Source organism: Nostoc sp. (assembly GCF_036917275.1).
Classification (GTDB): Bacteria; Cyanobacteriota; Cyanobacteriia; order Cyanobacteriales; family Nostocaceae; genus Nostoc.
In genome coordinates, this window is record NZ_JBALDF010000038.1 from 1 (window position 1) to 57,671 (window position 57,671).

The 57,671-nt window shown below is 41.6% G+C and carries 40 protein-coding genes and 2 pseudogenes (1 of these 42 running past the window's edge); 24 read left to right on the forward strand and 18 right to left on the reverse strand.

Annotated features, from left to right (window positions below; translation table 11 throughout):
- From V7K35_RS29715 to trpD (V7K35_RS14770), 5 genes and pseudogenes are all read left to right on the forward strand, one after another.
- Window positions 1-299 (forward strand): annotated as a pseudogene (locus V7K35_RS29715) (hypothetical protein); the annotation flags it as partial.
- Window positions 300-347: 48 nt separating this feature from the next.
- Complete coding sequence (trpA, locus tag V7K35_RS14755; protein ID WP_334794227.1) at window positions 348-1,181, forward strand: tryptophan synthase subunit alpha; 834 nt, start codon at window positions 348-350, stop codon at window positions 1,179-1,181.
- A gap of 402 nt (window positions 1,182-1,583) precedes the next feature.
- Window positions 1,584-2,837, forward strand: coding sequence for a tyrosinase family protein (locus V7K35_RS14760; protein ID WP_335080037.1), 1,254 nt, complete (start codon window positions 1,584-1,586; stop codon window positions 2,835-2,837).
- 175 nt (window positions 2,838-3,012) lie between these two features.
- Window positions 3,013-4,254, forward strand: coding sequence for a tryptophan synthase subunit beta (trpB, locus tag V7K35_RS14765; protein ID WP_335080038.1), 1,242 nt, complete (start codon window positions 3,013-3,015; stop codon window positions 4,252-4,254).
- A gap of 178 nt (window positions 4,255-4,432) precedes the next feature.
- The gene (gene trpD, locus V7K35_RS14770; protein ID WP_335080071.1) at window positions 4,433-5,596 is read left to right on the forward strand and encodes an anthranilate phosphoribosyltransferase; all 1,164 of its coding nucleotides are present in this window, start codon (window positions 4,433-4,435) and stop codon (window positions 5,594-5,596) included.
- 62 nt (window positions 5,597-5,658) lie between these two features.
- On the opposite strand, the gene V7K35_RS14775 is transcribed toward trpD (V7K35_RS14770), so the two are convergent.
- On the reverse strand, window positions 5,659-5,886 hold the full coding sequence (locus V7K35_RS14775) for a hypothetical protein (protein WP_335080039.1): 228 nt from the start codon (window positions 5,884-5,886) through the stop codon (window positions 5,659-5,661).
- 58 nt (window positions 5,887-5,944) lie between these two features.
- Here V7K35_RS14775 and aroF point away from each other — a divergent pair, with 58 nt between their 5' ends.
- From aroF to V7K35_RS14790, 3 genes are all read left to right on the forward strand, one after another.
- On the forward strand, window positions 5,945-7,045 hold the full coding sequence (aroF, locus tag V7K35_RS14780; protein ID WP_335080040.1) for a 3-deoxy-7-phosphoheptulonate synthase: 1,101 nt from the start codon (window positions 5,945-5,947) through the stop codon (window positions 7,043-7,045).
- An 895-nt stretch (window positions 7,046-7,940) separates the two neighbouring features.
- Entirely contained in the window at window positions 7,941-8,684 is a 744-nt protein-coding gene (locus V7K35_RS14785; RefSeq protein WP_335080041.1) for a hypothetical protein, read from the forward strand.
- Between the two features lie 229 nt (window positions 8,685-8,913).
- Window positions 8,914-10,278 carry a hypothetical protein gene (locus tag V7K35_RS14790; protein ID WP_335080042.1) on the forward strand — a complete coding sequence of 455 codons (1,365 nt, stop codon included), beginning with the start codon at window positions 8,914-8,916 and terminating at the stop codon, window positions 10,276-10,278.
- Window positions 10,279-10,499: 221 nt separating this feature from the next.
- Here V7K35_RS14790 and cbiE read toward each other — a convergent pair whose 3' ends face one another.
- From cbiE to V7K35_RS14820, 6 genes are all read right to left on the reverse strand, one after another.
- Window positions 10,500-11,705 (reverse strand): precorrin-6y C5,15-methyltransferase (decarboxylating) subunit CbiE, encoded by a 1,206-nt coding sequence (gene cbiE, locus V7K35_RS14795; protein ID WP_335080043.1) that lies wholly within the window; start codon window positions 11,703-11,705, stop codon window positions 10,500-10,502.
- Window positions 11,706-11,718: 13 nt separating this feature from the next.
- On the reverse strand, window positions 11,719-12,498 hold the full coding sequence (locus tag V7K35_RS14800) for a class I SAM-dependent methyltransferase (RefSeq protein ID WP_335080044.1): 780 nt from the start codon (window positions 12,496-12,498) through the stop codon (window positions 11,719-11,721).
- A gap of 275 nt (window positions 12,499-12,773) precedes the next feature.
- Window positions 12,774-13,982, reverse strand: coding sequence for a 4-hydroxy-3-methylbut-2-enyl diphosphate reductase (locus V7K35_RS14805; protein WP_335080045.1), 1,209 nt, complete (start codon window positions 13,980-13,982; stop codon window positions 12,774-12,776).
- Between the two features lie 119 nt (window positions 13,983-14,101).
- Window positions 14,102-14,935, reverse strand: coding sequence for an SGNH/GDSL hydrolase family protein (locus V7K35_RS14810; RefSeq protein ID WP_335080046.1), 834 nt, complete (start codon window positions 14,933-14,935; stop codon window positions 14,102-14,104).
- 164 nt (window positions 14,936-15,099) lie between these two features.
- Window positions 15,100-16,515, reverse strand: a complete 1,416-nt coding sequence (locus V7K35_RS14815; RefSeq protein WP_442939729.1) for an ammonium transporter — start codon at window positions 16,513-16,515, stop codon at window positions 15,100-15,102.
- A gap of 370 nt (window positions 16,516-16,885) precedes the next feature.
- A complete protein-coding gene (locus tag V7K35_RS14820) occupies window positions 16,886-17,209 on the reverse strand; it encodes a YnfA family protein (RefSeq protein WP_335080048.1) in 324 nt (107 codons plus the stop codon).
- 373 nt (window positions 17,210-17,582) lie between these two features.
- Here V7K35_RS14820 and V7K35_RS14825 point away from each other — a divergent pair, with 373 nt between their 5' ends.
- The 4 genes from V7K35_RS14825 to V7K35_RS14840 all read left to right on the forward strand — a co-directional run bounded on the left by V7K35_RS14825 (window position 17,583) and on the right by V7K35_RS14840 (window position 25,063).
- Window positions 17,583-22,211, forward strand: a complete 4,629-nt coding sequence (locus tag V7K35_RS14825) for a GAF domain-containing protein (RefSeq protein WP_335080049.1) — start codon at window positions 17,583-17,585, stop codon at window positions 22,209-22,211.
- A gap of 225 nt (window positions 22,212-22,436) precedes the next feature.
- Complete coding sequence (locus V7K35_RS14830) at window positions 22,437-22,862, forward strand: DUF4363 domain-containing protein (protein WP_334795643.1); 426 nt, start codon at window positions 22,437-22,439, stop codon at window positions 22,860-22,862.
- Between the two features lie 440 nt (window positions 22,863-23,302).
- On the forward strand, window positions 23,303-23,584 hold the full coding sequence (locus V7K35_RS14835) for a peptidase (protein WP_273763151.1): 282 nt from the start codon (window positions 23,303-23,305) through the stop codon (window positions 23,582-23,584).
- 480 nt (window positions 23,585-24,064) lie between these two features.
- On the forward strand, window positions 24,065-25,063 hold the full coding sequence (locus tag V7K35_RS14840; protein WP_335080050.1) for an RNA polymerase sigma factor, RpoD/SigA family: 999 nt from the start codon (window positions 24,065-24,067) through the stop codon (window positions 25,061-25,063).
- A 221-nt stretch (window positions 25,064-25,284) separates the two neighbouring features.
- Here V7K35_RS14840 and V7K35_RS14845 read toward each other — a convergent pair.
- Window positions 25,285-25,707: pseudogene (locus tag V7K35_RS14845) on the reverse strand (hypothetical protein); the annotation flags it as partial.
- Window positions 25,708-25,845: 138 nt separating this feature from the next.
- On the opposite strand from V7K35_RS14845, the gene V7K35_RS14850 reads away from it, so the two are divergent.
- Window positions 25,846-26,952 (forward strand): acyltransferase, encoded by a 1,107-nt coding sequence (locus V7K35_RS14850; protein WP_335080051.1) that lies wholly within the window; start codon window positions 25,846-25,848, stop codon window positions 26,950-26,952.
- A gap of 640 nt (window positions 26,953-27,592) precedes the next feature.
- Here V7K35_RS14850 and V7K35_RS14855 read toward each other — a convergent pair.
- The 3 genes from V7K35_RS14855 to V7K35_RS14865 all read right to left on the reverse strand — a co-directional run bounded on the left by V7K35_RS14855 (window position 27,593) and on the right by V7K35_RS14865 (window position 33,490).
- Window positions 27,593-29,089 carry an aldehyde dehydrogenase family protein gene (locus V7K35_RS14855; protein WP_335080052.1) on the reverse strand — a complete coding sequence of 499 codons (1,497 nt, stop codon included), beginning with the start codon at window positions 29,087-29,089 and terminating at the stop codon, window positions 27,593-27,595.
- Window positions 29,090-29,202: 113 nt separating this feature from the next.
- On the reverse strand, window positions 29,203-29,925 hold the full coding sequence (locus V7K35_RS14860) for a cyclase family protein (RefSeq protein WP_335080053.1): 723 nt from the start codon (window positions 29,923-29,925) through the stop codon (window positions 29,203-29,205).
- Window positions 29,926-30,205: 280 nt separating this feature from the next.
- Window positions 30,206-33,490 (reverse strand): PAS domain S-box protein, encoded by a 3,285-nt coding sequence (locus tag V7K35_RS14865; protein ID WP_335080072.1) that lies wholly within the window; start codon window positions 33,488-33,490, stop codon window positions 30,206-30,208.
- 1,275 nt (window positions 33,491-34,765) lie between these two features.
- On the opposite strand from V7K35_RS14865, the gene V7K35_RS14870 reads away from it, so the two are divergent.
- The 3 genes from V7K35_RS14870 (at window position 34,766) to V7K35_RS14880 (ending at window position 41,797) form a co-directional block, all read left to right on the forward strand.
- Window positions 34,766-37,318, forward strand: coding sequence for a proteasome protein (locus V7K35_RS14870; protein WP_335080054.1), 2,553 nt, complete (start codon window positions 34,766-34,768; stop codon window positions 37,316-37,318).
- Window positions 37,319-37,463: 145 nt separating this feature from the next.
- Window positions 37,464-40,439: a molecular chaperone gene (locus V7K35_RS14875; RefSeq protein WP_335080055.1), complete on the forward strand. Its 2,976-nt coding sequence runs from the start codon at window positions 37,464-37,466 to the stop codon at window positions 40,437-40,439.
- Between the two features lie 290 nt (window positions 40,440-40,729).
- Window positions 40,730-41,797 carry a hypothetical protein gene (locus V7K35_RS14880; RefSeq protein ID WP_335080056.1) on the forward strand — a complete coding sequence of 356 codons (1,068 nt, stop codon included), beginning with the start codon at window positions 40,730-40,732 and terminating at the stop codon, window positions 41,795-41,797.
- 86 nt (window positions 41,798-41,883) lie between these two features.
- Here V7K35_RS14880 and V7K35_RS14885 read toward each other — a convergent pair whose 3' ends face one another.
- Window positions 41,884-42,063 (reverse strand): high light inducible protein, encoded by a 180-nt coding sequence (locus tag V7K35_RS14885; RefSeq protein WP_335080057.1) that lies wholly within the window; start codon window positions 42,061-42,063, stop codon window positions 41,884-41,886.
- A gap of 239 nt (window positions 42,064-42,302) precedes the next feature.
- On the opposite strand from V7K35_RS14885, the gene V7K35_RS14890 reads away from it, so the two are divergent.
- The 3 genes from V7K35_RS14890 (at window position 42,303) to trpD (V7K35_RS14900) (ending at window position 45,989) form a co-directional block, all read left to right on the forward strand.
- A complete protein-coding gene (locus V7K35_RS14890; protein WP_335080058.1) occupies window positions 42,303-43,448 on the forward strand; it encodes a hypothetical protein in 1,146 nt (381 codons plus the stop codon).
- A gap of 479 nt (window positions 43,449-43,927) precedes the next feature.
- Window positions 43,928-44,815, forward strand: a complete 888-nt coding sequence (locus tag V7K35_RS14895) for a DNA adenine methylase (RefSeq protein ID WP_335080059.1) — start codon at window positions 43,928-43,930, stop codon at window positions 44,813-44,815.
- 82 nt (window positions 44,816-44,897) lie between these two features.
- Entirely contained in the window at window positions 44,898-45,989 is a 1,092-nt protein-coding gene (trpD, locus tag V7K35_RS14900) for an anthranilate phosphoribosyltransferase (protein ID WP_335080073.1), read from the forward strand.
- On the opposite strand, the gene V7K35_RS14905 is transcribed toward trpD (V7K35_RS14900), so the two are convergent.
- Window positions 45,919-46,965: a retropepsin-like aspartic protease family protein gene (locus V7K35_RS14905; protein WP_335080060.1), complete on the reverse strand. Its 1,047-nt coding sequence runs from the start codon at window positions 46,963-46,965 to the stop codon at window positions 45,919-45,921. The genes trpD (V7K35_RS14900) and V7K35_RS14905 overlap by 71 nt on opposite strands.
- Before the next feature lie 274 nt (window positions 46,966-47,239).
- Here V7K35_RS14905 and carA point away from each other — a divergent pair, with 274 nt between their 5' ends.
- The 5 genes from carA to V7K35_RS14930 all read left to right on the forward strand — a co-directional run bounded on the left by carA (window position 47,240) and on the right by V7K35_RS14930 (window position 51,825).
- Window positions 47,240-48,406, forward strand: coding sequence for a glutamine-hydrolyzing carbamoyl-phosphate synthase small subunit (gene carA / locus V7K35_RS14910; protein ID WP_335080061.1), 1,167 nt, complete (start codon window positions 47,240-47,242; stop codon window positions 48,404-48,406).
- Between the two features lie 152 nt (window positions 48,407-48,558).
- The gene (locus V7K35_RS14915) at window positions 48,559-48,930 is read left to right on the forward strand and encodes an STAS domain-containing protein (RefSeq protein WP_273769590.1); all 372 of its coding nucleotides are present in this window, start codon (window positions 48,559-48,561) and stop codon (window positions 48,928-48,930) included.
- A 751-nt stretch (window positions 48,931-49,681) separates the two neighbouring features.
- Entirely contained in the window at window positions 49,682-50,158 is a 477-nt protein-coding gene (locus V7K35_RS14920) for a Mini-ribonuclease 3 (RefSeq protein ID WP_334795659.1), read from the forward strand.
- A gap of 92 nt (window positions 50,159-50,250) precedes the next feature.
- Complete coding sequence (gene rlmB, locus V7K35_RS14925) at window positions 50,251-51,429, forward strand: 23S rRNA (guanosine(2251)-2'-O)-methyltransferase RlmB (RefSeq protein ID WP_335080062.1); 1,179 nt, start codon at window positions 50,251-50,253, stop codon at window positions 51,427-51,429.
- Window positions 51,430-51,516: 87 nt separating this feature from the next.
- Complete coding sequence (locus V7K35_RS14930; RefSeq protein ID WP_334795661.1) at window positions 51,517-51,825, forward strand: DUF1816 domain-containing protein; 309 nt, start codon at window positions 51,517-51,519, stop codon at window positions 51,823-51,825.
- A gap of 137 nt (window positions 51,826-51,962) precedes the next feature.
- Here V7K35_RS14930 and V7K35_RS14935 read toward each other — a convergent pair whose 3' ends face one another.
- The 5 genes from V7K35_RS14935 to V7K35_RS14955 form a co-directional block, all read right to left on the reverse strand.
- Entirely contained in the window at window positions 51,963-52,820 is an 858-nt protein-coding gene (locus tag V7K35_RS14935; protein WP_335080063.1) for an alpha/beta fold hydrolase, read from the reverse strand.
- Window positions 52,817-53,041 carry a hypothetical protein gene (locus V7K35_RS14940; protein ID WP_335080064.1) on the reverse strand — a complete coding sequence of 75 codons (225 nt, stop codon included), beginning with the start codon at window positions 53,039-53,041 and terminating at the stop codon, window positions 52,817-52,819. Before V7K35_RS14940 ends, V7K35_RS14935 begins: the two co-directional genes overlap by 4 nt.
- Before the next feature lie 586 nt (window positions 53,042-53,627).
- Window positions 53,628-54,506 carry a tRNA pseudouridine(55) synthase TruB gene (gene truB / locus V7K35_RS14945; protein WP_335080065.1) on the reverse strand — a complete coding sequence of 293 codons (879 nt, stop codon included), beginning with the start codon at window positions 54,504-54,506 and terminating at the stop codon, window positions 53,628-53,630.
- A gap of 142 nt (window positions 54,507-54,648) precedes the next feature.
- Window positions 54,649-56,364 (reverse strand): alpha/beta hydrolase, encoded by a 1,716-nt coding sequence (locus tag V7K35_RS14950; protein WP_335080066.1) that lies wholly within the window; start codon window positions 56,362-56,364, stop codon window positions 54,649-54,651.
- A gap of 430 nt (window positions 56,365-56,794) precedes the next feature.
- On the reverse strand, window positions 56,795-57,671 hold the 3' portion of the coding sequence (locus V7K35_RS14955; protein WP_335080067.1) for a DMT family transporter. The gene runs 47 nt beyond the window's last position; 877 of the gene's 924 nt are visible here — the last part of the coding sequence; its start codon lies off the right edge, out of view; the stop codon is at window positions 56,795-56,797.

Genomic DNA, 57,671 nt, shown 5'->3' on the forward strand with positions numbered 1-57,671 from the left:
AAAGACTCGTTGACGGAGCTAAAAGACTCGTTGACGGAGCTAAAAGACTCGTTGACGGAGCTAAAAGACTCGTTGACGGAGCTAAAAGACTCGTTGACGGAGCTAAAAGACTCGTTAACGGAGCTAAAAGACTCATTAACGGAGCTAAAAGACTCGTTAACGGAGCTAAAAGACTCGTTGACGGAGCTAAAAGACTCATTCACGGAGTTAAAAGACTCATTCACGGAGTTAAAAGACTCATTAACGAGGTTCAAAGACTCGACGACAAAAAATGTAGAGTGAACATCGCTAATTGCTAAATGTTGATTCTTGCACAACTATTAATTAATCATTAACCATTTTTTAGAATGACTTCTATCTCTGATTCCTTTCAAACTTTACGCGATCGCCAACAGTGTGCTTTAATCCCCTTTATCACAGCAGGCGATCCTAACTTAGAAACCACTGCCGAAGCTTTACGCATCTTAGATCGCAATGGTGCTGACTTCATCGAGTTGGGTATTCCCTACTCCGATCCTCTAGCAGATGGGCCTGTAATTCAAGCAGCAGCAACCCGCGCTTTGCAAAGAGGCACGAAATTAGAGCAAGTGCTAGAGATGTTACACATGGTGATTCCTAGCCTAAAAGCACCGATAATTCTATTTACTTATTACAATCCCATTTTGTACCGGGGTATTAAGTCGTTTTTGGCGCAAATTGCTACTGCTGGGGTGCAAGGATTGGTAGTACCAGACTTACCCCTAGAAGAAGCAGAAGAATTAATCCAGACTGCTGCATCTTTCGGAATTGAGGTAATTTTACTCGTAGCTCCTACCAGTTCTAGAGATAGAATTGAAGCGATCGCTCGTCAATCTCACGGTTTTATCTACTTGGTAAGCGTTACAGGTGTTACAGGTGTCCGCGCTCAAATCCAAGACCGTGTAAAGTATTTAATTAGAGATTTGCAAAGCATTACCGATAAACCCATTGGCGTTGGTTTTGGCATTTCAGGGCCAGAACAAGCGCATCAAGTAAAGGAATGGGGAGCAGACGCAGTGATTGTTGGTAGTGCCTTCGTCAAACAATTAGCTGAAGGTAGCCCAACTGAAGGATTGCAAGCAGTAGAAAAGCTTTGTCAAGAACTTAAAACAGCCATTACAGAAAGTCAGCGCCAAAGTCCATCTCTTCAAGAGGTGGGATAAATTCACCCGCACACCAAGAAAGTGGGGAATTATAGCGGTTTGCAGTTGAGTCCAATATAGACCTAACCCCCAACCCCAACCCTACAAGGGTTGGGGAGTAAGATTCAAAGCCTCTCTCATCTTAGGAGCTACGACGGTGTACACAAGTCGAATTACCCCCCTCAATCCCCCCTTTACAAGGGAGGAAGCCGGAAATCAAGTTCCCTCCCCTTTATAAGCGGAGGGTTAGGGTGGGGTAAAACCTTGGGTTTTTCAGCTATTTCAGACTTGTGTGTACACCGTAGCCTCTTAGGAGAGAGGAATGGAAGTGAGGTCAAAACTGTACTGCACCAAAATGAGAAGCGCTATACAATTATTTCTCTTTCTGCCCCCCTGCCCCCGCCCCCTGCTTCCATTAAAATAATGAAACTCCTGCTAAAATCCGTCAAAATATTAATTTATAGCCTACTTCTAGTTAGCGCCTGTGCTATTACAGTCTTTGCCCACGATCGCACTGATCACAGACAATACGAATATCATTGGCATTACAATTTTCCAGAAAAACAGACTCACCTCGCTGTAAGAAAGAACGTAACTGACCTGACATCAGCAGAGAAAACAGCTTTCGTTAAAGCTATCAAAACCTTAAAAACGATAATTCCCGCAGGTAGCAAGCTCAGTATTTACGACCAATTCGTTGCCATACATTTAGGGGCAACACGCTTGATTCATAACCATAAAGGACATTCCGATGGTTCCGTTCACGAACTTGCTCATGAAAATGCCGCGTTTTTCCCTTGGCATCGAGAATATATTCGCAGATTTGAACAAGCTTTGCAAGCAGTAGACCCAACTGTTAGCCTGCCATACTGGGATTGGACTGACGCCAAAGCACTTGATGTAATTTTTAACGATGACTTTCTTGGTTCTAACGGTCAAGGAGTAACCATCAAAATTCCAAATCAGGGGAACTTTACAGGCGGCCTAGTGCCTGGGGCTTTTGCTGCTGCAAATGGCTGGGTTATGAATCCAGCATTAAACATTAACCCAGATACCGGAACATCTTTAGGTACATCACTTGTCCGGTTTCTCCGACTGCCTCCTGCCAGTGATTACCCTTTGCCCAAAAAAGATATTGAGCGTGTCCTTGCTCTTAATGATTATTCTCTATTTCGCCCTGCTTTGGAAGGATTTATCTCTATAGATGAGCAAGGTAAAGTCACGCCAGGAGGATTCATCCACAACTACATTCATGGCTTAGTCGGTGGGTTACAAATAAACGCGACTACGACACCCATAACGTTTAAGAGTCTGGGTACGATGAGCAATATACCAAGTTCGCCCTATGACCCAGTGTTTTGGTTGCATCATGCCAACGCAGACCGCCTCTGGGCTGAATGGCAAGACAACGGTCATAAAGGCAGCGATTTTTATCCTCCCGATGGTCATAGTCAGCCTTATGGACACAATCCTAAAGACCTAATGTGGCCTTGGGACGGCGGTATGTCTAACCCGAAAGCTACGGCGTTAGGAGATTTACTATCGCTATTACCAAATTTTGACTCTGACGATTTGGTGCGCCCTATAGACGTTTTGAATCACAGGGAACTAGGCTATATCTACCAAACCTCTGAAAAGAAAACGCGAAAAGAATCTTATCTCTGGGATAAGTTCTAAAAAGTTAGAACCAGACGCTTGGAACCCCTCTCCAAACCTCTCCCCCGCAGGGAGAGAGGCTTTGATTCTTACTCCCCTTCCCTTGAAGGGAAGGGATTGGAGGTTAGGTTTGAGAGAAAGTTACACACGGCGTAACGAGAATAAAAAACACTTGAACACGAAAGGATTTTGAACTATGGTAAGCATACAAGATATCAAAGCTGCGATTTCATCTACGACCGTGCAACCTGACCTTTTAGGCAGGTTTGGAAAATTCGGCGGTAAATACGTCCCCGAAACCTTAATGCCTGCATTAAGTGAGTTAGAAACCGCGTTTCATCAATATCGCAATGAGCCAAGTTTCCAAGCGGAACTGCAAGACTTACTCCGCGATTATGTTGGACGACCCACCCCATTATATTTTGCTGAACGCCTGACAACAAACTACGCTAGACCAGATGGCACGGGAGCGCAAATCTATTTAAAGCGTGAAGATTTAAATCATACAGGCGCTCACAAAATCAATAATGCTTTGGCTCAAGTGTTACTCGCTAAACGCATGAGCAAGAAGCGGATTATCGCAGAGACAGGTGCAGGTCAACATGGAGTTGCGACTGCAACTGTATGTGCGCGGTTTGGTTTGAAATGTGTAATTTACATGGGCGTCCAAGATATGGAACGCCAAGCCCTCAACGTCTTTCGGATGAAGTTGATGGGAGCAGAAGTACGTCCAGTAGAGGCAGGTACGGGAACTCTCAAGGATGCAACTTCTGAAGCAATCCGTGATTGGGTGACGAATGTGGAAACAACCCATTACATCCTGGGTTCTGTTGCAGGGCCCCATCCCTACCCGCTGATCGTGCGTGATTTCCATGCTGTAATTGGTGTAGAAACTCGCGCTCAGTCACAGGAGAAATGGGGAGGATTACCAGATATTCTACTGGCTTGCGTGGGTGGAGGTTCTAATGCGATCGGCTTATTCAAAGAGTTTGTGCATGAACCTTCAGTTCGCCTAATTGGAGTAGAGGCGGCGGGTGAAGGTGTAGATACAGAAAAACACGCTGCTACCTTGACAAAAGGAAAAATAGGTGTGTTGCACGGTGCAATGAGCTATTTACTGCAAGATGATGATGGTCAAGTTATCGAAGCCCATTCAATTAGCGCCGGATTAGACTATCCCGGTGTTGGCCCTGAGCATAGTTATTTAAAGGATCTTGGTCGCGCCGAATATTACAGCGTAACTGATAAGCAAGCCTTAGAAGCATTTCAAAGACTTTCGCAACTAGAAGGGATTATTCCAGCCTTAGAAACTGCTCATGCGATCGCTTATCTAGAAACCCTTTGTCCTCAGTTAGAAGGCAGTCCCCGCATCGTCATCAATTGTTCTGGTAGAGGTGACAAGGATGTGCAAACCGTCGCAAAAATCCTTAATCACTAATAGTCTGTCTTTTATAGGACTTACGCAAAAATTGCCAAAAAGCTTAATTTATCGAACCGCCAAGACGCCAAGAGCGCCGAGAATTCGTAGAGTGTGCGTAAGTCCTATTTTACTAATGCCCAATGCCCAATACCCAATACCTAATGCCCAATACCCAATGCCCATGCCCATTACGAATATGATGGCTGTAATTCCAACTCCACCCGATAACATTTTCATCCTTCCTGAGTTCTACAACTGGCCAGCTTTATTGCAACAGTTGCTAAATCGGCAATCGTTGACGGTTTCCCAAGCTGCGGATCTGATGCAAGGTTGGCTGATAAATGCCATTCCTCATGTATTATCAGGAGCGATTTTAGCCGCAATTCAAGCCAAAGGCGTATCTGCCGAAGAATTAGTAGGCATGGCTAGCGTCTTACAATCCCAAAGGATAGGGACTAGGGACTGGGGATTAGGGACTGGGCAAGAGTTTTCCCAGTCCCCAACACCTAGTACCCAATCCCCAGTACCCAGTACCCAATTCCCAACTCCCCTAATAGACACCTGTGGAACTGGTGGAGATGGAGCTTCAACCTTTAATATCTCCACTGCTGTGGCCTTTGTTGCCGCAGCCGCAGGGGTAAAAGTTGCCAAACATGGCAATCGTTCGGCATCTAGCAAAACTGGTTCTGCTGATGTGTTGGAAGCTTTGGGTATAAATCTCAACGCCACTCCTGAAAAAGTGCAAGCCGCAGTGGGCGAAATCGGAATCACCTTTTTATTTGCTCCAGGCTGGCATCCTGCACTCAAGGCGATCGCTACTTTGCGAAAAACTTTGAAAGTGCGGACTGTTTTTAACTTGCTCGGCCCGCTAGTAAATCCCATGCGACCGACAGGGCAAATTATTGGTGTCAACGACCCGCTTTTACTAGAGGAGATTGTTCAAGCTTTATCCCAATTGGGATGTCAGCAAGCGATCGCACTCCACGGGCGGGAACGTTTAGATGAAGCTGGTTTGGCAGATGTGACTGACTTAGCTGTACTCCAAGATAAAAAAGTGCGTTGTCTAACGCTCAATCCTCAAGAACTTGGTTTGAGTTTTGCACCAACTGCGGCTTTGCACGGTGGAGATGTCCCAGAAAATGCCGAAATATTGAAGGCAGTTCTCCAAGGGAAAGGCACTCAAGCACAGCAAGATGTAGTCGCTTTAAATACAGCCCTAGCGCTCCAAGTTGGTCAGCCGATTGATGGGGAAACGGATGTTTTAGCAGGTTGTGTTAAAGGTATTGTCCTTGCCAAGAAAATTCTGCAAAGCGGTGCGGCTTGGACAAAACTAGAACAACTTGCGGAATTTTTGCGCTAGACGAACTTTTCTTCTTTTCTTATAAGGAGCTACGGTGTACACGCAAGTTTTCTAAAGCTGCCTTACACCTTGACCTGCAATGCCAATGCGTCGACTCGCAATGCCAATGCATCGACTCGCAATGCCAATGCATCGACTCGCAATGCCAATGCATCGACTCGCAATGCCAATGCGTCGACTCGCAATGCCAATGCGTCGACTCGCAATGCCAATGCATTGACTCGCAATGCCAATGCATCGACTCGCAATGTTAATGCATCGACTCGCAATGCCAATGCATCGACTCGCAATGTTAATGCATCGATTTGTAAAGATTAGCCCATCCAAAATATATACAAGGAAAAACAGATGATTATCATACTTAAGACTGGTACACCTCTTGAAGAAATTACTCGCATCAGTCAAGAACTAAGTGAAACTTGGAAAGTGACAGTAGAAAAAAGTGTTGGCACGCATAAAATTGTCTTGGGGCTAATTGGTGATACCACTAGCATCGATAAATTACAGGTTCAAGAGTTCAGCCCTTGGATTGAGCAAGTAGTACGGGTACAACAACCTTTCAAGCGGGTAAGTCGAGAATTCCGAGATGGACAAGCCAGCGAGGTCGTTGTACCTACACCTAACGGTGATGTCTATTTCGGCGAACACCATCCGATTGTAGTGGTAGCCGGGCCTTGTTCTGTTGAGAATGAAGCGATGATTGTCGAAACGGCAAAGCGGGTGAAAGCAGCAGGAGCACAGTTTCTCCGTGGTGGAGCCTACAAACCCCGTACTTCACCTTATGCCTTTCAAGGTTATGGTGAAAGCGCTTTAGATTTATTAGCAGCAGCGCGGGAAGCTACCGGTTTGGGTATTGTCACAGAACTGATGGATGCTGCCGATTTATCAGCAGTAGCGAGAACAGCTGACATCATCCAAATCGGAGCTAGGAATATGCACAACTTTTCGTTGCTGAAAAAGGTAGGCGCTCAAGATAAACCAGTGCTGCTGAAGCGCGGGATGTCTGCCACAATTGACGAGTGGCTGATGGCGGCAGAATATATTTTGGCATCAGGAAATCCAAATGTAATTCTTTGTGAGCGGGGAATCAGAACTTTTGATGGCAAATATGCCCGTAATACTTTAGATTTATCCGTGCTTCCGGTGTTGCGATCGCTTACCCATTTACCGATTATGATTGATCCCAGTCATGGTACAGGTAGGTCTGAATATGTTCCATCTATGGCAATGGCTGCGATCGCAGCTGGTACAGATGCCTTGATGATTGAAGTTCACCCCAATCCAGCGAAGGCTTTATCTGATGGGCCTCAATCTCTCACCCCTGATAAATTTGACCGCTTAGTTCAAGAAATGTCAATTCTGGGCAAAGTAGTCGATCGCTGGTCTACACCTGCATTTGCTAACATTGGCGAAAACCAGATTCTCCTCACACCAGAACTCTCAAAGTAAATAAAGCGTAATCTTAACCGATTTTTTGCAAACGGCTAAAGCTGATCAACAGATTCTTTTATTTAAAAAATCCGTTGATCAGTTTTTCTTAAACTACCCCACCCTGCTGACACTGAGGGCGGGGTTTTCACCTGGATTTCTCAGTTGTGAGAAATCCGGGCTAGAAGGGTAGTAATTGCAGCATCTGTAACGAATTTTTTTACTTAGTGGAACTTATACAAAAAACACAAAAAAAATAGTCTCAAATCTATATACAGATTAACTTTGACCGAAAACGACTCATGATACAAGCCCCTAAATTTATTTATGGGTATCTTGCTACGCGCAGCGTCTCGTTAGAGAAGCGACGTGACATCGTTTTGCTTCGTTTGTTGATATATTTGCGTTTTGGCCATTTTTGGGTATTTTGTGTATTTGCCTACCCTGTATGAGTTTGAGGCTTATTTTTTCCTCCAAAATGTTTAAGTCCGGTAAGATGATTTTGGGTTAAATAATCTGAATTCTCATAACTTTTCAAACATCCTCTAAAGATTTGACAAATTTATCAAAAAATTATTCATTGCAATATGATATTTAATCAAAATACAATCTTATTACAAAGTTTACTAGTCAAATATTCTATCTTGTCCTTTAAATATATTTAATATTTTGATGTATTTATCAAAATATTTTTCATTGTAATTAGAAGTTAAATTACATATATTCTAAATGTAAGTAGCATTGGATAAAAATTGATTATCTCCACTTTAGAGGATAATAAAATAAACCAAGAGCTACTAACTAGTTTTGCTAATAGAAATACAACATAGAATTCACTTTCAAGATTTAATCTTGTCCATTTTATGTTGCTATGCTAGCAAGATTTTTATTCTAAGAATTAGGAGGATTAGTCCTGATGGCAGATTTGAATAATAGTGGTACTGGGAACTCTTCTACTAGCGTAGACAAGTTGAGAGATTCACCGTTCGGTCGCTTGAGTGAAGTTCTGGGTGATAAAGACCTCTCCCAGATATTCAGTGGTGCTGGTAAAGGAGAAGGTAGCGGTAGTTCACCATTTGGTGGTGGTGGTGGTAGTGGTGGTAGTGGTAGTAAGCCTGATTTAGCCTATGGTGGTAATCCTTTCGCTGGTGACAACTTTTGGAACATCTTTGCAGGTGGTAAAAATCCATCCGCAATCGGTAAAAATCCATCCGTAGGCGGTGTTAACCAGGGTAGTACCACTGACCCTTTGACTGGTGTTGGCAGCAAGGCTAGTACTATTAGCACAACTGAAACACCGGACGGATTCGGTTTGAGGGGTACTATTGATAACCTAGTTAACTCAAAGCTTAAAGAGACACAGGGTGGTAGCGTCATCCCATCATTTGGTGGTGGCGGTGCTGGTGGTGGCATTCCATCATTTGGTGGTGGCGGTGCTGGTGGCGGCATTCCATCATTTGGTGGTGGCGGTGCTGGTGGCGGCATTCCATCATTTGGTAGTGGCGGTGCTGGTGGCGGCATCCCATCATTTGGTGGTGGCGGTGCTGGTGACGGCATCCCATCATTTGGTGGTGGCGGTGCTGGTGGCGGCATCCCATCATTTGGTGGTGGCGGTGCTGGTGGCGGCATCCCATCATTTGGTGGTGGCGGCACTCATTAGAATTTTTGGAACAATGATGAGTTCTTCAGTACATACTATGCAACTTGACTATGTTATGCACTGAAACTCTTTATTAGTAAGGACTTTAGGTAAGATTTTCTGTCAGGTTGACAGTGAAGATGATTAAAGCCTTTATTTAGAGAAATTTTGGTTGAGCAAATTCATACTTGACATAACATGTACTGAAGACCCTAAAATTTTTTAAATAAAAATAGGAGAATTAGTACGAATGGAAGCGTCTGCTGTCAATTCCATTAATGGTAAGGTTAATACCTTTAGTGCCCCTGGCGATCGCAACCTGTATAACAGTAGTTCCTTTGCTACCAATAGCAGTTTGTATACTGAAGGCAGTTTATTGACGGGTGGTAGCAACCCCTTTACTGGTAACAGTGCCATTCCAGGTGGCGGTAGCAACCCCTTTGCTGGTAACAGTACCATTCCAGGTGGCGGTAGCAACCCCTTTGCTGGGGATGCTGGCAGCAAGCTTCAGCAATTAATCTTTGATCGCTTGAAGTTAATTCTGGGTAAAAATTTTTTCCAGGACACTAATAACACATTAGCAAATGGAAGTAACCCATTTCTAAACGGTGGCAATACCACTGCAATTGGCGGTATCAACCCCTTTGCTGGCAACAGTAGCCCTATAGCAGGTGCTGGAAGTTTGCTTCAACAATCGCCTTTCGATCCGTTGAGAGAAGTCCTTGGTAATAATATACCCTTTAGTAACAGTGGCAATACGTTTAATACTGGTAGTAGTAACCCTATTACTAATTCTGGTAGCCCACCCTTTAATAAGGACAACGCACCCGTTGGTAAAAGCAATAGGAACTTTGGTAGTAAGAACGCAACCATTGGTAATTTTAACTCGGACTATGGGAGTAACAGTGCAACCATTGGGAATGGTAACTGGAACTTTAATAATGACAACGCAACTATCGGTAATGGTAACTGGCTATTTGCAAAGGGTAACACAACTCTTGGTAACGGTAACTGGTATTGGGATAACGGAAATAATAATGCAACATTAGGTAATGGTAATTGGCACTTTGGGAGTAACAACACAGCCATTGGAAATGGTAATTGGGACTTCGGTAGTAACAACACAATTATTGGTAATGGTAACTGGGTTTTTACGAGTGGAAATGAAATCATTGGTAATGGCAAATGGTTAGCGGATGGTGATAACACAGCCATTGGAAACATCAATAACCCCAGCCCCAGTAGTTTAGAGTTATTTCCACAAGGAATCAAAACTGGTGCTAACAATCTGATTGACTCTCTTATAGGTAAGATAGGTCAAAATTTTCTTGGATTAACAGGAGATTTTGATGTATCAAGTAGCCAGACGTTTAATCGGCTCATGTCTTCTAGAAGTGTTGGTATTAATGACACTAATATATCTAAAGATATTGAGCAACTTTTGGCATTACTCAGCCCAATTCAAGGGGATGTAATTGATTATCAGTCTCTGCAAAATCTTCAGTCTGTCCCAGAACCTACTTCTTCAGTGTCGCTGATAATAATGGGACTTGTGTGTTTGCTGTTGTCAGTGTTCAAAAAACAACAAAACTCAGTAAACCAAAAAGTTTTATGAGTGTCAAAAAAAAGTAATTTATGATCAAGTTTTGGAAGAGTATAAAAAAGTTTATCACTTTTAATAATTAATTTATTAAGACTTAGGTTACTGGTACAATGTAATCACATTCACATAGTACTTATATACTATGTGACAGTTTTGTATGGTAGCAGTATTCTGGCTTGAGGTCGCATGGCTTGCGGGACATCAATAACACCTCATATTAGATACAAATCTTGTTATTTTACAACCATCCATTGCGTCACAGGCGCCATTGCTCGCCATCCCAAAAATTTACCAATAGGTTCAGCGCGTTGAATCGCAATACGAGTTAAATCGCCACCGACTCGTTCATGCCATTGAAATAAAGTTTGCTCACCTTCTACCGTCACAACATTTGCCACCAAACGTCCACCCGATCGCAGTGCTTCCCAACAAACATCAAAAAGTCCCGTTGTCACTCCACCACCAATAAAAATCGCATCTGGTGCAGGTAAGTCTTTCAGGGCATGGGGCGCTTTACCTTCAATGATTTGCAAATTTGGAGTACCGAGAGTCGCCGCATTATCAGCAATATATAGTAGTCTAGACGAGTTTTGTTCGATCGCGATCGCCCGACACCGAGCATGGCTTCGCATCCATTCGATAGAAATTGAGCCGCAACCCGCGCCCACATCCCACAACAATTCTCCCGGTGTGGGTGCCAAAGCTGCTAAGGTGATTGCCCTAACTTCACGCTTCGTTAACTGTCCATCGTGGTGGTAGGCGTTATCTGGTAATCCTGGTAATCTTGGTAATGGCACAACCCCAGCATCAGCAATACAATAAACTGCGATCGCATTTAATGCAGCAACTTCAGTTTCATTCCAAGATGCAGCCGTACCTTCCACAATTCTTTCATGAATGCCACCCATGCGCTCCAATACGGTGATTTTGCTGCCACAATAGCCGCGATTTGTCAAAATTTCGGCAACAATGGCGGGTGTGTCCTTCCCTTCACTCAAAATCAAGAGCCTAGCTCCCGGATAGATGTAAGACTGGAGTAGGGAGGATGGACGACTATTCAAACTTAAGGTTTCTACCTCAGTCAAAGACCATCCAACCCTGGCACAGACGAGGTTGAAGGCTGAAGGTGCGGGAATAATCGTCATTTCTGAAATGGGAATTCGCCGCATTAAGGTAACACCAATGCCGTAACACATCGGATCGCCGCTTGCGAGTACGCAAATTGATTCACCCCGACGCTGGATAATTTCCTCAACTGAGGCGCTAATAGGGGATGTCCAGACTAGTTTCTCACGTTGATCATCTGTAGGGAGCATTGCCAAATGGCGATCGCCTCCCACAATTACTTTAGCTTGAGTGATTAAGGTAAGAGCGATCGCGCTTAACCCCTGTAATCCATCTTCTCCAATACCGACGATAGAAAGCCATTTCTGTGTCATGCTAATTCATGATTCATACTTTCTCGGCGATTACAAACAAGTAATCTCCTTGATTGTTTTCATATTTATTGACAATCTCTGTGATGCGTCCTGTGTTAATATCTGCTGCTAGCCTTTCACACCCTGCTGCGATTTCATCCGCAGAAGCTAGCAAAGCAAAGGTAGAAATTCCAGAACGCACATTCTCGTCTAAATATATTTCTGGACGATGTTTTCCACTATATAAAAATAGGTCTTCTAAGCTTTCCGAAATAGAATAAGATTTGATATCTATTGAGTTAAAACCTGCCTTATTGAGAGCAGATTTTACCTTTTCTAAACTTGGCATCTGTTCAACAGATTTATATATAGCCTCTGGAAAATATTCGACTAACCAATATTTATTCATTTGCTCAGGTGTGGCAGTAAATAATACAAAACAACCACTACTCAAGACACGGTAAATTTCCCGAAAAGCAGGAGTTAATCCAGCAAAATGATGTATTGCCAATGTGCATAACACACCAGAGAAAGTCTCATCAGCATAAGGTAACGCCTGAGATTCTGCAACTTGCCAAGCTACAGCATTACTCTTATTCGTAGCAGTATCAATCATCTGTTTTGACTGGTCTACTCCATACCAAACACCACCATGTTTTGCCAAAGCTAGTGTGTAATTTCCAGTGCCACACGCCACATCTAGATATGAGTAATCTGATTTTAGCTGAAGATGAATAGCTAATTGGGCAGAAATTTCAGGGTCAGCGCGACGAGTCAAATCATAGCCTTTACCAATTTGCTCATAAATAGCCATTTATTGAATTTCTCACAACTTTTTAAATATAGTGAACAGTAAACAGTTAGGACTTACGCAAAAATTGCCAACTTCGCTTAATTTATCGAACCGCCAAGACGAGGCAGTGCGTTGGGCGGCTCTGCCGACTTGAAGCAACTGCCGTGCCAAGAGCGCCGAGAATTCGTAGAGTGTGCGTAAGTCCTAACAGTTATCAATAACAAACGTTCACTAGTTACTGATAACTGTTATTAATGTAGTGTTTCGCCAAGAGATAAATTAATAACTGATCATTGTTAAACTAGTATTGCTGTTGCTTTCACAGTAAAAATTTTTTTAATCACATCTTCTACCACCTTATCTGGCGTAGAAGCACCAGAAGTAATTCCCACGACAATTTCTCCATCTGGTAACCAGTTTTCTGTAGTTATTAACTGCCCATTTAATTGCCGATGTTCTATCGAATCCTCTGATTTAATCCGTTCAACAGTATCAATATGATAGGAAGGAATTCCCCGCTCAAAAGCAATTTGTTGTAATTGAGTAGTATTCGATGAATTAAACCCGCCAATTACTACCATCAAATCTAAATTATGTTCTACTAGCTCTAACATTGCATCTTGCCGTTCTTGGGTGGCGTCACAGATAGTGTTGAAGCTTTGGAAATGCTGATTTAACCCAGTGGGGCCATACTTTTGCAACATAGTCCGCTCAAAAAGTTTGCCAATTTGCTCAGTTTCGCCTTTAAGCATCGTAGTTTGATTAGCAATGCCAACTCTTTCTAAATCCTGATCGGGATCAAATCCTGCTGAACAAGCTTTAGCAAATTTTGTCAGAAATTCTTCACGGTTTCCACCATTGCTAATATAGTCAGCAACATATTCTGCTTCTGGCAAATTTAACACTATTAAATACTTGCCAGCAAAGGAACTAGTAGCGACTGTTTCTTCATGCTTATATTTACCATGAATAATGGAAGTATAATCAACTCTTTTGTGTTTTTCTACAGTATTCCAAACTTTAGATACCCAAGGACAAGTTGTATCAACAATTTTGCAGCCTTTATCGTGAAGTATCTGCATTTCTTGAACGCTAGCCCCAAAAGCAGGTAATATGACTACATCACCAGTGCCAACAACAGAAAAGTCTTTATTCTTTCCTTCAATAGGGATGAATTCTACCTCCATCTCCTGCATCCGCTGATTTACAGAAGGATTGTGGATAATCTCGTTAGTAATCCAAATGTGTTCTGTGGGGAAGTGCTGACGGGTTTCGTAGGCCATGGCCACAGCTCGTTCTACACCCCAGCAAAAGCCAAAGGCTTGTGCTAGTCGAATCGTCACATCACCTCGTTGCAGGGTGTAATTGCGATCGCGAATTTCTTGAATCAAGTTACTCTGATACTCAGATTGCAACTGGGTGGCAACTTCTGCTTTATGACCAAAGCCCTTGCGATTGTAATTCTCTGAATGTTGCAGGCTGCGCTTAAAAGCTTTTGTATCCATTTGATTTGTCTACTTAAACCACTATTTTTTATTTTCTCGCGCCAAGAGGCGATTTATACACAGTTGTCTTCAAAGATATTACTTCTTTTTGTGCTTTACCCTTTTTCCCTTGAAGGAGGTTAACGCTGGGGTTTTAATTCGATTTCGCTATAAATCTGCAATGCAGAACGCCAAACTATATAGCCTTCAGGGCTTAAATGTAAGCCATCACTAGTAAATTCGCGGCGGAGATTACCTTGCTTGTTGGTAAACAGGGGATATAAATCGAGATATTTGACACCTTTTTTGGTAGAAATACTTTGCAGTTGTTGGTTCAACTGGCGAATGCGACTATTGGCAATAGTCTGGAGTTTCTCTCGTCCTTTCCAGGTTGCTTCCTTTGCCCCGTGTGGCAAAATCGATTGGACAATAATTTGGGCTGTGGGATGCGCCTTTCGTAGGTAATTGATAATTTGCCGCTGATTATCTAAAATTACCCCGTCGCTCATCCCCCCAATTAGGTCATTAATGCCAATCATCACAAAAATTAACTCTGGCTGGGTGCGGTCAAATATCTTCAATCTTTTCAAAAGTCCATTGCTGGTTTCGCCAGAAATTCCTTGATTGAGCCAATTTTTACCTTCGGGTAATAACTCTGGGGGAAACCACAGACTCAAAGAATCTCCCGCCAATATGCTTAAATGCGGAGTCCGTTGGTCAGCAGCTACCTTGGCTTCTTGCTCAAGGATGTTTACCCACTCCTGGTAAGTGAGTTGGTGACGGCGACCTAAATCAGGTGTAACAACTTGGGGTGAGTTGTTCAGGTTGATTGGCTCTGGGGATGTTGTTACCCCAAAGAAAGCGGTCAATTTCTGCTGTTGCCAAATTAGCAGAATGACCGCCAACATGAGGATGCCGTTGGTTAACAGCGAGAAAAATGCCCAGATCGGAAAGGTTTTTGCTGAAGTAGACACGACTAGCGAAATTTACCAATTATTAGAATCAAATTTTAACGCTAGCGATCGCAAATTACACAATCTTACAGCTGGGGACTGGGGAAGCAAACAGAAAGTTCTTCCTTCCAAACTCTTAACTCAGCATCGGCTAAACCATAGCTATCCGCTAACAGCACTCTTTACTAAATGGGGCGATCGCCAAACTCGGAGTTGTAACCTTCTTCACCGTGTTCGTTAATATCCAAACCTTGCAATTCAGCTTCCTCCTTGACTCGCAGCCCGACTGTAGCATCAATAACCTTGAGAATAATCCACGTACCAACACCTGCGATCACGTAGGCAACGGCAATTGCTACTAGTTCAACTCCCAATTCACCAAAATTACCCCGCAGCACTCCGTCTTTACCTCCTCCATTGACTTGAGTCGTGGCAAAGATGGCTGTTAAAATCGCCCCCACTGTACCACCAACCCCATGCACAGGATAGGTATCTAAAGCATCGTCAATTTCTAGCTTGTGCTTGAAACTCACAGCATAGAAGCAAACAAAGGCGGTGACAAAACCAACTAAAATCGCTGATAACGGTGTCACAAATCCGGCGGCGGGAGTGATGCCCACTAAACCAGCAACGGCTCCTGTAGCCGCTCCCACGGCAGTCGGTTTCCCCCGTAAAACTGCTTCCAAAATTAGCCACATTAAAGCCGCCGCCGCCGCCGCTGTATTGGTGGCAACAAAGGCTGTTGTTGCTAAATTTGTGACTACATTACCAGAAGTTCCACTAGCAGCAGATAAGGCACTTCCAGCATTGAAACCGAACCAGCCAAACCACAACAAGGCAGCACCCAGCAAAATGAAAGGAACATTGTGTGGAGGGCTAAGACGATCAGGATGGGTTTTCCGAGGCCCAAGGACGATCGCTGCTACTAGAGCAGAAACGCCAGAACTGATATGAACTACTGTACCGCCTGCAAAGTCGAGGGCACCTAATCCACCATACAAACCCAAGAATCCACCTTTCGCCCATACCATGTGGGCGAGGGGAGCGTAAACAAAGGTTGACCACAGCAGCACAAACAGCGAATAGGCGCGGAAACTCATCCGCTCAACGATCGCCCCAGAAATTAAGGCTGGGGTGATAATGGCAAACATCGCTTGATAAATCATGAACGCCTGGTGGGGAATCGTTCCGGCGTAGGAGACAACATCAGCATATTTGGAGTCTGCTGCTTTGAGCGCATCTTCGTATGGCAGATGCGGCAAGTAGCCTTGAATCTCTAAACCGACACCATTCAACCCCAACCATTGCAATCCACCGATGAACGGTAGACCTGGCGCGAAGGCAAGACTATAGCCCCACAAAATCCAGGTAACTCCCACGATCGCCATCAACACAAAGCTCATCATCAATGTGTTTAGGATATTGCGTGATCGCACAAATCCTCCATAGAAAAACGCTAATCCTGGTGTCATTAGCAGCACGAGTGCTGCTGAAATCAGCATAAATGCCGTATCTCCAGTATCAGCAGTAGGCGGCGCAGCAGCTGGTGTTTGGGCAAAAGCATTGCCCATCAGCGGTACTCCCAAAATCAGTAGGGTCATAGCCCCAATCATTACAACTTTCTTCAACACTTGTTTTTCTTCCTAAGCACCAATTATTTGTATACTTCACTACATTTGATTACTTTTAGTTAGACATTTTTGTCTTGAAAGATACTTAACCTTAATTTTCTGCAAATGTTAACAAAAATATAATTCTGATTGTAGTTGCCAAGATTTAAATAAAAGTATACACATGCAATAATTGCATCTTTTTTGTTTTTGAAGAATAACATTTTATTCAACCGCTACAAAATTCCAAATTTTTAGTTACCTACTGTTACAAACCAATATCCTTCTGAGAATTGATAATTATTGTAAATTATCAGAGAATTTGCCCAAATATCAGCCCTAAAAGGACTGAGAGTGTCAATTAAGTTCTAGGTGCAAACATGATAATTAAAACACCCGCTAAAGCGAAAATTGCTCCTATTAGGTCGTAGCGGTCTGGAGTTACCCCGTCTACCTTCCAACCCCAAAGCATTGCCATTGCGATAAACACGCCACCATAAGCCGCATACACTCTGCCAAAATTTGTCGATTGGAGAGTTGCAATAACCCCATAGAAAGCTAAAGCAATTCCACCCAATATGCCCCACCAGAACGGCTTACCTTCACGCAACCACAACCAGACTAGGTAGCCACCCCCGATTTCAAATAAACCAGCCCACAAAAAATACAGCAAGGACTTAATCATTTAACTGATTTTTTAATCAGGTCGAACTCAGTGAAATTACCCTAACGCTTTTAACTAAACTATTGTCATTAATTGAAGTAAGTTTGTTAACTGGGCATTGGGGAGCAAGTGCGTTGCGGAGGTTCCCGACGCTCAATGACTCGCTAATGCTGCGCTATCCGTTGTACTCCTAGGGGGATCTTGCTAGCAAGAGCGTCTCCGACCGGAGAAGCAACTGGCGTCATTGGGCACTTGCAGTGAGCGGCGTCTAAAGCCTGCGGCATAGCTACGCCCTAAGCGCCAGCCTCTCCAAGAGTTGTATTGGGCATTGGTTTCCCTGCCCCCTGCCCCTCTGCTTCTTCCCCAGTCCCCAGAATGTAGATAAGGCTCAAGGATGAAAGCACCATTACCTGATAACGAAGTACAGAGAATCGAGACGCTTTTGCAGTATAAAATCTTCGATACGCCATCTGAAGGCGTTTTTGAAGATGTTACCCGTTTAGCCTCGTATATTTGTCAGACTCCTATTGCTTTAATTAGCTTAATTGATACAGATCGTCAGTGGTTCAAGTCAAAAGTCGGAATGGAAGCCCAAGAAATACATCGAGATTTGGCATTCTGTGCCCATGCTATTCTACAGCCTGATGTTTTGATTGTGCCTGATGCAACAAATGACGAACGGTTCGCCGCCAACCCACTGGTCACTTCTGACCCAAATATTCGGTTTTATGCTGGTGTCCCTCTGATTAATTCTGAGGGATATGCACTAGGAACACTTTGCGTGATTGACTACGTACCACGAGAACTTACTCCAGATCAGATAGAGGCATTACGAACCTTAGGTCGTCAAGTCATTAAGCAACTAGAATTGCGCCGAAATTTAGCAAGTTTGGTACTTGTGACCAACAAAGGCAAACAGACGCAGAGGGTACGCAAGCAATTTTTCAAAAGGATTGTGGCAGGTTTCAGTTTGGCGTCGGCAATTTTAGTTTTGATTGGTGTGGTTTCCGATCAAAATACCAAATTATATACTAATAATGGCAGTATAGGAAAAAATACTTCTAAAAAAATTAACAGTCTAGAAGAACTACTGTCCCAGATCAAGGATGTGGAGACTGGGCAAAATGGTTATATCCTCACTGGAAAACAAATTTATCTCAAACCTTATCAAACAGCACTTGCTAACGTCGATCAAGAAATTGCCAAACTGAAGATAACAACAGATCAACCGAACCAACGACAGCAGATCACAACGGTTGAATCTCTAATAACGGCTAAAACTCAACTCAAACAGACTATCGACTTGCGTCAGAACAAGGGATTAGAGGCGGCATTGCAAGTAGTAGTGAGAAATAATCAACAAAATCTCATGGATGATAGCCGCAAGGTGAGCAATGAGATGGAAACCGAGGAAGGGGGACGACTCCAACACACGAGTCGCAACACAATTCTGACATTTGCGATCGCTATCTGCGTAAGTTTTATCGTTCTGGCTATAGTCTACTACTTCATCTATCGTCAGGTGATTGAGCGCCAAAGGAAAGAAGAAACCTTAAATCAAGAACGCAACTTTATCTCAGCAGTCCTTAATACAGTTGGCGCTTTAGTAATAGTTTTTGATTCTCAAGGGAAAATCGTTCGCTTGAATCAAGCTTGTGAGCAAACAACAGGTTACTCCTTCGATGAGGTGAGGGGTAGGTATTTCTGGAGCTTGTTCCTAATTCCTGAAGAGGTGGAGTCAGTCAAAGCAGTTTTTGAGCAATTGCTAGCAGGTGGAGGCTTCCTAGAGTACGAAAACTATTGGCTAATGAAGGATGGCAGTCGGCGACTGATTTCCTGGTCGAATACCTTCTTAAAAGACTATAAAGGATCAGTGGAACACATTGTTAGCACTGGCATTGACATCACTGATCGCAAACGATCTGAACAGCATCTAACTGCACAATATGCTGCAACCCGCGTTTTAGCGGAGTCCGCCACGACGAGCGAAGCTACTCACCAAATACTGCAAGGGATCTGCGAGAGTTTGGGATGGGATTTGGGTGAAATTTGGATGGTAGATCAGCAAGCAAATGTGCTGCGTTTTCTCGATATGTGGCATAAAGCATCCCTTGAGGTGCAAGAGTTTGAAGCACTGAATCGCCAAACCACGTTTCCACCGGGAATTGGACTACCTGGTCGGGTTTGGGCTAGTTCTGAACCTGTTTGGATCGCTGATGTTGTTAAAGAACTCAGTTTCTCCCGCTTCAAAATTAACGCTCAAGTAGAATTACAAGCAGCTTTTGGTTTTCCAATTCGCAGCGGTCACAAAATCCTTGGTGTCATTACCTGCTTCAACCGTGAAATCCAGCCACCTGACCAAGATTTAGCAAAAACGATGAATTCGATTGGCGAACAAGTGGGGCAGTTTATTCAGCGTAAACAGGCTGAAGAAGAAGTACAACGCCAAAACTTGCGATCGCAACTATTTACCGAAATCACCCTTAAAATTCGCCAGTCTTTACAAATCGAAGAAATTCTCCAAATCACTGTCGAGGAGGTGCAAAAGATTCTCCAGACTGACCGAGTTTTGATCTATCAGCTTTTGCCAGATGAATCTGCACCCACCGTTATTGAAGCAGTAGTTTCTGGCTTACCAGCAATCAAAGAGCAAAGCATTACTCCTCCCTACTTCCAAGCGGAATATTTACAACAATACTATCTACAGCAGTACCGTCAAGGACACGTTTTAGGGCTGGCTAATTTGGATCTGCTGAAAGTCGAACAAAGCCATCTGGAATTAATGCAACAGTTTGGGGTCAAAGTCAATTTTGTTGTGCCCATTCTTGTCAAAGAAGAACTTCGCGGTTTGCTCATAGTTCATCAGTGTGATGATTCCCGCCACTGGTCTAACTTTGAAACTGATCTTTTGCGGCAAATAGCCGACCAAGTAGGTATTGCCTTAGCCCAAGCCCAACTATTAGCAGCAGAAACTCGTCAGCGACAAGAACTTGAAATTGCCCGTCGCCAAGCCGAATTAGCTTCTCAGACTAAAAGTGCCTTTTTGGCAAATATAAGTCATGAAATTCGGACTCCGATGAATGCTGTATTGGGAATGACGGGTTTAATGTTAGATACTCCCTTAGATGCAGAACAGCGAGATTTTATTGAAACAATTCGGAGTAGTGGAGGCGCCCTTTTAAGTTTAATCAACGAGATTTTGGATCTTTCCAAACTTGAAGCTGGAGAGATGGCTCTTGAAACTTTAGATTTTGACCTATCCGCTTGTGTGGAAGAAGTAGTGGAATTATTGGCTCCCTCAGCTCATAACAAGGGATTAGAAATTGCCGCCATGATTGAGCACAACGTCCCCAGCCACTTCAAAGGAGATAGTGGTAGGCTGCGGCAAATTCTCATGAACTTAATCAGCAACGCAATCAAGTTCACTAGCGCTGGCGAAGTATTAGTGCAAGCCGAATTGCGTTCGCTTTCCTCCACTACAGCCACCATCCATTTTGCCATCACAGATACAGGTCTTGGCATTAGTGCTGAAGACCAACGCAAACTCTTTACGCCATTCACCCAAGTGGATGCTTCTACGACTCGCAAGTATGGTGGTACCGGTTTGGGATTAGCCATCTGTAAACAACTGGTGACCTTGATGGGAGGAGTGATTGGGGTAGAAAGTCAGATGGAAAAAGGATCTAAGTTTTGGTTTGAGGTGCTTTTTACAAAGCTTGCCCTGCCTGTTTTGCCAAAATCCGAACGCGGACTTTTACACAATCGCCGCTTGTTGGTGGTGGATAACAACGCTACTAATTACAAAATTATCTACCATCAAGCTACTTATTGGGGAATGCAGGTAGATCAAGCTGACAGTATTGCTGCGGGACTCAAAGTTATTCAGAAAGCTTGTGAGCAAGGAAAACCCTATGATGTCGCCTTGGTTGATATGCGAATACCCCAAACAAATGGCATGACTTTAGGAGAACAAATTAAAGCCAATTCTGCAATTGCTGAGATACCTTTGATTATGATCATCTCTACTAATCAACGGGATCAAGTGCAGCAGGCGCTCCAAATCGGATTTGTTGCTTATTTGGTCAAACCCATTAAGCCATCACGACTGCGCGATACCATTATGACTATTTTAGAAACTGTGCCGGAATTAGAACAAGGGGCTAGAGGCTTAAGGCTTGAGGCTATTGAAGAAATCCAGAGTACAGAAACTTCAGGCATTCTTACTTTCTTTTCCCCTAACCCCTCTAATAAATCCAAGTTAAGAATTCTGCTAGCTGAAGATAATTTGGTGAATCAGAAAGTAGCCTTGAAGCAACTCCAGAGTTTGGGCTATAAAGCCGATGTTGTTGCTAATGGAAAGGAAGTTTTGCAGCTATTGGAAAAAATTCCTTACGATTTGATTCTAATGGATTGCCAAATGCCAATTCTCGACGGTTTGGAAACCACAAAAGAAATTCATCGTTGGCAAGAGGACGCTTTTGCCCTGCGTCGTCGTCCTGTGGTGATTGCGATGACAGCTAATGCGATGAAAGAAGACGAACAAATGTGTCTAAATGCCGGAATGGACGACTATCTGAGTAAGCCAGTGTTTAAAGAAAAATTGGCTGCAACTTTAGAGCATTGGACAGGCGTGATCTTCTCACAACAAAAGGCAGTTGTGCATGAACAGACAGTTTCCACTGACCTAGCAATTGATTGGGAACACTTGCATCGAATATCGGGAAATGACACAGAATTTGAATTAAATCTATTGCGAATATGCCTTGAAGATATTAAACCCCGTTTAGAAATAATTATTGCAGCGATCGCATCTCATGACTTTGGGCAAATTCTGCGAGAAGCTCATCACCTTAAAGGTGCTAGTGCCAATATTGGAGCCACAGCTATGTATCTAGCAGCTGACAAACTAGAACAATTGGCTTACCATCAAGAGCTTAAAGATACTACTAACTTAATTTTAGAGTTAAAAGAATTTGTCAACTGTATTCAAGACTTTTTAATCAGAAAAAAAGTAACAAATTAAACATTATTACCCATCAAAATGATCGGGCATAAACCCGTAATTAAGATGCAAAAACAGCCTTGATACAGCCGTATACTACATATAAGTATAGATTATTACAGCATTTACCAAAACAAAACCTGCATAAAATCTTCCTACGTCTCCAGCAACTTTAGATGACAGGTTTGCTGATATAGTAGCTGATACCGTCAGTACTTGGCGATTTATGATTATTCAAGAGGTTTTATGAAACGCTTAATCTACATCATCCCCGTTACTGTAATTGGCTTACTGACATTGGTAGGATGTAACAGCGAGCAAAAATCTACTACCCAGACTCCTGCTACCACTCAAACCACTGGGGGGACAACAGCATCCAAAACTCCTGGTACTACCCAGGGAGGTTTTGATCCTTTGGTCAGTGTAGTTTCAAATACAAAAACTGCGGTGCAAGCCGGAAATTTTGACAAAGCTCAACAGGAATTTAATAAGTTTGAAAACTCTTGGTCTAAGGTTGAGGATGGTGTCAAAACTAAATCTTCAAAAACTTATAATGTAATCGAAGACACTGCGACCCAGGTGAATGGTGCGCTGAAAGCAAAAGATAAAGCGAAAGCTCTTAAGGGGTTACAAACACTTGACACAAATATTGCCACTGTTTCTAAAGGGTAAGGGAAAACTAACATACAGCAGAAGTTAAACAATTTTGGATTTTGGACTTTCCTGCGGAACGCTACGCGTAGCTTGCTTCCACGTTCGCGGAGCGTCTCGTAGAGAAGTGGTACGGCTACGGTCAGTTGAACGATTTTAGATTTTAGATTGACCCCATGTTTCGAGGTAGTTGTTCTGAATAAATAATTTTAGATTTTGGATAATAGAATTGTTTTCGTGTTTAAATTCGGGGGAAACTCTTACAAGACGCGTAAGGGACAGACCTTTTCAAATTTTGAATTTTGAATCTTTGAATTCCATTATCCAAAATTTAAAATCTAGAATTCAGTCAAAAGACAGGAAATAGTAGGAAAACAAGCTTTTTATCTGGCTTGAAGATAAATAGTTCTGTACCTGATCAACTTGCAAACTGCTATAGTTTCCACTGGAGATTTTGGATAATGCGTTCATTTCGCAAGTACCACCGGACTCTAGCGATTATTTTGGCTTTACCGCTTGCTGTAACATTGTTAACTGGTATTGCAGCTACGCTGGTAGGTGAGTGGTCAGCTAACCTTGGAGTTGGGCGTAGTCTACTGCTTTCGATTCATCGTGGTGAAATCTTTGGTTTACAGGGAATCTACCCGATTTTGAACGGACTAGGACTATTAGGGTTGTTAGTTACTGGATTAAGTATGACTAGTTTGTTTGGTAGGAAAAGGTCAAAATCTGAGAAGGATTAGAAAAGACATAACTTTACTCAAGAGCGATCGCGTCTTTTAAGATATAAAAATAAGTAGGTTCCCCTGCCAAAGCAATTGTGTAATCAAGGCATAATCCATTGTCTTCAATACCGTAAAACCCATTGCAGAAGCTGTTTATAGAGGTATTTCTACTGCTTCATAACGAACTGGAATGTTGACAGACATAACCTTTTCACTTCTTTGACAAGCTCCTGTAACATCAAGCTCTTAACTTAAAAAATATTAGTTTTGGCGAAATAATTATCCGTACTCATAATGAGAAAAATGTTGACAAATCTTTAAATTTAAATTTTTAAAATCAACCTAAAAACCGATTACAGTCACAAGTAACCTTAGTAACTTAATCATCCAAAATTAATAATTTCATTATAATTTGATTTCTGAATGTTACACTAATTCTCTGGTATTGAAATTTATTTACCTCTAAACCGACAAGTATTTCTGAAGGTTAAAATAACTATGAATAATCTATCTTTCCAGTCTCTAGAAGTAAATGATAAAAATGAAAAATATTTATCTACTGTTGATCCAGTGCGGACTTATCTTCGTGAAATTGGACGTATACCTTTATTAACTAATGAGCAAGAGATTAATTTCGCCAAGCAAGTTCAACAAATGATAGCTTTACTTGCTGCAAAAGAAAAATTAGCTATTCAATTAAAACGTCAACCGACACAACAAGAGTGGGTTGAAAATATAAATATCGGTGAAAAATCACTGCTGCAACAGCTACATCAGGGACATCAAGCCAAGCAGAAAATGATTCAGGCTAACCTGCGACTTGTGGTATCTGTTGCGAAGAAGTATCAAAGACATAACCTAGATTTCCTCGACTTAATTCAAGAAGGAAGTTTAGGTTTAGAGCGAGGAGTTGAGAAATTTGACCCTACTAAAGGGTACAAGTTTTCAACTTATGGCTATTGGTGGATTCGTCAGGCAATTACACGAGCGATCGCCGAACAAGGACGTACTATCCGCTTGCCTATTCATATTACAGAAAAACTGAACAAAATCAAGCGTATTCAACGTGAACTAACTCAAAAACTAGGTCGGACTGCTACCGCAGTTGATATCGCTGAAGAACTATCTTTAGATCCTAAACAAATTCGAGATTATTTCCTCTTAGCACGTCAACCTGTCTCTCTAGAATTGCGAGTTGGCTCAGAAAAAGATACAGAATTACAAGATGTGTTGGAGGATGATGGACTCTCCCCAGAATTATACACTGACCAAAAGTTTCTTCAACAAAACATACAAATTTTATTGTCAACATTGACTCCCCAGCAACGAGAAATATTAACTTTGCGTTTTGGTTTAACAAATGAAAAGGAACTTTCTTTAGCGGAGATTGGTCAACGTATGGGTATTAGTCGAGAACGAGTAAGACAGATAGAGCAACAAGCTTTGGGTAGTCTACGAAAACAGAAGGATAAGATACACAACTATCTAGCTAGTTAATTTGTAATTCGTAATGACGCTCTCTACGAGACGCTGCGCGTAGCGTCTCGTAGAGAAGAGAGTAATTAAGTTTTGTAACGGAGATTTACGCCTCGTCACTTGTTAGTTGCTCTTTACTTAAACCCTGAGAATTTGGTAAATTCTGATGGGCGATGTCTGCGACAAGCCGCTAACTAAGAGCGTCTACGCAATCTACAAAAACAGAGATTGAATAGTCAGAATTAATTAGTCTTATTGTTCACTCTCACTAATGATTGCAAGTCAAAGTCGCGATCGCGTCCACTTAGGCAAATACCAGAACTAACAACAGTCAAATCAGTTTTAGCAATCGCACTACTATGGCGAACACCATCAACAGTTGTCCAATCTACTGTCCAGTAATCGCTGCGATCGTGGAATTGATTTAATTCACCGCCGCCCATTTGCAATGCCTTTCTCAGTTGCTTTTCATCCTGTTGGGGTTGAGTAAATCCCTCAATCTGCCGAGTGGCTAATTCATACACTGTGCGGATTTCTGGAGTAATGCCCTTAAACTGTAATTCCTCAGCAGGAGTGAGTTGCTTGACGGCAGATTGCAGGGTTTCAGAAATTGCCGGATCGGTACGGCGATCAACTTCCTCGAACCAGCAGGATTGTCCATTCCAGCAAGGAATTGGGTTTCACACATCAAATCGGAGTTTTATATGGTATGGTATTTTCAATATTAATTGGTTAACTTTATATACAAAAAACCACTTAAATACTTTGTTTTTTCAAAAAATCTACTTTAACACTAACAATCAATGCAGTCAAAAATAGAGACAAAACCAAGGCTTGCGGGTGTTGATTTATGCCGAGGAATTGCGGCATACGCAGTTGTATTAGTACATTCAGGCGATCCAAGTTGGGGTCGTATAAGTCACTTTTCCCAAGAGATAGAATATCTATTTAGTTTTCCTGTTCCCTTTTTCTTAGCTGCATCTTTTTACTTCATGATTTGTAAGTTCAATGCTGATTTTTCATTAGCTACTTGGAAAGCAAGATGTCGGCGTATTCTAATACCATATATAGTTTGGACAGTTATTTATTTAATTGTCAAAATAATTTTCTTTTCAGCATTAAATCAAAAACAAGAATTAAATCATCTATTACGAAATCCTTTTTTAATTATATTTTATGGAGGAGCATCATTTCAACTATACTATTTACCGCTATTGCTAGTAGGTACTTCGCTCATAATATTTGCAAATTTCTTCACAAAACCGAAAATTGGACTTAAAATATTAGTTAGTTTGTCTCTGTTTAGCCTCATCCTCTACAACCTGCTTTTAATTACTGGAAATACAGTATACTTACATGACGATCTAGCTTTTCAGAATTTATTTAATCTAGTGAGTTACGATGTTTCTAAAAATGAGTTTTTGAGGTTTATATCTATAGAATTAGCATGGTTAGTGAGGTGTTTACCTTACTTTTTTATCGCTATGACTTTAAGGTATTTACTTCTTAAAACCAACTTTTCATTATTGCGTGTGAAATTTGTATCCGCTAACTTACTATTAGGTTTGTTTATCGTTGCTGATATTTATAGTAACCCAATACTTGCTGGTTTTCGGGAAGTTTTTCTGGGATATTCTCTTTTATTATACAGTATTGTTTTATCGAATTACTTAAAACCAAACAGCGTAATAAAAAATTTAGGATTATGTTCTTTTGGAATTTACTTGATCCACCCATTTGCAATTAATATTATGGAAATTTATCTGAAGAAAACTCAACCTCAGTTATTAGAGGAAGTAACTATTTTCTCTCAATTAGCATTTTCTATACCTAGTTTTATCATGAGTTGGTTAGCTGTATTTATTCTGATGAAAAATAAAAGGATTGTTAAGTACCTGTTTGGTGTTTAGCAACAAATTGAATTAGTTAATAGCAAGTTAAATTTACAGATTTTACTATAACTTTGTATGTCAATAAAAGTGAGCATATATAATGGAATAAGATCGGGATGCGTCATGAGTAACCATAAGAGTACTCCAAGTAAAAAAGTGCCCAATTGTCATTGCGAATGGAGCAAAGCGGAATGAAGCAATCACAATATCTTGGGATTGCTTCGCTACACTTCGTTGCGCTCGCAATGACAGGTTTTGGATCATTTATTTTTTGGAACACTCTAACGCACCCTGATGTACTCTACTTATCTTCTCGCGCCGGCAACGGCATATCCAGAATCTCCATCAGCAAATCCAATCGCTTGCTATATAGAAGCTCTAGAATTCAGGAGTGGCAAATGTTTTCGGAGAGTGACAGAACAGGGGTAAGCATAATACCTGGAACTCCAAAGAGCCAAAGCTGTGCTTTAGCTCCCCTAAGAGCAGGCTCTTAGGGGTTGGGTTCTTTTATTATGGGTAATTTGGCGGACATGATATCATTTAGATTCTGTCTTCTTTTAGAAGAGAGGCTTACTCTCGTTCCCTGCAAGGGAAGGGGCTGTTCTTGTTAGGTCTTTTTTTATAGTCTAATCATCTGAAAATCGCGCTTATTGCGAAATTAACTGCGGTTATCTATCTGAGCGCGTTGTAAACTTCCAGAAAAGTCAACATAGACACTTTTCCATTCTGTGAAAACATCCATTGCAGTAGTTCCAGCTTCGCGATGTCCGTTACCTGTTTGTTTGACACCACCAAAGGGCAAGTGTACCTCTGCACCAATAGTAGGGCCGTTAATATAGGTGATACCTGCTTCGATGTCGCGCATGGCAGTAAAAGCCCGGTTGATATCGCGGGTGTAAACTGAAGAAGAAAGACCATAATTGCTATCGTTGAGAATTGCGATCGCTTCCTCAAAAGAACTAACCTCAATCAATGCCACCACTGGCCCAAATATCTCTTCACGGGCAACTCGCATATCGGGAGTGACATCATCCAAAATAGTTGGTTGAAAGAAATAACCGTTTTTCAATAAGCCTTCACTGACAATTTCTCCACCAATTAAAACCTTTGCTCCTTCCTCACGGGCGATATCCAAATACTTGCTCACCTGTTGAAGTTGCTTTTCATTGACTATCGGGCCAATATCTGTATTAGGGTCAGTGCCAGCACCCAAGCGTAACTTACTGGTACGTTCATAGAGCATAGTGGTAAACTTTTCTTTTATATCACGATGCAAAATCAGCCGACTGGTAGCCGTACATCGTTGACCGGTTGTCCCAAATGCTCCCCACACTGCACCATCAAGAGCAAGTTCTAAATCCGCATCTTCCATCACCACTTGGGCGTTTTTACCACCCATTTCCAGACAGACACGCTTGTGAGTGCGTCCGCAAGTAGCGCCGACAAAAGCACCCGTATCTGAAGAACCAGTAAACGACACCAAATCTACATTGGGATGCTCAACTAAAGCTTTACCCGCCTCTTCTCCTACACCATGTACCAAGTTAATTACTCCTGGTGGTAAACCTGCTTGTTGGAAAATTTCAATCAATTTAGTTGCACAGGCTGAGGTATCCTCGGCAGGTTTGAGGATGACTGTATTGCCACACACCAAGGCTGGCATAGCTTTCCAGCAAGGAATTGCCACAGGGAAATTCCAGGGAGTAATTAAGGCACAAACTCCAATGGGCATTCGCACAGTCATGGCGAATTTATTGGACATTTCCGAGGGTGTGGTTTGCCCGAATAGTCGCCGTCCTTCGCCAGCAGTGTAAAAGGCGCAGTCAATACCTTCTTGCACATCTCCTCTGGCTTCTGTCAGGGGTTTACCCATTTCCCGACTGATTAACTGGGCAAGTTCTTCTTTATGCTGGAGTAATATTTCCCCAACGCGAAAGATGTATTCTGCCCTAGCTGGGGCTGGGACTGTGCGCCAACTGCGGTAGGCTTTACGGGCGGCGGCTACTGCTGTATCTACATCCTTAACTTGGGAACGGGGAAATGTGGCAACCACTTCGGTTTTGTCGGCGGGGTTGCGACTTTCTAGGGTTGCTTCCCCTACAGCACTCAACCATTGACCGTCTATGTAATTGCGGCAAGATAGCGGAGTTGTCATCTTGAAAATCTCCGGCTGATGATCCACTGAAACTTGTGTATTAAGTTTGCTTGCTTTCTAGGTTATCCTCAAGTTTAGGAAATTGGCGTGAGAACCAAATATCGATATAAAAATTAAGGGACTAACGCCAATACCCCTACAGGAGAACCAGAACCACCACGCAACCTCAGAACCGCGATCGCTAGAGTAGTACCTTTAGGTGGCAACTGATCCAAATTTGTTAGATTCTCTAACACAATGCGAGGTTTTTCTAAAACCAGGCGATTAGTAGCAAAAGTGTTATCCTGTCCAGGGTCTACACCATGAGTATCAATTCCTACTCCAGCAATTTGCCGCTCATTCAGTAAGAATTGAGTTGCATCGCTACCAAACCCCGGAAAGTGGGCAATACCTTGAGCATCATGATTTAGGAATGCACTTTTATTAAACCACTTTTTTTGCCAACCAGTATTCAGTATAACTACACAGCCAGGAGGAATCTCACCGTATTCCTCTTCCCAAGCCACAACATCAGCAATAGTCAGGGCATAATCAGAATTCACGGCTGTGGCTTGGCGAATATCTATGACTACCGCAGGTACAACCAAAGATTGGGCGGGGTATTGGTCAATTCCCATACTATAGCTATGAAAGCTGTTAGGGGCGTTGATATGGGTAGCGCTATGTTCTCCCAAGGCAAAGCGTCGCAGGTAATAGCCATCATTATTCAGTTCAGCCACAGTTTCAAATTCTACTGTCGGATCTCCAGGCCATTGGGGAATATCTATGTCAATTACGTGACTTAGATGGATAACGCGTGTATAGGTGATACTATTTTGACTTTGAGGTTGTATCATCCCAGCCTTCTACTTTACTTCTATTCAGGGATTTGTTTTAAAGTGCTATCGCCTGGGTTGGGTTATGCCGATGCAAAGATAGTACTACCATTACAGCGTTTTTCAATCAATTGAAATGTAATATTCTTAATCCTAACTCCCTATACTATTACAAATAATCCCCCCAATTCCCGTAAATTTTAGGTTTTTGGGGGGTTCAAATGTTGCAGCAAAAAGTGAATTAATCTTAGTTAACAACCAATATGTTAACTTTTTGATTAAGAAAAGATTAAAATTGTATCTATGTTGAAGGTTGCTCATGTAGTGGAATCATAATGACAAACTCGGCACCTTCTCCTGGTGCTGAAATACACTGAATTTGACTACCATGTTTTTTTATGACAAGTTGGTAACTAATTGATAACCCCATACCCGTGCCTTTACCGACGGGTTTCGTAGTAAAGAAGGGATCAAATACGCGTTTGCGTACTTCCTCAGTCATGCCTGGGCCATTGTCGGCAATGCCAATGATTACATGGCCTTCTTGGATGAGGGTGCGAATGCGAATCTGGGGACAAGTCATTTGTTTAGAGTTGTTTACTAATGACATAGGCGCTTCTCTACGAGACGCTACGCGAACGCCTTCTTGCAGGGTATGATTAATGACAAATGACTCTTCAATTGCATCGATCGCATTTGTCAACAGATTCATAAACACCTGATTCATCTGTCCAGCGTGACAGACTACTGGTGGTAGGTTGCCGTAATCTCGGATTACTTGGATTTCGGAATATCCTGGTTTGGGCTTCAGGCGATTTTGCAACAGCAGCAACGTGCTATCAATACCTTCATGAATATCCACTGGTTTCGTGCCGTCTTCATCAAGGCGAGAGAAATTGCGTAAAGATAGGACAATCTGCCGAATTCGTTCGGCTCCCATCTTCATAGAATCCAGGATTTTGGGCAAATCTTGCTTGAGAAAGTCTAACTCAATCGCGTAGATTTTCTGTTTAATCTCTGGTGTTGGTGGGCAGTCGTTCTGTTGATAAAGGTCTACCAAGTGTAACAAGTCGTTGATATATTCACGGGCGTGGCTAATATTGCCGTAAATAAAATTGACGGGATTATTGATTTCGTGGGCAATACCTGCAACCAACTGTCCTAAACTGGACATTTTTTCAGTTTGAATCAGTTGCGCTTGGGTTTGTTGAAGTTCTAGCAGCGCCGCTTCTAATTGCTGGGCTTTGTCTTGGGCAGTTTGGGCAGCGATGCGACTTTGGGTGTAAAGTTTAGCTTGGTCAATGGCGATCGCTAGTTGAACTGTAACTGCTTGTAGTAATTCTACTTCGTTGTCCAGCCAAGGCCGGAAACCACTACAATAACCACAGCTAAATGTGCCAATTTCGCCAGATTGGGTGTGTACGGGGAGCGACATAAAGGCAGTCAAACTAAAATCCTGCAAAAATTGCCGTGCTATGGAATCACCCACAGTCTCAACATCATCAATGCGGATGATCTCTCTATTTAAGGTTTTGGCTGCGATTAGTTCGATTTCTGCATTAGTTCCTTGGTCATTAAGCAGACCAGGTAATGAAGGACTTATTGCCTCATATACTCTCTCCCAGTAGGGTACATCAGCGTCTTGCCGATACCAGAAGAAGGCGCAGCGATCAATCTGGAATAAGTTACGAATTTCCTGCACTGCGGTTTCCACAATGTAATTGAGATCCAAGGAAGCTCGAATTTGGTTAGAAAGACGATTGAGTAGTGCTTCTCGTTGGGCGCTTTCTCTGAGTGCAACTTCTACTTGTTTGCGCTTGATGCCAATAGCAATCTCCTGGGCGGCAAATTCCAGTGCTGTGAAAGTTGATTCTGTCACAGTTTGGCGGGCAAACATGGCTATCACCCCTACAGTTTCATCTTCAATAATCAGGGGATAGCCAGCGAAAGCGACCATACCTTCTTGCTGTGCCCACTCTTTGTTAGCCACGCGGGGATCTGTCTGCACAGAGTTAGTGAGGTGGGGTTTACCCTCTTCGGCAATTAAACCAATTTTGAATTGACCAACTGGCACATATTTATGGGACCCATTAATGTGGGTATACATCCCAGAACTGACTTGCAACTCCAATACATTGTCTTTTTTATTCAGCGTCCAGATGCGAGCAAAGGCTGCATCAAGATGTTCAACTAGAGCGTCAGTGCAGCGGTGCATCATCTTCTGTAAGCTGTCACTCTGGGTAAGGGCCGCGTCTACATCAGCACGAAAATTTGCTAAACGCGCTCGCTCTGCTAGAGCTTCCTCTGCAAGTTTTCGGTCAGTGGTGTCATAGCAAATACCAAGGAAGTTTAAAAAATTACCATTAACGTCTTTAATAATAGATGAGTTGCTTGTATGCCATCGCCAACTACCATTTTTGTGTTTTACTCGATATTCAATTGCGTCTTGTTTGTCGCTTGTTGTCAAAAGTCTTTGGAAATAATCGGCACAAATAGACACATCGTCAGGATGTATAAGGGGAATAAAGAATTTACCTTCAATTTCTGCAACTTCATACCCTAAAAGATCAGTCAAATTAGGAGAAACGTAAGACAATATCCCTTCAAGGGTCACTGCAAAAATAATGTCATGGGCGTTTTCTACCATGCTGCGAAACTTGGCATTGCTTTCTATTAATGCTGCTTGAATGTTGTCGCTGGTGTCGCGGACAAGAACTATGATTTGCTGGTCTGGTAATGGTAATAACCTAGCTTCAAAATTATTATTCCCTTGTGGTAGCGGTAAGGTATATTCAAAAGTGACTGAAGATTGAGTTTCAAGTACTTGAGTTATTGCTTGACCGAAGCGATCGCCTACATCAGTCGGTAGACATTCTCGCAAACTCTTGCCCTGACAATCTCCTGTTGGAATATACGGATTCTCCATCAATCCTTGCTTATAATCCAGAATACTTCCATCAGCATTGAGACGAAAATATAAATCAGGAAGCAGTTGCAAAATCGCTGCAAATTCTGATGTTTTTTGGCGTAATTGTGCTTCAGCTGCTTGGCGCTTTGCAGTTTCGGCTTGTAGTTGCTCTAGTGCTTTTGTTAATTCTGCCGCCTGTTTTTGTTCTGTAATTTCATGCAGACAAGAAGAGGAATTTGTAGATGTCGAGCAACTTTCTCTCATAGTAGATCGCACTTCTGTTATATCCACACAATAACCAATGTAACCGACAAAACTAGCATCTGCTGCGAATCGTGGCGCGGCTGTATCTAAAATCCAGCGATATTCGCCATCAGCCCGACGCAGACGATATTGCCTCTGAAACGAATCATGCACCGCAAATGCTCCCAGGTATATATCTTCACATCGCTGACTATCTTCTGGATGAACGCTACAAGTCCAGATATTGCCTATTTCCTCTTCTGGCACAGATGAAGATACGCTTGTTGTTAAATATGTTCCAGTAAATTCCAGCCAATTTGAATTGAAGTAACAGTAAAGTGCATTGTATTCAGCCATCCAAATCATCAGAGGAGCAGTATCCGGCTGCTGATAAAATACTTTTTCATCCTGTTGTATTTCTGATGGGGCGACCATGATTTGGTTAACGTAGCTCTGCACTTTTTTAGAAAACACTTTTGCCTGCCTGCTCTGCCTAAATTATTAAGGTAATAGTCTGAAAATAGGATTTGTTATATAGATGTATCTAGTCTTCTTCATACCAACCTGCTATTTATATTAATACTTTATTTATTTTTATATCTGTGAAAATTACTATATTACTGTGAATAAATTGAAAAAATGCTGAAGTTATCATTAAGATTAACTTCAGCATTTTTGGTGAAAATTAAACTATTCATGTGGTAAGGAAGTTGTTTAACTTTGTTTCTTCTTAAAATCACCTATAAATTCATATTAGCTATGTAAGTGAATTACTCAAAAACCTGATTTAGCTTTATGGAAACTAGATGATTCTCTGTGAAGCACTTAGAGGATGTTTTAAAAGTATCGTTATTAACATCAAAATTCTCGAAACCTAACCCTCCTACCCCCTTATGTTAGGGTTGGCGAACGCAAGAGCGTTTCTAAGAGTTGCGGCACGAAGTATAATTTCATTTCACTTTAATCATCATACAAATACGTTGGTAGGGATATGGCAATGCCATGCCCCTATCAGAAATATATTTATTTGTATCAGGGTTTTTGTGAATTAGTGTGAGAATGGGGGTTTCAAAGCCTCTCAAGAGCAGGAGAGAGGAATGGAAGTGAGGTTTCGAGTATACTTGTTGACCTTCCAAACATCCTCTTACGTCTTTATAATAAATTCACAATAATCAAGAATTTCATATCAAATAAATATTGATTTTTTATCAAGAAGAATTCAGCATGAATTAGAGTCGGTTAATCGATGTAGCTTGCCTAAAATAAGGGGTATATAGCGATTCTCATTTGAATGAGATATACAGGTAGGGACACAGCAATACCGTGTGCTACCTTGTATCTCTGTTCATCTGTGGTTAATTGTTTTCTCTGTACCTTACCCATGCAATAAGCGCTAAAAAAGGGTTTAATACCCACATTTATCCTAAGCAGTATCCAGTAAATTTGTAGTATAAAAGCCCACTTTCTTATTCAAAATCCTGCATTCTGACAAATGTATTGTTTTTTATTTTTCCCAGTAAAACCCGATTTTTCAAAATTGTCTTTACCGTTCAAAACGCCTCATCCCAAAATCGCAAATTAAATGAGAGAAATGCTAAATGTGATATCAACACGTTGCAACAATGGCTGGCGATGTCTACGACGAGCTACGCTTACGCGTTTTATATGTTATAAAGCTCACAGAAATTAATGTTAGGCGGAAACTACTTTATGGAACCAGACAAACTGGGCCGTTTTAAGGAGTACGGCGAATTCATCGTCCGAAAGATAGATTCTGTGCCCCAACACCCTTCAAAACAAGAAGATTGGGTTCCAGCTAGTCTTGATGACTGTCTCCTGCGTCTGCGGTCAGCTGCCCAGAAAACTGTAGACCTTGCAACTTCACCTGTCAAAATTGGGGTGATGGGGGAATTCAGTAGTGGGAAAACCTTACTTTTAGGCAGTCTGATTGGATATGCAGATGCTTTGCCAGTCAGTGAAAACCCCACTACAGGTAATGTTACTGCCATACATATCATCCCGCAAGAAGAGTTTGCGACGACTCAAGTAAGTAATTTTACTGTAGAGTATCTTTCTCATGAAGGAGTACATGAGTGTCTACGCTTCATGCTAGGGGAAGCCAATAAACGGACAACAGCAGCAGGGCTTCCTCCTATACCAGTATCGAAACTCAACTCTGGCAAAGATATTATTAGCTGGTGTGAAGAAGGATGGAATAGTAGTAACAATTTAGAGCTACGTTATTTACTCCGAGAGTTGGTGTTATTCCTGCGGGCTTATCAAGCTTATGGGGAAGTTATGTGTGGTGGCCGCTACCAGATTGATGCTATCACCGCCCGTGAGGGGCTACAGCTGGTCGAACAGCCAATGGCAATCCAAACTCTGAACTTTGAGGATCTACCTCCAGCGCATATCCGATTACCAAGTCCACCTCAAAGGCTACCAACAAAGTTATTGCAAAACAGTTTCCCACTCATCCGCCGCGTAAATATCGATGTAAAAATATCACGGGAAATTTGGGATTTTGCAGACGCAGCCAAATTTATTCTCATCGACTTTCCGGGATTGGGGGCTGCTAATTCAGGGGCTAGGGATACCTTTTTGTCACTGCGGGAATTGGCAGAAGTACAGACAATTTTAGTACTGCTAAATGGTAAATCTCCCGGTAGCGATCGCGCCAATAAAATCTTTACGATGATGCAGCAGCAGCGACCGGGACAAGACCTGAAAGATTTAATTCTCGTAGGTGTAGGTCGCTTCGATCAACTGCCTTTAGACAGTGAGGGTGGCGAAAGAGAGCTTGACCAACTGATTGAAGATAGCCCAGCCAATAGCCATTTACAAGAAGAAACCGTTTTCCAAAAACTAAAAGTTCTGCAAACTACCATTGACGGTGCAGAAGCGTTTACTACCCAAAAAGACCGGATCGTTTTACTATCGCCATTGTTGGGACTAGCTGAATTAGCAAAACGTTCTAGTACAGTCAAAGCAGGTTCAACAGACTTTTTGGCTAACTTGGACTATCCTGATTACTTAGATAGGTCTAAACGGCTACAAGACAAATGGCAGCACTTAAGTGAACGGCTGTTAGACTCTGATCCCCGCAGTTATTTAGGCAAACAGCTAGGTTACTTTAGTCAAGATGGGGGACTTGGTAAGCTGCGAGAATTGATTCAAACCCACGTAGCGACTCATGGTCTGAAGCAACTGTATGAAGATACTCAAAGAGCTGCTAATGTGGTGAGTCAGCAACAAGATCACTTGAAAGACATCATAGATGAAATTCACGAGCAAGGTATTCCTACAGGAGACAGTCCGGCATTTATCGAGTTGCGCTTTGTGGTCGAAAGCTTGGATAAAATCTACAGAAATTTTCAAAAAGATTTAGGGAAAGAACCACTCAAAGACCGACGTGGTGTTGTCGTCAGCGATGTAGTGAAAGACGAACTCACCTTTAGAATTCTCAACTGGAACCAGTGGACTTTACTCTTCAACAAAGCCAACAATGGAGCGATCGCTCTGGCAGAATCTAAAGGTGCAGCCGGGAAATTATTTGACCGAGGAAACCGTGTAAATAGTTCCCTTCCAACCAAGAGCGATGATTTTTATCCAGTATTTGAAAAAACCGTTAAGGAAGTAGAAGATTTTGCCCGCGATCGCATTCATCAAGCAGTGGTAGATTTGTTGAACCAATTGTCAAATTATGTAGCCCCAGAACGCGAACAATTGCAGGCAATTTTCCATCCCAAAATGGAGCAAGAAATCGAAGAACAATTTGGTTTTGAAGATGCTGATCTCTTTTACAAATTATTACTAGGATGCGATCCTAACGAATGGAAAGAAGCAATCATCTCCGAAATCAGTAGCAAAGACAAAACCGTTGCACCCGAAATCATTTTTCCTCTAGCGCGTCAAGACGACAAACATAATGTTGGTCAAATCTTTGACTGGGCACCAGAGAAAAGCCAAGGTTTACCCAGATCGAGCAATCACCAACTTTTAGTACTGCGGCTGCGAGATGAAATCACTGCTAGTGCCAGCCTTCATCTTGTGCAGTATGTTAGCGAAGTTAATCAGCAAATTAATTCCGAACTAAAAGGCATTTTAGATCAAATTATTCCTAGTCTGCAAAACCTTTCCAAAAAAGAAACTTTGCTGAGATATTTGGCAGCCGGAGAATTGCCATCTGAGATAAAAATTCCTACTTGGTTGGAGATTATTTCAGAACTAGCTGCTGTTTCTCATTTAGATGATTTGAGATGAGCTAACTCAGAAAATGACTGATTGCGATCGCATACGGATCTGAGGATGTATTTGTGAGACGTGATGCTATCAGTTTGATGCAGTTTACTATTGCTTTAGAGCTTTTTAGCCAGCTATAAAACAAACAACAGAAAGTGATACTATAATGAACCCTTTCCAATTGAACAACTATACTGATCAGCAACCAAGCGAGAAACAACAAAAAAGATTTCCAGGATGGTTCGCCTTAGATTTTGGTACATCGAATTCTACAGTTACACTCTTCGATCCAATTGAAGTACCGATCGCAGAAATTCTACCAAAAGAACAAGAAGTGCGGTTGCGCGATCGCTTATCACAATGGCTGAGTTCTTCCGCCTCAGTGGCTTTACCAGATGTCAGCGATGATGATTGGGCAAAGTTTATCACAGAAATTAGCAAAAACCTGGAGATAGATCCAACAAAGTTGAGTGAAGTATTTGAAACTGATAATAAAGAGCGATTTTTGGAAGCAATTCGCCAAATTGAACTTTCTTTAGGAAACAGCGAGAGATTCCGTCGGGCTGTCAGCAAAAAACTTTACCAAATCTATCATGAGGTGTTCCGCGTTCCTACCCTAGAGTCGCAAAATTTGATCCCAGTTGTGCTGGATATTGATCGCCGCGACACGGAAATTCCCAGTGAGTTGGAAATTTCGCAGTTAATGGACTTAAAACTCCAGATGGGTAGGGAAGCTAGAGATAACCGCAAAAAAGCGATCGCCCAAGGTACAAGCAGTTCTTTAAAGGAAATTATCAGCAGGTTTCACCATTCACCCAAACGCTATTTTGGTCAGGAGCGATCGTTTTCAGTTATTTTGGATGGTGAAGAAGAAATAATTACCGCTAATCAACTAATCCAATCTGCTTGGGCGCATTTAATCGAGTTAACTGAAGATTACCGCCAACGCACACAACGCAGATTTTCAGAAGGGACTTTTTTGACAGCAGTTGTCACTTACCCCACTGTCGCCCCACCAGTTGTTCGCAAGGAAGTTAAGGAATTAGTTGAGCAGTTGGGGATCGATGATGTCCAAACCGCTTATGATGAAGCCGTTTCTGTGGCAATATTCTTTTTGTGGCGAGAATTTGGCGGTAATCTTAATATTGGGATTGAATCATTTAAAACTCGTTGTCATCAAGTAGGAAACAAATGGTCACAAAATGTTCTTGTCTTGGATATCGGCGGGGGAACCACAGACTTAGCTTTAATTGAACTAACTTTAGAAGATAAAACTCCTACTTTTGCCAATTATGAAGACCGAGGTTTAGGAGGACGTTACTATAAACTCACTCCCAAACTATTAGGTTCATCCGGTCATTTACAGTTAGGTGGTGAATTAATTACACTGCGAATTTTTAGATTATTAAAAGTTGCGATCGCAGACTTTTTATTGACAGCCGTAACAACAGGTTATCTAGAAAGCGAAAAGCTAGAAGATTTAATTAACTCTGAGTTAAACGACCGCTTCTTAGAACAAGGCAAATTTAAAACTGGCAGTATTTTAAAATGTCTAGATAAAGAGAATCCAGAAGGTGATATTGCTTACAAAGATGCCCTAGATACTGCCGAGAAAGTATTACCCACCCGTTGGCAACAAGCACCCCAACGTCTACAGTCCTTTTATATTCTCTGGGATCATGCAGAAGCAGCTAAACTTAAACTTGGGCAAAAACCATTAACAGATAATTCTCTATTAACCTTCACGCTTTCTGAGCAGCAAATTTCTGAACTGCTTACCCAAAGCGCCGTTAAATTGCAAGTCAATGATCCAAATAACATCTGCGTCACCCTAGATAACCAACAATTTGAACGAGCCGCCACTTCTGGAATTAAAGAAGCGATCGGTATTGCCAAAGGATTAATGGAAAGTCGTTTGCGTCCCGATGATATTACCAAAGATTCTTGGAATTCCCAAAAAGTTGATTGGTTAATTCTGTCTGGAAAAACTTGTAATTTAGACATAGTGCAGCGCCAAATCTACCAAGAATTTAGTAAGTCTCCATATTTTGTGTGGAATCCAGAGCGAATTACCTTTGTGCTGGAATTTACCAAATTAGCCACCTCTGCTGGTGCTTGCTATGCTGAGAAACTGCGAAGATTAAGGTTTGATCCAGAAGAGTCCAAAAGCTTGCTGTGTAAGGGAGCAAACCAACTAGAAATCGATGTCAAAAACCTGTTTTATTATTTGCCCTGCAACTTCAAACGCAAAACCCAAAGTAACGATTTACTCACCATATTTAATGCTGGACAAGAACTTTATCAACTTGCACCTTGGGAAACTGTCGCTAAGGTTCGTACTGCATGGCAAGGAATCCAATTAACTAACATCATCTACCGTCAAGACTACGAGGATGGAGATTTACGACTATGGGGTAGCTTCGACGGCAAAAACCTCATGAATAAACTGGGAATACAAGAAGCAGAGTTTCTGAAAAAAATTAAAATCCAGTTTGAAATTGACCAAACTCTTGAATTTAGGGTATTGCTTTGTCAGGGAAATCCCCATTATTTAATTGATATTCCTGGCATTAATTTAGAATCGGTAATTTCAGAAACTTCGCCGCTATTTGCTGATGGAAAATTGAACTGGAATATTGCTGTCCAACGCTTCGATAAAGATTTAAATGATGGTGATATTGCCGTCAATGTTATTGAGTCAGCAACTGTTGATCAACCAGATGCCTATCATCTTGTATTTGAAGTAGGAAATGATGGTAGTAAATTGTTCCAAAAATTCCACTATCTGCGCGATGGTGTGACGCAACCAGGAATTGGGTTAATTAGTAATCCCTTACCTCCCTTCCCACAAACTGGCCAGCACACTTTCTATGTTTATCAAACAGACGCCCAAACTAACAGCAAAAAATGGATACGAATTGGCGCACTCAGCAAACCAGATGTGACAACAGATTATCCTTGCCAATATCGTGTAACTCTCGATGATCAAGGCATTCTGCGGATGCACGCCGGTGAAGTACCTTATTGGACATCAAAAAGTCAGGAATGTCTAAAGGAAGAAGGATGTGTTTATCTTGCTGAATTAGAATTGCAGCCCAATGAAGTTGATAAAGAACGCGATCCATTTTGCGGTATACATTAGGGACTTCAAAATAATACAAATATCCCAGAACTGACGCAAAAACCTTCTCTGTGTGTTCTCTACGGACTCTGTGGTTAAATAAATTACTTTTTAACCACAGAGGCACAGAGAGTGCAGAGAGAAAAAAGAGATTTTTGGAGTCGCCTTGAAAGGGCTAGTAATGATAGCCTCATGCAAATGCATTAAAATTCTATGCTTCTCTGCGTTGAAAAACATTAATTTTTCAAGGCAAAAGAATGCAGAGTTTTGCCAAATTTAATTCAATACAAAAATATTTGGAGGTGATATTCATGCAGCACTTGCGTCAATTATTAGAGATAGAAAACTCAGAATTAGCCCAGTTACTGCGGTTTAGTTTGTATGGACTAGAGGCTAGTTTAAATCAGGCCCGCACAGAATTTCCGCTAGATCCAGGATCTAAAATATGCGATGAAGTGCTGCAAGAACTTCATCGCCTCTTGCAACCTATACCCCCAAAATCAGATGATTTAAAACTAAGTCACCTCCGCGAAGCTTTCGATTCTGACTCAGAACTTAGTTATTATCTGGGTAATTCCCAATTGCAAAGTACAACAGACTCTGATTTGTGGAATGAAATTCAACGCAAGCTGCTGCGAGTCCCAGAGGATTTGGCTGCAACTTGGCGATCGCGCACCCTAGATTTGGCCCAAGAAGTTGGTGCGATCGCAGATAATTCTAATCTCTATCAACTTCCCTTTATCCGTGATGAAATTATTTACCCTGGACTTAGTGGTACTGTTCATACTCAGGGATTGGGCTTATCTAAACAAATACTTTTAAACTCTAAAATTACCCAAGGTAATGCATCTGATTTACCAGCGGCATTCCTATTTTTATATATGAATTTTATCGAAATCGACCCCGATTTACATCATGCTTTAAAGAACGTTTTTAGCTTCGATGTTATTTCCTTACACTCCAAACCAGAACAGCGCCACCAATATATTGATGCTTTAAGCGATCGCTTCCAACGCACCCAAAAAGCAGAGGAAAACCCCGATCCCCTGTCAATTCTCCGTACTTGGATTGACATGGACGAGGCGATACATTCCCTAGTATTTGTACCTCCGGCTGAACGCTATTCTTGGTGGGGAAAGCTACAATATGAATCACGACGCATCCTAAAGAAAGTCGCTGATGAAACAATTAAAGCAGGTTATGAAGTGCGGATTCGCCAATTATCGGGACTTTATGCGGATATCTGTGCTTCATCCAAGGATGACTTACAACTAGACTCTGGCGGTATTCCTGGCGAAGTATTAACTTGTCTTCGAGTATATGCGCGAATTAATCAGGAAGAATCCCCAGGTCGTGTAATATTTCGCTCATCACGGTAACAAAATTCTCTCATAAAGCAAAGGCAGACGATTTTACGAATTCGCTGCCTTGCTTCATTATTTAATGAAGGTAAAAACGTTTAAATCTATAGAATGCCCCAGAAGTGTAAAATCCCTTGACCAGAAAACACTTCAAGTAAAACGGCAGATAAAAAACCAATCATTGCAAAACGACCGTTCCAGTTTTCGCTTTGAGGAGTGAAACCCCAGCGCAAAGCATTAGGATCTTCTGAAACCGAAGGCGTAGTCTTCTTAACGTCTGCCATAAATAATACTCCGAGCTTTTATGTTGTAACAGTTATCACTGCCTGTAAAGTAATGTAACAGGTTTTTACGAAAATGCAACATAAAACTCAAGACAAAAATTAGTTAGGGAATATATATTACGGATGCGTATTTTTATGTTAATAGGTTTGCCTAACTCTTGCTTGGTCATTTATATGGTTTAATAGTCAAAGTTGAGCTAAACTCTGGCAAAGACAAATATTAAGAAAAGTTTGAAGGCATGGCAGGAATTCTGCATTTTACAGGATTTATCAAGGGAGTTACCTATAAAACTTACTTAGATAAGAATTTGAATAAAATTAGTTTAGATGTATTTAATGTCAATAAAGAAAAGGGTTATGGATTAATAAAGTCGCCCACAACTGAAATTGCTTATTCAAAATGGGTATCACCTAAGAGAAGCAGAACCTATCCATTTGCCAGAGTTTATAATACATATAATTCATCGAAAGTTATAACTATTGTCCCAGTGATTAAAGATGAGGGCGAAGATGGCGATATAGATAGAATTCAATACTCTACAATTTCTTGGATGAATTTGCTTAATATCTATATAGTACTTGCTTATTATGAAACAGCAAAAAAAAGTACCAAAAAGGATCAAATTAATAAAAATAAGTTGAGTAATCAGAAATTTGCTAATGATTTTGTCAAATTTCAAATTATTGAAATATTAGCATATCACCAAAGCGCACTCCATTGGAACAAGAATTTATTTGAAGAAAGATTTACACAAACTTTTGAAAAAGCTCTAGATTCTTATGATTTTATTTCTAATCAAACTGGAGTAATAATTCACTCACGAGAAGGATTAGATAAATATTTACATAAAATCAGAGAAGAGTTTGAGGAATTTAAGAATATTTCTCTTAAAGCTTCTCAGAGTGCTAGTAAGAGAGAAGCGCTAACTTCTCATAAGCTAGAATATTTAGTGAATGGATTAAAAGCCACTTTTAGTATTGAAAACTATCTTGGGGGAATTTACTATTTGACTCCTGATGAGATAATATTTGAGAACAATATGTATATTATACAAGAGTCAAAAAACACTTCAAAAGCATCTTTGCCAAACCTCCCTGATATTCAAGATGGTTTATTCAAGCTAATTTTATTTTCTAATTTAGATTCTTTAAAATTGGACGGGCAGCAAGTATTATTTTTTACAAAGCTAAAGCTTACTGGTAACAACGTTGTTGGTTCTATTGTTTTTCCCGATGCATCACTAGAAGAACTAGAATGTTTTTTAGAAGTTAATATTAAAAATTTTAATAAAAATCAAAAATTAGTTATTAAAAAACTGGCTTTAGAAGCTCAAAATAATCAAAAACTTAAAATAGAAGTATCGAGCAATTTTTTAAAATTATAATTTTGGGTTATGATTGGAAGTTACTTTTGATATCCATTGTAGGGAATTTTAATTTAGATATTGTGGGTTACGATTAAAAGGTCATGTCATGTCAATAAACTAAGCTAATATGACATTGATAGTTACATATAATAGCTGAGGTGTAGTGCGGTGAGTCAGGTTTTAACCTTGGAATTAAGTGATGAAGTCTATGTGGCATTACAGCAACAAGCCGAGGTTTTAGGCATATCTATTGCAGAATTAATAGTTACTTTCATATAACGGCAATATGGTTCTCTGAGACGTGAAAAGTTGCAAACTAACGCAGAGAAAGAAGCAAATCGCCAACGCTTAGTCATGCTGGAACCATTAATCTGGCTTAGGTTACAGGAGCCTACAATGAAAGTATTGATGCTGATTTAGTTAGAGCATACGGCAATATTTTTTAGCAAACAAATTGAGTATTTATATTACTCTAAATATTACAATTTATACGAATTATGCTCAAAAGTCCTCTCCGTTATCCTGGTGGTAAATCAAAAGCAATTAATCAAATATCTGAATATTTACCAGAAAGCTTTTCGGAATTTCGAGAACCTTTTGTAGGTGGTGGTTCTGTATTTATTTATTTAAGACAAAAGTTTCCTCATATCAAGATTTGGATTAACGATTTAAACCGCGAACTCTTCTTATTCTGGAAATTTGCCCAATCTGATATAACTCAGTTAGTTAAAGAAATTCGACATATTAAAGTTAAACATACAGATGGTAAATTACTTTTTACAGAATTAACTACTGTAGATGTCAATAATTTATCTGATTTAGAAAGAGCAGTTCGGTTTTTCGTCCTCAATAGAATTACTTTTTCAGGAACTGTAGAATCAGGTGGCTTTTCCCAAGAAGCTTTTCACAAACGCTTTACTAATTCTTCAATAGAACGATTAGAAAAATTAGAATATATTTTATCAGAAAATGTCAAAATTACTAATTTAGATTATAGCCACCTATTAAAACCAGAAGGAGAAGATGTATTTTTATTTTTAGATCCACCATATTTTAGTGCTACTAAATCAAAGCTATATGGTAAAGACGGTGACTTGCACACCTCTTTTGAACATCAGAGATTTGCTGAAATTTTGCAACAATGTCATCATAGCTGGCTAATTACCTACGACGACTCACCGCAAATTAGAGAAAATTTTCAATGGGCTAATATCTCAGCATGGGAATTGCAGTATGGGATGAATAACTATAAGCAGAGTGGTGCAGCTAAAGGAAAAGAGTTATTCATTACTAACTATGAAATTAAACTTTATTTGGATAAAAAAGCAAAAAATCAGAAGCTTGTTAATCCAGCTTTGCAGTTGAGCCTTGATATTTCACTCTAACTTTGATAACTCCCAATTTTCCGGTAGGATAGCTCCCATGCCCTTCAACGTAGCTACACCTACAACACCAGAAACCTTAGCGATGACAACTTCCCCAATCCCTGCTCAAGAATCCTCTGTTAGCTGGTATACCCTGCTGCAACAATTAATAGATGGCCAATCCTTGTCCCGTACTCAAGCTGCTGAATTGATGCAAGGTTGGCTCAGTGAAACGGTTCCCCCAGAGTTATCAGGGGCTATTTTAACAGCGTTGAACTTTAGAGGCATTTCTGCCGACGAGTTGACCGGCATGGCTGAGGTATTACAATCTCAATGTTCCCCACTCAGCACTCACCCCTCAGCACAGGCTAAACAACAGCTATCCGCTAACAGTACTGTAATAGATACCTGTGGCACTGGTGGAGATGGTTCATCAACCTTTAATATTTCTACAGCCGTTGCTTTTGTTGCTGCTGCCTATGGCGTACCAGTTGCTAAACACGGCAATCGTTCAGCTTCAAGTCTCACGGGAAGTGCCGATGTCTTGGAAGCTTTGGGTGTAAACTTGAGTGCCTCTAGTGACAAGGTGCAAGCAGCACTACAAGAAGTGGGGATCACTTTCTTGTTTGCCCCTGGTTGGCATCCAGCCCTCAAGGCGGTTGCCTCATTACGGCGGACTTTGAAAGTGCGAACAGTTTTTAATTTGCTCGGACCGTTAGTAAATCCCTTGCGTCCAACTGGGCAAGTGGTAGGGTTATTTACTCCCAAACTTTTGGCAACTGTTGCTGAAGCTTTACAGAATTTGGGCAAGGAAAAGGCAATTGTGCTACACGGGCGAGAAAAACTCGATGAGGCTGGGTTAGGAGATGAAACTGACTTGGCGGTGTTATCAGATGGAGAAGTGCAGTTAACTACTATTAATCCCCTGAATTTGGATCTAACGCCTGCTCCCATAGGTATGCTTCGGGGTGGGGATGTCCGAGAGAATGCGGTGATTCTCAAGGCGGTACTCCAAGGTAAGGGAACTCAGGCGCAACAAGATGCAGTTGCCTTAAATGCGTCGTTGGCGCTGCAAGTAGCGGGTGCGATCGCCTTCCTCGATCACGCCGAGGGGATTAAAATTGCTAAGGATATCCTACAAAGTGGCGCGGCTTGGACAAAATTGGAGCAGTTAGTTGAGTTTCTGGGGAATTGATTTGCGATCGCAATTGCGGGCGAAATTCTACCACATTCCGTTTAATGGTGACATCGTAGTTGCCAAAAAAGTCATGTCCTAGAAGTCCAGTTTCTAGTTCTGCCCCTGCGATCGCTACTGCTACTTTATTCACTATTACCCCGCCAACTGCCATCGAATTAACATAGCCCACAGGAAATTCTACAGCTCTTGAACTAGCGGTATTTGCCTTAGCTCTCCCTACTGGGACTATACCCAAAGCATCGGCCATCTGTTGGGTGATCACAGTGCCACTGGCTCCTGTATCCACAATCATCTCAAATTGTCGCTGGCCATTGAAGGTGACTTCGACAATTGGCGTTCCACCAATTCGCCTTTTAATCGGGGCTGTAAATACTGCTTCATCTGGAATCAGCACTACTGATGAGGGTAAACGTGGCTCTGGTGGTAACGGTTTAGTTTCTTGTAGAGGCGATAGAGGTGAGGTATACTTTGGTGTGGTTGCTGTGTGGGGAACAAGAACTACTATCCTTTTCGGTTCAGCAACGCGCACAGGGCGAGGATTAGCTTGCTGTTTGGCATATTTGATTTGGCGTCGATATTCAGTAATCTTGGTTTGAGCGATCGCAAATTCTGGGCTTTGCCGCCGCACTTTTTGCATCAGCGCGATCGCATCCTGGTACTGATTCGCCACCAAAGTCCAATCACCTGGGGATTGAGCAGATTGGCTGATACTCCAAGCGCCAACGGCTTTGTCTCGCCCCATCTCAAAAAGACTTGGTTCACTTTCAGACGGTAGCGGCTGTGCTTCTGGGGTAGCTGTTGGTGTTGCTGGTTCGACGGCAGGCTGTATTGATGGCAGATCCCCAATTGGCGCGGGTTGCTCATTGCCACCAGTCGCAATGTTCCGTTTGTCTTCACTACAGGCAACACACAAAACCGCTAGAGCGCTTGATATAAAAATTAGGGTTGCACGGGATAAAAAGGACTGAAGCATAATTAATTTTAACTGCCCAAGCTTTGCCAAAGCCACTCCCGCTACTTTAATTCCCTTTTAATTTTAATTAACTATTCTAAAAAATCCCAATTGCCCAACTCATGAGATAATTAACAATCGCAGTATTGGGGAATGAGGGATGAGAGAGATGAAAGAGCACGGGGGACAATTGATTAATGCCCCATGCCCCATGCCCAATGACGCCACTTGCTCCACTTGGGGAAACTCCAAGAGCGCAGTGGCTCCCCCATGCCCAATCCATAATCTATAGCCTATGCCCCTGACTGACGCAATCCCAGCTTTACTTGTCCTGGCAGATGGAACCACCTATCGCGGTTGGTCTTTCGGTGCGACGGGAACCGCGATCGGAGAAGTGGTGTTCAACACTGGCATGACTGGCTACCAAGAAGTACTGACCGACCCTAGTTACTGCGGTCAGATTGTCATTTTTACCTATCCTGAATTAGGGAATACTGGCGTCAATCCTGAAGATGAGGAATCAGATGGTCCCCAAGTGCGGGGTGCGATCGCGCGTAATATTTGTCACAAACCAAGTAACTGGCGATCGACACAATCCTTACCTGACTACCTTAAACAAAACCAAGTACCAGGGATATACGGCATCGATACCCGCGCCCTCACCCGCAAAATTCGGATGTTTGGAGCGATGAACGGTGGCATTTCCACAGCTATTCTTGATGAGGGGGAATTGCTAGAGCAGGTGCAGGCGGTTCCTAACATGGCGGGATTGAATCTTGTTGGTGAAGTCACCACCCCAACGGCTTATGAATGGTCAGATCCCACAATTCCAGCTTGGGAATTCAACTCTGAAGCTGCGGAAAATCTTGGGGAACCCTTTACTGTTGTTGCCCTTGACTTTGGCGTAAAACGCAATATTTTGCGTCGCTTAGTAAGTTACGGTTGTCGGGTGATTGTTGTGCCTGCTGATACGCCACCAGAGGAAATCCTCAACTACAATCCAGATGGTGTGTTTCTTTCTAATGGGCCTGGCGACCCTGCTGCTGTCATCGAAGGGATTGCTACTGCCAAAGCCCTCTTGTTAAGTCAAAAACCCATCTTTGGGATTTGTATGGGACACCAAATTTTAGGTCATGCATTAGGGGCAGAAACCTATAAACTCAAATTTGGTCACCGTGGTTTAAATCAGCCTGCTGGCTCACAACAACGGGTAGAAATTACCAGCCAAAACCACAGTTTTGCTATTGACCCAGATTCTTTGCCTACGGCAGTTGTGGAAATCAGCCACCTGAACTTAAATGATCGCACCATTGCCGGGGTACGTCACAAATCTCTACCTGTATTCTCCGTACAGTATCACCCAGAAGCCAGTCCTGGCCCTCACGATGCTGATTACTTGTTTGAGCAATTTGTTCAAGTAATGCGAACAGCACGTCAAGCCGTTGCAGCCGAGGTGAGGTAAAAATAGGGAATAGGAACTGGGGACTAGGGAATAAGATTAAAAATACTATTTTCCAATCTCCAATCCTCAATGCCCAATGCCCCAGAAGATTGTAGACAACTTGCTCAAAAACCATCTATACTTGAGCGTTCACTTTAACTCATGAGGAGGGAATTATTGCTGAACCACTGAATCTAACCGTTAGCCTGAGGGGCACTCGTGAAGTCCGGGATAACTGCCAGCTATTCCGCCTCACAGGTTTGTTAGATGCCTTTTCTGAACCAACATTTCGCAAAGTACTTGGCAGCAAGATTGACGAGGGCCCTAAGCACATTATTTTGGATCTCTCACAAATCGACTTTATTGATAGCTCTGGCTTGGGTGCTCTGGTGCAGCTAGCCAAGCAGGCTCAAACTGCTGAAGGCACTTTGCAAATTGTCACGAATGCTCGCGTCACTCAAACGGTCAAGCTTGTTCGCCTAGAGAAGTTTCTCTCCCTGCAAAAATCAGTTGAAGACGCTCTAGAAAACGTTAAGCAATCTTGATTGGTTGAACCGAGAGATCAATTCAGCTATCCAGATTCAACATTGGATAGCCTAATTTTTAAAACTTCTGGCAGAAAACCTCTCTCCTTGTGGGGGAGGCACAAAGCCAGTTAAGTTATTATATTTAAAGTTGAGTAATAACTAAAGATTATATACACCTAGTTATTGAGTATGTAATCGTTGGCTAGAATATTCGGATAAACAATCAAGTCTGAAAAAGTTCTAGGAAATACAAAGCCAGCAGATTTGTCTATATGTAAACTTGACTTGATACTGTATAGTTATAAATTGTCGCTTACTAAGTAAGCCTGGCAATGTGATCAAGTAAAAGGGTGAATTTGATGTCCAAATTTTACTCTATCTTAGAGCTTGTTTGAAAAGTGGTTAACTGTGATTTTAATCGCGTTGTTACCCCCCTTAGTCCCCCCTTATAAAGGGGGAAACAAGAAAAATCCGGTTCCCTCCCCAATGTATCGGGAAAGTTAGGGAGGGGTAAAAAAATATTTTATACATCATTATGGACTTTTCAAACATCCTCTCAGGCACAGACCACAAGAAATAGGCAAAATTCGGTTTGTAGGCGTTGACATCAAAGTGATTTAAAATGCCAACTCTCAAGCAAAAAGATGAAATTAGGAAGTAATTTTGATAGTATTGATTATGCTAAATATACTATCATGGCATACTTCAGAAAAATCAGTATTTGCGAAGAATGCCTGCCAAATGTAGCCCGTCAAGGAATGATTTATTTGTGAAGTCACAGGAGGAACTATTAGATGGACAAGATGAAACTCCTAAACAGAGTTTATCTTGGACTGAAGCACTCTTGGCAACCACAGGGCCATTCCAACAGATTTCCCTTTCACAAGTACAACAAATTTCTCCTACTGCTTTAGCATATTTGGGGGATGCAATTTATGAGTTGTATGTTAGAATGATCTATCTGCTGCCATTGCAGCGGTCAGGAATTTACCATAGTCTGGTAGTGGAGCAGGTAAGAGCGGAAACACAAGCGCTACATTTGCGATCGCTGATTCCTCATTTAAGAGACACTGAATTAGAAATTGTCCGACGGGGTAGAAACGCCGCTACAGGACGCCCAAAGCGACTGAATCCCGAAATTTATCAACAGGCAACTAGTCTAGAAACTTTAATTGGCTACCTATATCTTACCGATTACCAGCGTCTAACCGAACTGTTGCAAATACTTCATGTAGAAAAAGAGTGAAAACTCAATTTCACAGTAGCCACAGCAGTAAATTAGGCTGAAAAAATTGAAGGAATCGGGATGATCAACTATACGCTATATCCATAACTCAAATGCAGAATAAACCAAGAAAAGTCAAGACTTCTAGTGAACAAAATCGTGGACAACCCGTAAAAATTAAGGGTAAGCGTGTTGTTACTAATCCGACTCGTAATCCCAGAAAAATAGATAGCAACCCCATCTCTGTCGCTACTCCGACTCGTAATCCCAGGAAAATAGATAGCAACCCTATTTCTGTTGCTACTCCGACTCGCAATCCCAGGAAAATAGATAGCAATCCTATTTCTGTTGCTACTCCGACTCGTAATCCCAAGAAAATAGATAGCAACCCCGTTTCTGTTGCTGATCCCACTCGCAATCCCAGGAAAATAGATAACAACCCCGTTTCTGGCAACTCCCGACAACGAAATAGCAACTTCTCCCAGGCGTCTGTATCTACACCGACAGAAGAAGATAGTGATCTCATCTACGGTCGTCATCCAGTATTGAGTGCGTTGCAAAATCAGCGCAATCTCAACCGGATCTGGATTACTACCCGTCTGCGCTACGATCCCAGCTTTCACCATTTTCTCTTGCAAGCGAAGGAAAATGGCACAGTTATTGATGAGGTTGAACCCAAGCGCTTAGACCATCTCACCAACGGGGCTAATCATCAAGGTGTGGCGGCACAAATTGCTCCCTACGCCTACATCGAATTACCGGATCTAATTGAACAGACAAAAGCTGTAACTGATCCTGTAATTATCGTGGCTGATGGAATTACTGATCCCCACAACTTGGGAGCAATTATTCGCACCGCCGAAGCAATAGGCGCTCAAGGATTGGTGATTCCCCAAAGAAGGGCATCTGGGATCACTTCCACTGTCATGAAAGTGGCAGCAGGTGCTTTAGAAAATTTTGCTGTAGCTAGAGTTGTCAACCTCAGCCGCGCCTTAGAAGAATTAAAAGAAGCTGGCTTTTGGATTTACGGCACTGCTGCAAATGGGAGCGAACCCGTGCATACAGTCAATTTCACTGGCCCAATCGTTTTGGTAATCGGCTCAGAAGGCGAAGGTCTGAGCATGTTAACTCAACGCTCGTGTGATTTTTTAGTATCGATTCCTCTACAGGGTAAGACACCCAGCCTCAATGCTTCCGTAGCAGCGGGTATGGCGCTTTATGAAATTTATCGGCAGCGATCGCTAAACACGCTGCACTTAGATAAATTACAAAAATTTTCTTTGAAAAAATAATAGTAAAAGAGTATAAAGAAATGTAAAAGATAATCAAGTAACATATCGTTTAATACCCTGTAGCACGTTTATAAATCGGCGAAAATCATGAAAACTATTTGGCATAACCTCAAGGAAGTGTTAATTAACACATTCGACTACCTCGGCTTGGCTTGGTGGGTAGAGATTATAACGCAGAATCCCCGCTGCACGTACTACTTCGGCCCATTTTTGAATTCTTCTGAGGCAAAATTGTCAAGCACCGGATATATAGAAGATTTGGAAGTAGAAGGAGCGCAGGGAATTGCTGTAAATGTCAAGCGCTGCAAACCTAATACTTTAACAATCGCTGACGACTTGGGGGAAAAGATTGACCGCAAAGTACAGCCTGCCTTTGGCGGTCAAATTTTAAGTTAGGCCAGAGAATGAAAACAATTCGTAATTCGTAATTCATAATTTCAACTTATAATTACGAATTATTTCTTCAATAGTCAAAAACCCTTGGACTTTTGACTATTGACGGGGCGGTTGGTACACACGTTTGAAAGTCTATATTAACTGTTCGTATCAATACCAATTACCTGCGGATGTTCTTCGAGCCAATAGTCAATGTCATTCAGCACCTGCTGAGGAATTTCCCACGGGAAAAGATGGGCGGTGTTGGGATAGCACTGCCACTGAGAATTTTGGAGGTGTTGAGCAGTTTCTAAGCTGGAATCAGATGTGATGTGGCGGTCTTGGTCACCAGCAAGTACTAAACTAGGACATTGTATTTGTTGCAAATCTAGAAGTCGGTTGTATCCTGATTGAATTGCACTATAAAGGGCGCGAGTAGCAGCAGGAGAGGTTTGCAAATAAGCTGGTACTGCTTCGGTTGCGATGTAGTTGTAAGTGGTAGGTGTATGTTGTTGGATTAGGTAGCGGAAAAGCGATCGCTTGCCAAAAGTTTCAATATTCCACTGCCAACTCGGTTTTATATAGTTTACTAGGGCAGCAACACCAGTATATAAATTATCTTGCCAAGTAATGGTCGGATGACTGCCACGGGGTTTTGCGGCTGTAGCCACCAAAATTAGCCCTGTAACGCGTTCTGGCAAACGTAATGCTAATTCCATTGCCAGAATGCCCCCAAGTGACCATCCCAATACTAGGCACTTTTCAATCTCAAAGCGGTCTAGCAGCGCTTCTAAATCGGTCAAATGGTCATCCATATCAAAATTGCGATTGTAGCGACTTTTGCCATATCCACGTAAATCAGGGGCAAAAGTTTTGTAGCGTTTTGATAAATGATTGGTAAAGACAGATAGACTACGACCTGTACCAGGATGACCGTGTAAGCCTAGAATGGGGAATCCTTGACCTTGGATGTAAACATTAAGACGTGCAGCAGTGGTGGTATGGCGATCGCTCATGACTCCCCGTCCTCCTGTCTGCCGAACAAATGTTTTAGAATAGGTTGACTTTCAGTTCTCAACCCTCTAATTTCTCTAAGTTCGGTTACAATTCCTTCAAAGTTATGTTGAGTTGCTTCATGGTTGATCTGATGGATTTCAACTACCTGCACCAAGGAATTTACAGTTGAGGGTAGTTGGGCGATCGCAATATTCGCTTCTATAGCTACTCTATATACCATCTATAGCTCTCGTATTCGTTTCAGCGCTTTGTGCTATCCGTTCTCGGATTGCCTCAATCCGATCTAACCTTTGTGTCATAGCAGTTCCTTATATTTAGGACTTACGCACACTCTACGAATTCTCGGCGCTCTTGGCACGGCAGTTGCTTCAAGTCGGCAGAGCCGCCCAACGCACTGCCTCGTCTTGGCGGTTCGATAAATTAAGCTTTTTGGTAATTTTTGCGTAAGTCCTAATATTATTCTAATTGTGTCACACGGCTAGTGGTGAAGCATTCCAGTGTTTAGTTAGAGTTCAAGCTTTTCTAGATAATCTATTAAAGTTAATACTTGGCGATTCGCTACTCTAAGATTTATAAATAGTAAAGCTTATACTTATGCAATTCAGAAGCGTTTAAATATTTACCATTCTGGTCATATTTGCTCGCTTGCAAACCAAACTAGCAAATCACTGGTTGTTTGATATGTGATATCAGATTGAATATCTGCCCAATTATTGGGTAAAGCTCCCATTTAATTTACTATTGGTGATAATTTTACAGATTGTGCCCAAATGTGTTCAAATTAAAACCTTGAATTTACCACACTTTCAAGAAATAGGTTCAAAAACCATTTGGGGAATCAACACTTCCTCTTCTAATTGCCCAATACCTAAAAAGCGAGTCTCTTGATCATAAACTCTCACTATTCCAGAAACATCGAAAGTTAGAGAAATTCGCTGACCTTGACACCATTTTTGAGCAGATGTTGCTGGTAAAGTTACAGATGACAAATGTTTCAAGGCAGCATCAGGTACAAAAGGTTGAAATGTCTGGGCTTGCAGTTTAGTTTCTAAGTCTGTGAAAGTGAGACTATCTGTTAAATCGAAACCACTGCTTTGGGTGCGGATCAAAGCCGCAAGAGTGCCACCAGTTTCTAAAATTGCACCTAAGTCACGAGCGATCGCTCTAATATATGTACCAGAACCACAGGCGATCGCCACATCCAATTCGGGAAAATCTCCTTCTCTCCAGTCCAAAATATCTATCTGAAAAACTTCCACTGTTCGCACTGGAACTTCCACCGTTTTACCTTGGCGTGCTAAGTCGTAGAGACGTTTACCATCCACTTGGATTGCACTGTAAATAGGTGGTATTTGCTCAATCTTACCTTCAAATTGTGCCAGTGCAGTTTTCACCTCTGCTAAACTCAATCCAGCACAAGGTTGAGAAGTAATGATTTCACCTTGTAAATCATCGGTTGTAGTACGCACACCCAGCCGAATGGTGGCTTTGTAAGCTTTGTTTTCTGGCAGATATTGTAATAATCTTGTGGCTTTACCAAGAGCGATCGGTAATACCCCGGTAGCTGCTGGATCTAAGGTTCCCGCATGTCCCACACGTTTGAGGCGCAACAATTTTCGCACCCGCGCTACACAGTCGTGGGAAGTCCAGTCAAATGGTTTGTTTAAGTTAAGAAAACCTTGCACAGTGAAATTTTATAAGTTTGACAATAGGCATTCTGCTATATAAATACAAGACTTGTCTAGACATTTATGCCTACATATCAAATAAAAATCATTACATGCAGCAATGCAACACCAATATCCAACATCCAAAATCCGAAGCTGACTATGGTGTTGGGAACTTTTTTTTTAAAGGTTTTGCTCCTTCTAAATCCAGCAATTGAGCCAATTCTATTGTATTCAATGACTTGACAAGATTCAAACCAAGAGACTTACTAGAAATGCTTTGAGTGTAAGCGGCGTTAAGGTAGGGAGTGTATTGTAACCTTCCTGAAACATAGGTTTGGAAGAAAGGTAAACTTAAAACATTCATGTAACGACGCGCTTGGGAAGCATCACCAACCATATCGGCAGGTAATGCTACTTGTTGATTTGCAGGGTTACCGTTGCCAATGGTGGAAAAGTGGGTGCCACCTACAAGCATGACGAGATACTTTTGTGAATTAGTGAACCAGGAGAAAGGTAGAATTTGTTCGGATAAAGCTGGTGCAACTGTATCATCAGTACTGCTGACAATCATCACTGGAGTTTTAATTTGACTTAAGCCAGCTTTGCCGAAAATAGAACTGGTGATGGGATTAACTGCGATCGCAGCTTTCACTCTCTCATCCCGCAGGTTATAATCCTTGGCAGATTTGCTGATGTTCAATTCTAAAGCGCGACATTGGAGCAGTAAAGACATGTTCCAGGTATTTTGCAGCGCTGCTGGTTGACAGTCTTTTTTTAGCTGCTCAAAGTTGATTTTAGCGCCTGCCAGGGCCAAGGCTGTGTAGCCTCCCAAAGATTGACCAAATACTCCAACTTGTTGCAGATTTAATCGACCTTTAAATCGTGAATCAGATTGGTTACCTTTTTCCAATTGATTCAATATATATGTTATATCCAAAGGTCGGTCTTTAAATTCACTTGGTTCTGCTACATCATTAGCGCGTCCATTCAACAGAGAATGTAATTGTTTAGCATCACTACCAGGATGATTGGGAACGGCGACGGCAAATCCGTAGGAAGCTAGGTGAGTGGCTAAATATTGAAAGTTGCTGCTGTCTAAACCCAAGCCGTGAGAAATCACAATTATGGGTGCAGTATTGTGGACATTGGGAATATAAACATCAGTTAATAAAGGGCGATTGCGGCTTGAGTCGAAAAACTTTAGGGTATATTTTTGCGACTTAAACTTTCCCGGAACCTGTAAATCAGCCAATTGTGAGAAAATTGGTTGTTTTATCGTATCAGCTTCAATCTTAGACTCTTGGGAAACTGCTGCGATCGCTCGATGGGTTTTATTAACAAGTTTCTCCAATTCTGTAGCTATTTCCAAAGTCTGCACTACATCAAGGTTAATCCTGTTGGTGGGATATTTACGCAACACATTCAAAAGTGTCAAGCCTCCTGATTCCGCAGAGGCTAAAATTACCGCCGAACGCAAAGCATGAAATTCTGGTTCTGGTTGAGGAGATTTGGTTTTAATCACTTGCGCCAACCGATGCAGCAAAAATTCTCCTTGCGGTGTGTAGAGAAATTGCGAAAGTACTACCGGACTAACTTTCACACGATTGAGTAAAATCTGCCGCAATTCTTGAAGCTGTTGAAGAGGCAGATATTGCTGATAGGCTGCCAAATCGTCGTCAATTACACCTGTTTTCGCGTAGTTTTCTAGAGTAGTGACTGAAATAGAAAGCTCTAAAGCTGAATAAGATGCATAAATCCGCTCTGCTGCCAAGACAGAATTACTAATTCCAAACGTTGGCAGCATCATTGAAAGAACCAGCAACAGGAATTTTTTTCTCAAGGTGCTGGCCCAATTACCAAACAAACTATTCATCGCTCAACTGTTTCGGTAGTCTGGTTTTATTCGGTGTTGGCTTTGGTAGTTATTCGGACACCCTGCTTGGTTTACTTAAATTATTAGCCTCAATTTTATCAAAACAGAATTTAGGAGTCAGTCGTTATAATTCAGAATGAATTCTATATGACTGACGAATAGAAAAAGCTTTATCTGACTCCTGAATTCTGATTTCTGAATTCTTATTTCAGAATTTTCATCTTGGCTATAAAGTCAAAAATCAGATACTACGGAGTCACACAGATGAGTAAAATATTCATCTTCCAAAAGGCTGACTCCAGTAGTTTGCCTTCACCATCAAATCATAACAAATAAAAAATCTTCTGCCTCAGTATTTATGTTGTAGCTTTGAATATGGCACGAATTTACTAAATGAAAAACCCAGTAAAAATCAGGAAAATCCTTTCTATTAATCAGTTTTTACCAAAGCGATCGCTACTGAACCTGTGACTACTAAAGCCGCTCCTAATATTGCGATGAAAGTGAAGTGTTCTGCTGGTATCCAATAAGGTGCAATAACTGATACAACTCCGACTGATATTAATGTCACAATGGGAGCTAAAGCTAATACTGCGCTCACTCGTGATGCTTCCCAATGTTCTAATGATTCGGCAAAAGCACTATAAGCGATTAAAGTATTCAAAGCACAAAAAAGCAATATTCCTAAGTGTAAAGGATCAAGTATAAAAAGTGATTTTACTCTGGCTAGAGGAGTGAATAATAAAGCACAGCCCCCGTAAATCATCAGCATGATACTAGAAGAAGATAAAGATTGTAATAACTGCTTTTGTGCCAAAGCATAAATAGCCCATGCTGCGGCTCCTAACACAATCAAAACACTACCTAGTATATATGTGCCATGCGCTGTAATTAAATTCCTTAGTTGTTCACCAAAAAATAAAAGGTAACCGCAAGTTAGTACACTTATACCAATCCATTGATACAGTCGATAACGTTCTTTAAAAATTACTAACCCTCCTAAACCTAATAAGAGGGTAGATAATTGAATGAGAACTTCAGCGTTAGCAGGCGATGTTAGTGCTAAACCTTGCATGAAGAAAAAGTAATTAATCCCTAAAAAGATTGTAGCGATCGCTAATAATTTCCCAGAAGCAAAAAACAATTGTTCTAACTTTGGTAATTTACCACGTATTCCTAAATACACAGCAAGTAGGAAAAAGGATACCAAAAAACGAAACCAAATGACGGTATATACATCAAGCACTTGCAAAGTTACCGTCAGAGCAATAGGTAAAATTCCCCACAATAAGACCGTCAATAGTGAT

What these genes read in the sequence shown, in the direction of transcription:
- trpA (WP_334794227.1), top strand. Translation starts at nt 348, where the DNA reads ATGACTTCTATCTCTGATTCCTTTCAAACTTTACGCGATCGCCAACAG.
- V7K35_RS14760 (WP_335080037.1), top strand. Translation starts at nt 1,584, where the DNA reads ATGAAACTCCTGCTAAAATCCGTCAAAATATTAATTTATAGCCTACTT.
- trpB (WP_335080038.1), top strand. Translation starts at nt 3,013, where the DNA reads ATGGTAAGCATACAAGATATCAAAGCTGCGATTTCATCTACGACCGTG.
- trpD (WP_335080071.1), top strand. Translation starts at nt 4,433, where the DNA reads ATGATGGCTGTAATTCCAACTCCACCCGATAACATTTTCATCCTTCCT.
- aroF (WP_335080040.1), top strand. Translation starts at nt 5,945, where the DNA reads ATGATTATCATACTTAAGACTGGTACACCTCTTGAAGAAATTACTCGC.
- V7K35_RS14785 (WP_335080041.1), top strand. Translation starts at nt 7,941, where the DNA reads ATGGCAGATTTGAATAATAGTGGTACTGGGAACTCTTCTACTAGCGTA.
- V7K35_RS14790 (WP_335080042.1), top strand. Translation starts at nt 8,914, where the DNA reads ATGGAAGCGTCTGCTGTCAATTCCATTAATGGTAAGGTTAATACCTTT.
- cbiE (WP_335080043.1), bottom strand. Translation starts at nt 11,705, where the DNA reads ATGACACAGAAATGGCTTTCTATCGTCGGTATTGGAGAAGATGGATTA.
- V7K35_RS14800 (WP_335080044.1), bottom strand. Translation starts at nt 12,498, where the DNA reads ATGGCTATTTATGAGCAAATTGGTAAAGGCTATGATTTGACTCGTCGC.
- V7K35_RS14805 (WP_335080045.1), bottom strand. Translation starts at nt 13,982, where the DNA reads ATGGATACAAAAGCTTTTAAGCGCAGCCTGCAACATTCAGAGAATTAC.
- V7K35_RS14815 (WP_442939729.1), bottom strand. Translation starts at nt 16,515, where the DNA reads ATGACCCTACTGATTTTGGGAGTACCGCTGATGGGCAATGCTTTTGCC.
- V7K35_RS14820 (WP_335080048.1), bottom strand. Translation starts at nt 17,209, where the DNA reads ATGATTAAGTCCTTGCTGTATTTTTTGTGGGCTGGTTTATTTGAAATC.
- V7K35_RS14825 (WP_335080049.1), top strand. Translation starts at nt 17,583, where the DNA reads ATGAAAGCACCATTACCTGATAACGAAGTACAGAGAATCGAGACGCTT.
- V7K35_RS14830 (WP_334795643.1), top strand. Translation starts at nt 22,437, where the DNA reads ATGAAACGCTTAATCTACATCATCCCCGTTACTGTAATTGGCTTACTG.
- V7K35_RS14835 (WP_273763151.1), top strand. Translation starts at nt 23,303, where the DNA reads ATGCGTTCATTTCGCAAGTACCACCGGACTCTAGCGATTATTTTGGCT.
- V7K35_RS14840 (WP_335080050.1), top strand. Translation starts at nt 24,065, where the DNA reads ATGAATAATCTATCTTTCCAGTCTCTAGAAGTAAATGATAAAAATGAA.
- V7K35_RS14850 (WP_335080051.1), top strand. Translation starts at nt 25,846, where the DNA reads ATGCAGTCAAAAATAGAGACAAAACCAAGGCTTGCGGGTGTTGATTTA.
- V7K35_RS14855 (WP_335080052.1), bottom strand. Translation starts at nt 29,089, where the DNA reads ATGACAACTCCGCTATCTTGCCGCAATTACATAGACGGTCAATGGTTG.
- V7K35_RS14860 (WP_335080053.1), bottom strand. Translation starts at nt 29,925, where the DNA reads ATGATACAACCTCAAAGTCAAAATAGTATCACCTATACACGCGTTATC.
- V7K35_RS14865 (WP_335080072.1), bottom strand. Translation starts at nt 33,490, where the DNA reads ATGGTCGCCCCATCAGAAATACAACAGGATGAAAAAGTATTTTATCAG.
- V7K35_RS14870 (WP_335080054.1), top strand. Translation starts at nt 34,766, where the DNA reads ATGGAACCAGACAAACTGGGCCGTTTTAAGGAGTACGGCGAATTCATC.
- V7K35_RS14875 (WP_335080055.1), top strand. Translation starts at nt 37,464, where the DNA reads ATGAACCCTTTCCAATTGAACAACTATACTGATCAGCAACCAAGCGAG.
- V7K35_RS14880 (WP_335080056.1), top strand. Translation starts at nt 40,730, where the DNA reads ATGCAGCACTTGCGTCAATTATTAGAGATAGAAAACTCAGAATTAGCC.
- V7K35_RS14885 (WP_335080057.1), bottom strand. Translation starts at nt 42,063, where the DNA reads ATGGCAGACGTTAAGAAGACTACGCCTTCGGTTTCAGAAGATCCTAAT.
- V7K35_RS14890 (WP_335080058.1), top strand. Translation starts at nt 42,303, where the DNA reads ATGGCAGGAATTCTGCATTTTACAGGATTTATCAAGGGAGTTACCTAT.
- V7K35_RS14895 (WP_335080059.1), top strand. Translation starts at nt 43,928, where the DNA reads ATGCTCAAAAGTCCTCTCCGTTATCCTGGTGGTAAATCAAAAGCAATT.
- trpD (WP_335080073.1), top strand. Translation starts at nt 44,898, where the DNA reads ATGACAACTTCCCCAATCCCTGCTCAAGAATCCTCTGTTAGCTGGTAT.
- V7K35_RS14905 (WP_335080060.1), bottom strand. Translation starts at nt 46,965, where the DNA reads ATGCTTCAGTCCTTTTTATCCCGTGCAACCCTAATTTTTATATCAAGC.
- carA (WP_335080061.1), top strand. Translation starts at nt 47,240, where the DNA reads ATGCCCCTGACTGACGCAATCCCAGCTTTACTTGTCCTGGCAGATGGA.
- rlmB (WP_335080062.1), top strand. Translation starts at nt 50,251, where the DNA reads ATGCAGAATAAACCAAGAAAAGTCAAGACTTCTAGTGAACAAAATCGT.
- V7K35_RS14930 (WP_334795661.1), top strand. Translation starts at nt 51,517, where the DNA reads ATGAAAACTATTTGGCATAACCTCAAGGAAGTGTTAATTAACACATTC.
- V7K35_RS14935 (WP_335080063.1), bottom strand. Translation starts at nt 52,820, where the DNA reads ATGAGCGATCGCCATACCACCACTGCTGCACGTCTTAATGTTTACATC.
- V7K35_RS14940 (WP_335080064.1), bottom strand. Translation starts at nt 53,041, where the DNA reads ATGGTATATAGAGTAGCTATAGAAGCGAATATTGCGATCGCCCAACTA.
- V7K35_RS14950 (WP_335080066.1), bottom strand. Translation starts at nt 56,364, where the DNA reads ATGAATAGTTTGTTTGGTAATTGGGCCAGCACCTTGAGAAAAAAATTC.